Source organism: Streptomyces sp. BE20, assembly GCF_036322525.1.
GTDB lineage: Bacteria > Actinomycetota > Actinomycetes > Streptomycetales > Streptomycetaceae > Kitasatospora.
Genome location: NZ_JAQYWW010000436.1, coordinates 1 through 57,671, shown reverse-complemented (window position 1 = coordinate 57,671; position 57,671 = coordinate 1). Strand labels below are relative to the sequence as shown.

Below are 57,671 nucleotides of genomic sequence, written 5' to 3'. Positions count from 1 at the left end.
CGGGTCACCCGCCCGCGCGGCCCCGGGCACGGACCGGCCCGGCCCCCCGTGGGTGCGGGGGGCCGGGCCGGTCTCCGCCGGGGTGGCGTCAGCCGGTGAAGCCGGCCGTGATGGAGGTGAACTGCCAGTCGTTCTGGGCGATGCCGGAGCAGGTCTCCTGCAGGCCGCCGCCGGGGCAGCCGCGGTCCCGGTTGACGGACCAGAACGCGAGCCGGGCGAGGTGGTGGCTGTTGGCCCAGTCGCGGATCGCGGTCCAGTTCTGGACGGTGGTGACCTCGTTGTTGTCGCTGAGGCCGTTCATGCCGGAGATGCCGATGTGCGCGTAGGCGGTGGCGTCGTCCCAGCCGAAGGTGGACCTGAGCTTGGTCTTCAGACCCTCGGTGGCACTGACGGTGGCGGCGTACATGTCGGTCGAGGCGTTGCCGAAGTCGAACGGCATGATGGTGAAGACGTCGATGTCGGCGTTGAGCGCCTTGGCCTGCTCGATCAGCCGGTTGCCGTGGGAGGTCGGGCCGCTGGTGGCGGTGCCGAAGGTCAGGATGGTGCGCAGACCGGGGTTATTCTGCTTCACGATCTTGAGCGCGCCGAGGATGCGGTCCTGGACGGCGTAGTTCTCGAACTCGTCGGTGTTCTCGATGTCGACGTCGATCGCCTTGAGACCGTAGGCGTTGATCACCTTCTGGTACGCGGCGGCGAGGTCGGCGGTGGTGGCGCAGTTGGGGCCGAGCTTGTTGCCGCTCCAGCCGCCGATCGACGGGACGATGTCGCCGCCGGCGGCGCGGACCGCGTTGACGGTCGCCTGGTCGACGCCGTTCAGCAGGGGGCGCTGGCTGTCCCAGGTGGGGTTGCAGCCGTTCTGGGCGAGGATGAACGCCATCGTGAACCACTTGATGCCGGTGGCGTTCATGACCGTGGTGGCGGCCGGCGGGTTGCCCCAGCCGTTGTACAGGTAGGGCGCGGCCTGCTTGAAGCCGGTCGGGGTGCCGCCGCCCGGGTCGGTGGTGACGGTGAGCGCGGTGGAGGCGCCCGAGGTGTTGCCCGCGGCGTCGCGAGCCTTGACCGTGAACGTGTACGCGGTCGCGGCGGCGAGGCCGCCGACGGTGGTGGAGGTCCCGGTGGCGGTGGCGACCTTGGTGGCGCCCTGGTAGACGTCGTAGCCGGTGACGCCGGTGTTGTCGGTGGCGGCGTCCCAGGCGAGGTTGACGCTGGCGGCGGACTTGCCGGTGGTGCGCAGGTTGCCGGGGACGGTGGGCGCCTGGGTGTCGGTGGGGGTGCCGCCGCCGGGGCCGTCGAGGCTGAGGTCGTCGGCGTAGTAGGTGCCCTGGCCGTACCAGCCGTTGACGTAGACCTCGGCGCTGGTCTGGGTGGCGCCGGTGGTGAAGGAGACGCTCAGCCGGGTGTAGTCGGCGGCGGAGGTCCAGGCGGAGGTGCCCCCGGTGACGCCGAGGTAGACGTAGCTGCCGCGGACCCAGCCGGAGAGCGTGTAGGCGGTGTTGGGCTGGACGGCGACGGTCTGGACGCACTTGGCGTTGTCGCCCGCGGTGGCGGCGCCGGCGAGCGCCTTGGTGCCGCCGTGGACGGGGGTGGTGACGACCGAGCCGAGGCCGCCGGAACAGTTCCAGCCGGACAGGGTGCCGGTCTCGAAGCCCGGGTTGGTGAGCTGGTTCGCCGCGTGGGCGACGGTGGGTGCGCCGAACGCGGCGACGGCAGCGAGCAGAGCGGCCGCGCCGGCGGCGGGCAGTCGGGTGCGCTTGTGCACCGGTGACCTCCAGTGGGGGTGTGGGGGTGGAGGTGCGGGGAGGAGCCCAAAATGGACTGGACCAATTGACCGTGTCAAGGACCGTCCGCCGAACGGACGGTGAAGGCGCGTCGGGCTCCGGGGCGCGCGGCGGACCGCCGGGTCCGGGCCCCGTTGCCGGGCTCGCGCCGGGTCCGCGCCGGGCCGCTCCCAGGTACTTCCCAGGTCCGTCCCGGGTTCCGTCCCGGACCCGGGACGGGCCGGGACCGGCCGGATCCTGCGACATTCCAGGACGTCCGGGAAAAACCGGTGGAAGGCGACCGCGCTCCCAACTAGCGTGGGCACGCCGTGCCGTCCGCGGCGCATCGATCGCACCATCGATATCAATCAGAGGATCAGATGACCGACCTGTCCGACGAACTGCTCCCCTCCACCCGCCGTGCGCTCACGCACCGGATCGCGGTCGCCCAGGCCGAGGGCCGCACGCCCTCCATGGTCGCCGCCGTGGTCCGCGACGAGCGGTTGGTGTGGAGCGGCTCCCGCAGCATGATCGACGGCCACGCCCCCACCGCCGACGTGCAGTACCGGATCGGTTCGATCACCAAGACCTTCGTCGCCGTCCTGGTCCTGCGCCTGCGCGACGAGGGCCTGCTGGACCTCGCCGACCCGATCGAGCGTCACCTGCCCGGCACGCCCGCCGACGGCGCCACCGTCGCCCAGCTGCTCTCCCACTCCGCCGGCCTCGCCTCCGAGACCCCGGAGCCGTGGTGGGAGCGGACGGACGGCGCGCTCCGCCCCCGCCTCGCCGACATCCTGGAGCAGGAGCGGCCGCGCCGCCACCCGGCCGGCCGGCGGCACCACTACTCCAATCCCACCTACGCCCTGCTCGGGGCCCTCGTCGAGCAGGTGCGCGGCGAGCCCTGGGGCGAGGTGCTGCGCCGGGAGGTCCTCCAGCCCCTCGGCATGGACCGCACGACCCTGCTGCCCGAGCACCCGCACGCCGGGGGCTTCGCCGTCCACCCCTGGGCGGACGTCATGCTGCCCGAGCCGCTCACCGACACCGGCCTGATGGCGCCGGCCGGCCAGCTCTGGTCCACCGTCACCGACCTCGCCCGCTGGGCCGCCTTCCTGACCGGCGGCCACGAGAAGGTCCTCTCCACCGACACGCTCGCCGAGATGCGCGAACCCGCCGTCGGCCCCGAGGCCGGCGAGTGGAGCGAGAGTTACGGGTTCGGGCTCCAGCTGATCCAGCACGAGGGCCGCTCGCTCTACGGACACTCCGGCTCGATGCCGGGCTTCACGGCGGGCCTCTGGATCAGCGACACCGACGGCCTCGCCGCGATCGCCCTCTCCAACGCCACCAACGGCTCCCGTACGCCGCTGGTCGCCGCCGAGCTGATCGCCCTCACCGCGCAGCACGAGCCCCGGATCCCCGAGCCCTGGCGTCCGCTGCCCGACGTGGACGAGGAGCTCCTCGCCCTCACCGGCCCCTGGTACTGGGGCGCCGCGCCCCACACCCTGCGGCTCAGGGCCGACCGGATGCTGGAGCTCTCGTCGCTCGGCCGCACCGGCCGCGGCTCCCGCTTCCGGGCCGAGGCGGACGGCACCTGGACCGGTCTCGACGGCTACTACGCCGGCGAGACCCTGCGGGTGGTCCGGGCGGGCGACGGATCGGTCAGCCACCTCGACATCGGCACGTTCGTGCTCACCCGCGAGCCCTACGGCCCCGCCGAGGTCATTCCCGGCGGCCTCGACCCCCAGGGGTGGCAGGCGTTCTAGGCCCTCCCCGGCCTCCGCTCCCCCGCTCCCGCTGCTCCCCGCCGCCGTCCCCCCGCAGTCCTTCCGGGGGGACGGCGGCGGGCCCGTCTCCGGCGCCGCCCCGGCCCGGTGGACGACCGGACCTCCCGGACCTCCCGGGCCGCCGAGGAGCCGCCGGGCGAGCCCCGTCACGGCCGGGCCTGCGTCCGCCACCCCGTCGAGCCGAGCAGCGGACGGCGTCCTGGTGCCCGACAGGTGTCCCGCACACGACGGGTGACCGCATTCAGCAGGTGCACATCTGCTCTCCGCCGAACCGCAACGTGGATGCCAGCCGACTTGGAGAGACATACGGGTGCCGGTCAGCACGCCCGCCGAGGACGCGGGCCTGCCCGGTGCCACGGAGTTCCGTGGCTGCCGTCGTCCGTGCTGCCCTGGAGGGTCCGCCATGACCATCGTCCCCACGTACGCTCCGCCCGCAGTCACCCCCGTCCACCCCACCGCGGTGCCCGCCCCGCGCCCGGCCGTGCCGTCGCCCGCCGTCTACACGGTCGCCCTCGCCCGGGACGAGGACGACGTCCGCGCCGCCCAGCGGCTGCGTCACCGCGTCTTCGCCGCCGAGCTCGGCGCCACCCTGCACAGCCCGGTCGCGGGGCTGGACGTCGACCCGTTCGACGAGTTCTGCGACCACCTGCTGGTCCGTGAGGGCGAGGACGGCACCGTGGTCGGCACCTACCGGCTGCTGCGCCCCGAGGCCGCCCGCCGGGCCGGCCGGCTCTACTCGGACGGCGAGTTCGACCTCCGCAACCTGGCGCCGCTGCGCGACGGCCTGGTCGAGCTGGGCCGCTCCTGCATCGCCCCCGAGCACCGGGGCAACGGCGCCGTCATCAACCTGATGTGGGGCGGCATCGCCCGCTACCTGGCCGACACCGGCAACACCTGGGTGGGCGGCTGCTGCTCGATCCCGCTGGACGACGGCGGAGCCACCGCGGCCCGGGTCTGGGACACCGTCGGCGCCAAGCACCTCGCCCCCGAGGAGTACCGGGTGGCGCCGCACCGGCTCTGGGACGCCACCGACGTACCGCGCGCCGAGCGGGCGGCACTGCCGGCCCTGCTCCGCGGCTACCTGCGGCTGGGCGCCTGGGTCTGCGGAGCGCCCGCCCACGACCGGGACTTCGACACCGCCGACCTGTTCGTGCTGCTCTCGCTGGAGCGGACCGACCCCCGCTACCTGCGGCACTTCCTCTCCGGCGTGGGCGGGGTGACGGCCGGCACGGCGGCCACCGCACCGGCGGCCTCCCTGGCGGGCGGCACCGAACCCGCGGCAGGACCGGTCTCATGAGCGTCTGGCTGCCGACGGCGTCCTGCACACCCGAGTCCTGCCTCACCGACCCGGCGCCGACGGTCGCCCTCCCCCGGCGGGTGCTGCGGCTGACGGCCTGCCTGCTGGTCCTGGCGACGGGACTGGCGCTCACCCGGCCGGCGAGCACCCTGCCCCGGGGGCCGCGCGACCTGCTGGCCCGGTTCTGGGCCCGCACACTCCTCGGCTCGCTCGGGGTGACGGTGCGGATCGCCCCCACCCCGGACGACCGCCCGGACGACCGCCCGAACCCGCAGCACTCCGGTGTGCTCCTGGTGGCCAACCACGTGTCCTGGCTGGACATCCCGCTCATCGCCGCCGTGCGGCCCGGCCGCTCGCTGGCCAAGACCGAGGTCCGCCACTGGCCGGTGCTCGGCCGGATGGTCTCCTGGGGCGGCACGGTCTTCCTGGACCGCGACCGGCTCCGCACCCTTCCCGGGACGGTCTCCGAGGTGGCCGCCCTGCTGCGGGACGGCCACCCGATGGTCGTCTTCCCGGAGGGGTCCACCTGGTGCGGGCGCGAGAGCGGCCGGTTCCGCCCGGCCTTCTTCGAGGCCGCCGTCCGGGCGGGCGCCCCGGTCCAGCCGATGACGATCCGCTACCGGCTGGCCGACGGGCGGGCGACCAGCGCGCCGGCGTTCGTCGGGGAGGACGGGCTGCTCAACTCGCTCGCCCGGGTGGTCGCGGTGCGGGGGCTGGTGGCGGAGCTGACCTTCCGTCCGCCGATCCCGGCCCCGGCCCCGCAGCCCGGCGGCGGCCTCCGGCAGGCCCGCCGCGAACTGGCCCACGCCGCCCAGGCATCGGTGGAGGGCGTCCGCTGAGGGCGGCGGAGCGGCCTGGCGGCGGTCGTCCCGGCCGGCCGCCGGACCGCTCACGTCCGCCACGGCAGCAGGGCGACCGCCCCGCCCGCCCCGACCGCTTCCCGCCCGCCCCCGCCCGTCCCCCGTGCGGCGGCCACCGGCGGTCGGCCGCCGAAAACCGTTCGACTACCGCCGTCCCGGCCGCTAGCCTCACGGGCACCCCGTCCCCTGCCCGAGGAGGCCGCCGCATGTCCGAGTTCCATCCGATCGGCACACCGTACGCGGAGGGGCTGCTCGACGTCGGCGACGGCAACCGGATCCACTGGGAGGCGTCCGGAAACCCGTCGGGCAAACCCGCCCTGGTGGTGCACGGCGGGCCGGGCTCCGGGCTCAACGCCGGCAACCGGCGGTTCTTCGACCCCGAGCGGTACCACCTGATCCTCTTCAGCCAGCGCGGCTGCGGCCGGAGCGAGCCGCACGCCGCCGACCCGGCCACCACCCTGGAACACAACACCACCGCGCACCTGATCGCCGACATGGAACGGCTCCGCGAGCACCTGGGCGTCGAGAAGTGGCTGCTGTACGGCGGCTCCTGGGGATCCACGCTGATCCTCGCGTACGCCCAGGCCCACCCCGAGCGGGTGTCCGAGATCGTGATCAGCGCCGTCACCATGACCCGGCCCGAGGAGATCGACTGGCTCTACCGGGGCGTCGGCCGGCTGTTCCCCGGCCCGTGGGAGGCGTTCCGCGACGCGCTGCCGCCCGAGGACCGCGGCGGCGACCTGGTGTCCGCGTACAGCCGGCTGCTGAACAGCCCGGACGAGGCCGTCCGGCGCAAGGCCGCGAACGACTGGGCGACCTGGGAGGACGCGGTGATCTCCCACGAGTCGCTGGGCACCCCGAACGCGTACTCCGACCGCCCGACCGACGCCCTGATGGCCTTCACCCGGATCACCGCACACTACTTCTCCCACCAGGGCTTCCTGGAGGACGGCCAACTCCTGCGCGACGCGCACCTGTTGGCCGGCATCCCCGGCGCCCTCATCCACGGGAAGCTGGATCTCGGCTGCCCGCTGGACACCCCCTGGTCGCTCGCCAAGGCCTGGCCGGACGCCACCCTGACCGTCATCGACGAGGCGGGGCACACCGGCACCCCGCTGATGCGCCGGGCCGTCCTCGACGCCCTGGAGCGCTTCCTGTAGCCGTCCCGGCACGCCCGGTGACGCGCCGGGCGCACCGGACACCCACCGCCCGCCGGAACGGTCCGGCACGGATGGTGACGGGCCATCAACGGTCCGCACTCGGGGGGTGACAGGTCGGCTCCGGACTCCGACACTGGAGGGGAGAAGCTCCCACGCCAACGGGTCGACCGGTGCCGGCCGGTGCCGGCCGCGGAGAGGGCAGGCCGGCCATGAGTACGCCGTCCGCCAGACTCCCGATCATCTATGTCCGGGGCTACGCCGGAGGCATCCCCGGGATCGAGAAGGCCGTGACGGATCCGTTCTACGGATTCAACGAGGGCTCGACGCACATCCGCGTCGGGCGTGAGGACGACCCCGTCTTCTACCAGTTCGAAAGTCCGTTACTGCGCCTGCACCTCGACGAGGGCTACCACATCCTCGTCGAGGGCAGCCAGGAGAACTACCTGGAGAACCACGACGAGATTCCCCCCGACAGCATCTGGATCCACCGCTTCTACGACCGCTGCGCCGGCGCCTGGGGAGCCGGGCCGCAGCGGTTCGACCTGGAGACGGCCGCCGCCGACCTGCTGGACCTGATCGAGAAGCTACAGGCCAGGACGGGCGCGTCCCAGGTCCACCTGGTCGCCCACTCCATGGGCGGGCTGATCTGCCGCTGCCTGCTGCAGAAGGTCATCCCGGAACGGCGCCCGGGGCGGCGGGCCGCCGACTACGTCGCGAAGCTCTTCACGTACGGGACGCCGCACGGCGGCATCACCTTCGACGTCGGGTTCGGCGTCCCCGAGGCGCTGCGGGACATGGTCAACTTCAACGGCGCGGACGTGTTCGGACCCGCCCGGATGTACCGGTACCTGACCCCGGCCGGCCGCCGGGACGAGGCCGGGCCGCCCGTGGGCTGGCGGGCCGTCGACATGCCGGACGACGACGGCACCGGCTCCGCCGAGGACGCGGCCGGAAGCTTCCCGCTGAACCGGGTGTTCTGCTTCGTCGGCACCGATTCCGCCGACTACGACGTGGCCCACGGCGTCTCCTCGGCGGCGGTCGGCCCGCGCAGCGACGGGCTGGTGCAGATCGAGAACGCCCAGGTCACCGGAGCCCACCGTGCCTTCGCCCACCGCAGCCACAGCGGGCGGTACGGGCTGGTCAACTCCGAGGAGGGGTACCAGAACCTGCGCCGGTTCCTGTTCGGCGACCTGCGGGTCCGCGCCGACCTGGTCGGTCTGGAGCTGCCGGAGGACGACCCCGACGTCACCTGGCAGGCCGAGGTGGAGCTCAAGGTGCGCGGGCTGCCGGTGCTGATGCACGAGCGGGTGGCACCGCACTGGTGCCCGATCCAGCTCTCCGACCCCCGGCGCAACGGCCGGCGCGGGTGGGACCCGGACGGCGACCGAGCCAACGGGGACGGCGCCGTCCCCCTGGCGACCGCGTTCCTCTCAACCGCCCTGCCGCGGCCGGGGGCGGCGCCGCTGCGCTACGCGCTCGACCTGCGGGTGCTCTCGCTGCGCGAGCACAAGGGGTTCTTCGGCTTCGGCGACCACCTGGAGCAGACCGCCGACTTCGCGGACACCCTGATCGTCGACGTACAGGCCGCCGGGCCGCGCCCGGCAGCCTGGGCGCACTGGAACTCCGAGGTCACCGGCACGATCAAGGACCTCCACCCGGAGGACGAGCGGCCGCTGCCGGACGAGGACCCGCAGGCGGACTCCTGGGTCACCCGGGTCCGGCTGCCGTCGACCACCGCCCCGATCCTCGGCGAGGGGGCCAGGGTCCGCCTCACGGTCGGCCGCTGGAACTGACACCCCCGCCGCTACCCGCCCGGGGCCGCGGCGCGCGGGCCCCGGCCGGGCCCGCGGCGGTCAGTGGCCGTGCCCGCCTGCGGCCGTAGACCTCCCCGGCCGTTCGGGCCTGCCCGGCCGGTCCGGCGCGGGCGCCTCGGCGGCCAGCAGGACGCGGCGCAGCAGGTCGGAGAGCCGGCGCCGTTCGTCCGGCGTGAGGACGCCGAGCAGGCGCCGTTCCTCGCGGCCGACCACGTCCAGCGCCTCGCGCCAGGCCGCGCGGCCCGTCTCGGTGAGCCGGACGTCGACCCGCCGCCGGTCCTCGGTGGAGGGGGTGCGGACGACGAACCCGCGCCGTTCGAGTCCTTCGAGCCTGCCGGTCACCGAGGCCGGTGCCAGGTTGAGGTCGTTCCGGAGCTCGGACGGGGCGGCGTGGCCGCCGCGCCCGGCCAGCTCGTGCAGGGTGTCGAACTCGTGCTTCTGCAGGCCGTAGTCGGCCACGCCCTGTTCGCGCACGCGGCCGAGGTGGCGGGAGAGCTTGCTCATCCGGGTGACGGCGCCCTCGATGTCCGGGTCGAGGTGCGGCAGGACCGGCCGCCAGCGTTCGACGTGGCCGTCGGTCCAGTCGCGGAGCTCCTCCGCCCGCGCCTCGTCCGGGGGCTGCCGGTCGGCCGGTCGGTCGGGGCGGGGGGCGCGCGTCATGGCACGAGTCTAGGCGGCGGCACGTCACGGCCTGTCACGTCAGACCCACATTATTTCGTTGCCGAAATTTCGGTACCGAAATATAGTCCCGTCCGTGACCCACCCTCTGCGACTCCGCGACTTCCGCCTGCTCTTCCTCGGCCGGGCGGTCTCGACCCTCGGCGACGCCGTCGTCCCGGCCGCGCTCGCCATCGCGATCACCCGGGCGACCGGCTCGTCCTCCGCGCTCGCCCTGGTCCTGGGCTGCGCCATGGTGCCGCGCCTGCTCCTCCTCCCGCTCGGCGGCGTCGTCGGGGACCGCTTCAATCCGCGCCTGATCGCGCTCACCACCGACCTGGTCCGGGCCGCCGCCCAGATCCTCGTCGGCCTCGAACTGCTCGGCGGCGAGCCCCGGTTGGCGCACATCGCCGTCGCCGAGGCGGTCGGCGGCATCGCCTCCGCCTTCGCCATGCCGACCGCCTCGCCGCTGATCGCGGCCACCGTCGAGGGCCCGCTGCGGATGCGCGCCAACGCCCTGCTCGCCTCCGCCACCAACGCCGCGCGGCTCGGCGGCCCCGCACTGGCCGGCCTGCTGGTCTACACGGCGGGCGCCGGCTGGGCGTTCGTCCTGGACGGCGCCTCGTTCCTGGTCAGCGCCGCGCTGATGTCGCGGCTGAGGGTCCGCCACACCCCGGGCGGCCGTCGCCCGCTGCGCGCGGACCTGGCCGAGGGATGGAGCGAGCTGCGCGCACGCGACTGGTACTGGACCAGTCTGATCGGCCACGGCGTCTGGAACGGCGCCAGCGCCGTCCTGCTGACCCTCGGCCCGCTCATCGCGGCCCAGCGGCTCGGCGGTGACGGCGTGTGGATCGCCATGACCCAGGCCGCCGCCTTCGGGGTGCTGGCCGGTTCGCTGATCGCCGGGCGGGTCCGGCCGCGACAGCCCGTCCTCGTCGCCAACCTGGGCCTGGCCCTGTACGCGCTGCCGCTGACGGCCCTCGCCGTGAGCGCGCCCGCACCGGTCACGGTGACCGCCTACGCGCTGGCCATGACCGGGCTCGGCTTCCTCAACCCGGTCTGGCAGACCGTCGTCCAGCAGGAGTTCCCGGCCCAGGTGCTGGCCAGGGTCACCTCCTACGACTGGCTGCTCTCCCTCGCCGCCGCACCGCTCGGCTACACGCTGGCCCCGCTCGCCGCCGACGCCTGGGGCAGCACCGGGCCCCTGCTCGTCACCGCCGCCCTGGTGGCGCTCGCCTGCGCGGGCACCGCGGCGGTACCGGGCGTGCGCCGGATCGGGCGCATCGGACCGAAGGACAGGGCCTCGCACGAGGAGCAGGAGCGGCCCGCACGGCCGGAGCCGGCGCGCCCGTAGTCGCCCCGCCGGCCGGCGCGCACGCCGGCGGCGGCCGATCCGGAGGCTCCCGCCGGCCACCCCGGCCGGGCCCCTACGATACGAGCATGATCGCCTATACCCCAGCGGCCTTCTTCTTCCTCCTCTGCGGGATCGGAGTCCTGCGGGACCGCCGCCAGTTCAGCAACGCCGTCCTGCTCGGCCTCGCCATGTCCTTCCTCGCGCTCGCCCTGATCGCCGAGCTGCGCAAGGCCCCGACGCTGGTGGCGGAGCTGGCGGCGGTCGCGATCATCCTGGTTCCGGCCACCGGCACCCTGGCCCTGATCGGCTTCCTGATCTCCAACGGGCTCACCATGGTCCGCAAGGAGGGGTGGCGGCTCGCCAACCTGCTCTCGCTGCTCGCCGGACTCGGCATCCTCTCGGTGATCGGCCTGCTCGTGGCGGCGCTGGCCACCCACTCGGTCCGGCTCGGCATCGTCGCCGGAACGGCCGTCCTGGTGGTCGGCTACGTCTCCTTCCTGTTCGTCTGCTTCGTCGGCTACGCCTTCCTCTACGGACGCCACCGCCCGCGCCGCGACGTCGACTTCGTGGTGGTGCTCGGCTCCGGCCTGATCGGCGGGGAGCGGGTCCCACCGCTGCTCGCCAGCCGGCTCGACCGGGGCCGCCAGGTCTACGACCGGCAGGCCGCGCGCGGCAACCCGCCGATCCTGATCGCCTCGGGCGGGAAGGGGTCGGACGAGAAGGTGGCGGAGTCCCACGCGATGGCCGGCTACCTCGTCGAGCGCGGCTTCCCCCCGGAGCACCTGGAGCAGGAGGACCGCTCGCGCACCACCGAGGAGAACCTGGTCTTCAGCAAGGTGATCATGGAGCAGGCCCGGCCCGACTACCGCTGCGTCATCGTCACCAACAACTTCCACGCGTTCCGCGCCGCGCTCATGGCCCGCAAGGCCGGCGTCAACGGGCAGGTCTTCGGCTCGCCGACGGCCGCGTACTACTGGCCGAGCGCGACCATACGCGAGTTCGCGGCGGTGTTCCTCGCCCACAAGCTGGTCAACTTCGGGATCTGCGGCTTCCTGGCGGTCTGCGGACTGCTCGCCGCCACCTACTGACGGGCCGCGCCGCCCGTCCGGACCCGCCCCCGACGCCTTTGACGAAAGGTTGACCTGCTCACGGCAGAATGTTGGGGGCCCCGAATCCTATGGTCGCCCCATGCCTCCACTGCCCGCCGGGAGGACCGCCCTGCCGGTCCTCCCGTACCGCAAACCCACGCCCGGACGCGACTACTGGGTGATCGACGACGTCCTGCCCGACCCCGACGCCGTCCGGCGGCGCTGCCTCGACCGCGGCGACTGGACCGAGGGCCACCCCTACCGGCCGGAGACCTGGCCCGGGCTGCGGACCATGCCCGGGCTCGAACCCGACGAACTCGCCCGGGTCGAGACCCTGGTCCGCAGGGCCACCGGCGCCCGGCGGCTCTGGGTCCGGAGCACCCCCGCCGGCGGCACCCTCAACCACAACTGCGTCCAGGTGGTCGGCGCCGGGGAGTCGCAGCCGCGCCCCCACACCGACTCCCGCGCGCTCTGCCGCTTCGCGGCCGTGCTCTACCTCAGCCCCGGCGCCCCCGCGGACGCCGGCACCGGCTTCTACCGCCAGCAGTTCCCGGGAGGGCGGCTCGGCGGCAACCTCGTCACCGCGCCGCACCACAACCTCGTCGAGGCCCTCGGCACCCGGCGTGTCCCGTCCGACGCGTTCGTCGAGGACGTGCGCGTGCCCAACCGCTACAACCGGCTCCTGCTGTACCACGCCAACCTCATCCACAGCGCCACCGGCTACTACGGCCTCACCCCGGAGGACCGGCGCATGACGGCGGTCTTCTTCTGGATGGCCTGACCTCCGGGCGTCACCGCCCGCCCACCCGCCCGCGCCGGGTTGGCAGCGGTCCGGCGGGGGGAGGTGGGGCGTATGGAGAGTGCGCACCCGTCCGACCCCGCCGCCGCGACCTCATCGGCCGCACCGCCCCCGCCTCCTCCCCCGCCGCTGCCGCGACCGGTGACGGAAACGGTGCGGCCGGAGTGGGGCGGGATCGACCGGATGGCGACGCTCGACCTGCTGCGGCTGATGAACGCCGAGGACCGGACCGTCCCCACCGCGGTGACCGGCGCGCTGCCGCGGATCGCCGCCGTGGTGGACGCGGTCGCCGCCCGGATGGGCCGGGGCGGGCGGCTGGTCTACGCCGGCGCCGGGACGGCCGGGCGGCTCGGCGTCCTTGACGCGAGCGAGTGCCCGCCGACGTTCAACACCGGGCCGGGCCGGGTGGTCGGGCTGATCGCGGGCGGACCGCAGGCGCTGCTGCACGCCGCGGAGGGGGCGGAGGACCGCCCGGAGTGGGCCGTCGCCGACCTGGACGCGCTGGCGCCGACGCCCGACGACACCGTGATCGGGCTGTCGGCCTCGGGCCGCACGCCGTACACGGTGGCGGCCGTCCGGCACGCGCGCACGGCCGGGGCCCTGTCCGTGGGGCTGTCCTGCACGGCGGGCTCACCCCTGGTGGCCGCGGCCGAGCTGGGCATCGAGGTGGTCGTGGGGCCCGAGGTGGTGGCCGGTTCCACCCGGCTCAAGGCGGGGACGGCGCAGAAGCTGGTGCTGAACCTGATCGCCACGGCGGTGATGGTCCGGCTCGGCAAGACGTACGGGAACCTGATGGTCGACGTACGGACCGGCAACGCCAAACTGCGTGACCGGGCCCGCCGGATCGTCACCGAGATCACCGGAGCGGACGAGGCGACCGCGCGGCGCGCACTGGCCGCGACCGGCGGCGAGGCCAAGGACGCCGTCCTGGTCGTCCTCGCCGGGGTCGACGCACCGGCCGCCGCGCAGTTGCTGGCCGCCTCCGGCGGGCGCCTGCGCGACGCCCTGGAGCTGGCCCGGCGGCCGGTGGAGACGGCGCAGGAGTAGGCCGGAGGTCAGCCCAGGCGGACGGCCGACCGCCCGACCACCTCGCCGAAGCGGGGCAGGTTCAGGCCGACCGCCGCCCGGTGCTCCTCCTCGGTCAGGGCGGCCAGCGCCTCCTCGACGAACAGCAGCGCGTAGCCGTGGTCGGAGGCGGCACGGGCGGTGGACTCGACACCGAGGTTGGTGGCGATGCCACCGAACACCAGGGTCTCCGCCCCGCGTTCCCGGAGCAGCTCGTCCAGCCCGGTGCCGTGGAAGCCGCCGATCGTGCGTTTGACCACGACCTCGTCGGCGGCCTCCGCCACCTCGGCCACCAGCTCGCTCCCCGGCGGCTGCTCGACCACGCCCGGCCGCTCGACGCGGATCGCGATCACCGGCGCGCCCGCGGCGCGGAACGCCTCCGCGAGGTCCAGCGAGGCGGCCACCACCTCGGCACCCGTGCGCGGGGCCAGCGGCAGAGCGGCGATCCGGGGCATCAGATCGACCAGAACGAGGGCGGTGCGGGCGGGATCAAGGGTCTGCATGGTCGCTCACGCTAGCGGAACGGCGTCGCGCCCCACCCGCCGCACCGGTCTCCGCCCGCTCCGCCCGCTCCACCCGCTCGGCCCCGCGTCCGGCGGGGACACGAGGGCACGGGGCCGGAGCGGGAGTGCCGCGCCGCAGCCCGGGGGCCGAGCGACCGGCGCGCGGCGTGTCTCAGGCCTCCTGCGTTTCGAGCCAGTGCAGCAGCACGGCTCGCTCGGCGTCGGTGCCGACCGGCTGGGCCGGATCGAGCGCCCACGTGCGGATCCGCCGGACGGTCTCCGCGTCGAGGTCCAGGTAGAGGCGCCAGTGGGAGCGCGGGTGGCAGTCGGAGTCACGGGGTTCGCCGCACTCGTGGCAGTGGGTGAAGAAGGCGTCGACCAAACGGTGCACGATCGTCTCGGCGGACATGGACGGCGGTACTTCCTCACATACTCGGCTCGCGCCGCCGGTCTCCGCGGACCGGCGGGCCCGCACTCCAGGGTGCGGGCCCGGGCGGACGGACGGGAGGGACCAACGTCCCGCGCACGGCGGAGGCCCGGTCCCCGTGGGGGTGGGGACCGGGCCGTTCGGGAGGGCCGTTCGCCGGGGAGGCGGCCCCGTCTCAGCCCCGGCCGGCGGACTTCTGCGTGCGCCGGGAGACCGAGTCGAGCACCACCGCGGCGAGCAGCACCGCGCCGGTGATCATGTACTGGATGGCCTGGGCCGCGTGCACCATGTCCAGCCCGGTGGTGATCGACTGGATCACCAGCATGCCGAGCAGGGCGGACCAGGTGCTGCCGCGCCCGCCGAAGAGGCTGGTCCCGCCGATGACGGCGGCGGCGATGGCGCTCATCAGCACGTTGCCCCCGCCGAGGAGCTTGTCGGCCGAGCCCTGCTGAGAGGCGATGAAGAGCCCGCCGAGACCGGCCAGCGCGGCGGAGATCATGAACACCGAGATCCGGATCCAGGCGACGTTGATGCCGGCCCGGCGGGCGGCCTCGATGCCGCCGCCGACCGCGAAGATCTGGCGTCCGTAGGAGGTGCGCCGGAGCACGAAGTCGGTGAGGACGACCACGCCGACCAGCACGACCAGCGGCAGCGGCAGGCCGCTGTCCTGGTTGAGCGTGTAGGCGCCGACCAGGGCGACGAGGGCCAGGCCGCCGGTGCGCAGCGCGATGTCGCCCGGCGGCCTGGCCGGCAGGCCGGCCGCGGTGCGGCGCCGGGCGGTGAGGAGCTGTGCCGCGAGGAAGCCGCCGATGGCGAGGACGGCGAGCAGCCAGGCGAAGGAGATGTCGCCGTCGCCGAGGAAGTAGTTGTCGAGATGGGCGACGACGCCGTCGTTGATGTTGTTGACGGTGCCGAGCCGGCCGAGCACGTAGTCCTGGAGGCCGCTCCAGGCGAGCATGCCGGCCAGGGTGACGACGAAGGCGGGCACGCCGATCTTGGCGAAGAAGAAGCCGTGCAGGGCTCCCATCGCGGCGGCCGTGAGCAGGGCGATCACGATCGCCAGCCACTCGTTCACGCCCTGCCGCACGGCGAGGACGGAGGTGACGGCGGCGCAGACGCCGGCGACCGAGCCGAGCGAGAGGTCGATCTCCCCGAGCAGCAGGACGAAGACGACCCCGACCGAGATCAGGCCGTAGCCGGCGATCCACTTGGTGATGTTGGTCAGGTTGTCCGCTTGGAGGAAGTGGCCGGTGACGCTCTGGAAGATGACCGCGATCAGGATGAGGCCGATCACGACCGGCAGCGAGCCGAGGTCACCGCTGCGGATCTTGCGGCGGAACTCCTCGGCGTACCCGGCGAAGCCGCCCTGGCGGACCAGCAGGCGCGGGTCCGTCGCGGTCGCACTCCCGTCGGTGGGCCCGGCGGTGGGGGTGGTCTGGCTGGTGGTCACTTCGCTTCCTCCGCGATACGTGCCTGGCGCCGGGTGACGGCGTTGTCGGTGGCGCCGGTGATGGCGGAGATGATCTCCTCGGGCGTGGTGCCGGCGACCGGGAAGACGCCGTTGTTGCGGCCGAGCCGCAGGACGGCGACGGTGTCGGCGACCGCGCGGACGTCCGCCATGTTGTGGCTGATGAGGATGACGCCGAGGCCGCGCTGGCGGAGCCGCTCGACCAGGTCGAGGACCTGCGCGGTCTGTTCGACGCCGAGCGCGGCGGTGGGCTCGTCGAGGATGACGATCCGCGGGTCTCCGACCAGGGCGCGGGCGATGGCGACGACCTGGCGCTGTCCGCCGGAGAGCGCGGCGATCGGGATCCGCACGCTGGGGATGCGGATCGACAGGGTGTCCAGCAGTTCCTTGGCCCGGCGCTCCATGGCGACCTCGTCCAGCGCGCCGCGGCGGCGCAGTTCGCGGCCGAGGAACAGGTTGGCGACGACGTCGAGGTTGTCGCAGAGCGCGAGGTCCTGGTAGACGGTGGCGATGCCGAGCGTCTGGGCGTCCTGGGGCCGGGCGATCCGGACCGGGCGCCCGTCCCAGGTGACGGCGCCCTCGTCGATGGGGTGGACGCCGGCGATCGTCTTGACCAGGGTGGACTTGCCGGCGCCGTTGTCGCCGACCAGGGCGAGGACCTCGCCGGCGTGGACGTCGAGGTCGACGTCGGTGAGGGCCTGGACGGCGCCGAAGCGCTTGGAGACCGCGCGCAGCGCCAGTACGGGTGCGCCTGTCACGTGAACCATCTCCTGCGTGGGTGTGCGTGGCGGGGGTGGGTGGGCGCTCGCGGGGCTGTGGGACCCGCGAGGGGGTGGTGCTCGCGACGTGGTCGTGTCGCGACGGGGCGCGTCCGACCCGGCGGTGCTCGCGACGCGGCGGTGCTCGCCGGGGTGCTCGCGCGATCGGGAGTGCCGGTCGGCGGGCGAGCGGCCGGGCCTCGGGCCGGCGCTCCCCGGTCGGCCGGGGAGCGCCGTGGCGGTTCGCCGGAGCCGGTCGGACGGCCCTGCGGGAACTGCTAGTTGATGCCGACGGCGGTGCAGCCGGCGGCGTAGTCCGCGGTGCAGATGTCGGCGGGCTTGTAGAGGCCGTCGGCGATCACGGTGTCCTTGATGTTCGCCTTGGTGACGATCTTGGGCTGCAGCAGCTTGGCCGGGATGCCCTTGTCGGTCTCGCTGTCCACCGTGGCGGAGGCGACGGCCTTGACGTCCTTGCCCTGCAGCAGGCTGACGGCCAGTTCGGCGGCGTTGTCGGCGAGCGGCTTGTAGGCCTTGTAGATGGTGTAGGCCTGGTCACCGGCGACGATCCGCTGGACGGCGTCGAGGCCGGCGTCCTGACCGCCGACCGGGACGGTGATGCCGGCCGCCTTGAGCTGGGTGATGATGGCGCCGGCCATACCGTCGTTGGCGGAGTAGACGGCCTGGAAGCCGTCCTTGCCGAGCTGGGTGATGGCGGCGCCGGTCTTCTGGCCCGCGACGGTGGGCTTCCACTCGCCGGACTGCTCGTAGACCACCTTCTTGATCTTGCCGTCGAGCACCTTGTGGGCACCGGACTTGAAGAGGGCGGCGTTCGGGTCGGCCTCGTCACCGTTGATCATCACGATGTTGGCGTCGGCGGCCCTGCCGCCGAGGGCGTCCAGCAGGGCCTGGCCCTGGAGCTCGCCGACCTTCTCGTTGTCGAAGGAGACGTAGGCCGCGACCGGGCCGGTGGCCAGCCGGTCGTAGGCCACGACCTTGACGCCCTTTCCGGCCGCCTCCTTGACCCACGACTGGGTGGACTTGGCGTCGAAGGCGTCGAGGACGATCACCTTCACGCCCTCCGCGATCAGGGTGTCGAACTGCTGCTTCTGCTTCGCGGCGCTGCCCTCGGCGTTGCTGTAGCGGACCTTGCAGTCCGGGCAGAGGGCGGTGACCTTGGCCTCGATGAACGGGCGGTCGAAGGACTCGTAACGGGTGGAGGATGCGTTCTCCGGCAGGAGCAGGCCGATGGACTTGGTGTCCCCGGAGCTCGCGCTGTCCTTCTTGTCGCCACCGGCCTTGCCGCAGGCGGCCATGGACAGGGCCAGTGAGACCGCGGCGGTGCCGACGAGGACGCGACGCATCGTTGCGTTCATGGGGGGTGCCTCCGTGACAGGTGCCGCAGCGCTGCGGCGAGGTGGGAGGAGTTAACCCGGCCCTGTCAGCTGGCGTCAATAAGTAAATTCAAGCTCTCCTCAATCCCAACTCTTTCGTTATCTTCATGAACGCCCACTCGGGATTGAAACCTGGAGATTCCTCCGAGTCGAGCTATGACAGGACATGACAGAACGGACGAATCCCTCCAGAAAACGGGCCCCACCTGGTACGGACCTGAGGGAAAGCCGAGCGAAGCGCGCACAGACCGAGCCCGAGCGACCATTCGAGGCCCCCTTGACAGGAACAGGGCAGGTCTACTCAAGCGTTCAAGAGTTTGATCAACCGTCAGAGAGAAGGGGCGACGTTCGAGCCCGGTAGCGGCCGGGCGTCGTCCCGAAGAGCCGGTTGAAGGCGTGCGAGAGCGCGTACGGGGTCGCGTATCCGACCCGGCGGGCGATGACGTCCAGCGGCTCGGCGGTCTGCTGGAGCAGCGCCGCCGCGCGCGTCATCCGCCACCAGGTGAGGTAGGCCATCGGCGGGCGGCCGACCAGCCCGGTGAACCGCCGGGTGAGGGTGGCCCGGGAGACCCCGGCGTGGGCGGCGAGGTCCTCGGTGCTCCAGCCCCGCGCAGGGTCCTCGTGCAGGGCCCGCAACGCGGCGGCGACGACCGGGTCACCCAGCGCGGCGGACCAGCCACCGCCCCGCGCCCCCGCCGGCCCCGGCCCCGGCCCTCCGGTGGCGGCCGGACCGTCCGGCGCCCCGGCTCCGCCCCCGTCGGCCGCACCACCTGCACCACCTGCACCGCCCGCACCGCCCGCACCGGCGCCGGGCGGCCCGGCCAGCCAGGCGCGCACCATGTAGACCAGCAGCAGGTCGATCAGGCTCGGCACGGCCAGCGCCGCACCGGCCTCGTCGGCGGCCAGCTCTCCCCCCAACAGGTCCACGGCCGAGCGCAGTTGCGGGTGGCCGCCGACCCGGTTCGCCAGGTGGACCACGTCCGGGAGTTCCAGCATCAGCGGGTGCGTCCGACTGTGCTCCAGGCGGTACTTGCCGCAGAGCAGCTCGACCGCCGCCCCCGTCCCGGAGCCGGGGGCGGACTCGTACGAGGCGGCGGGGCCGAGCGGCGGCACCGGCCGTCCGGGGCCGAGCAGCCGGTCGATCGGCACCGCCCGTGCCGCCTCGGCCGGCTCCAGCGGCGCGCTCGCGAGGACGTGGCCGGTCCCGTGCGGCAGCAGCACCGCGTCACCGGCGCCCAGGGCCACCGGCGCGCCACCGTCGGGCAGCAGCCAGCAAGCGCCCTCCAGCACCACGTGGAACCCGGCCCCGTCGTACGCGGGGATCCGGGTGGACCACGGCCCGCCGACCCGCAGCCGGACCGAGGAGGGCCGGCCGATGCGCACGGCCGCGATCGCGTCGCTCACCACGTCCATCGGGCCATCCTACGGTGGCCGGCCACGCACCGGTGAGCCGATCACGTATCCGATTGATCCTCTGAAGCATTGAGACGCTCACCCGGTGCCTCTTAGGCTCGACCCCGACGGCGCACGGACGTGGCGCCCCACGACCCGGCCGCGCAGCTGTACAGGTGCGCGGCCACACGGGTGCACAACGACACGGGGAGGAACCATGGAGCGAATCATGCTCGGCGACGCCGAGATCATCAGGGTGGTCGAGTGGGAGGGGCCGTTCGTCCCGGCCCGGAGGATCGTGCCCGGCCTGCCGGCCGGGGAGTGGGAGCGGAACGCGGACTGGCTGGCCCCGGACCACTGGGACCGGGCCGGGGACGACTACCGGGGGGCACTCCAGACCTGGGTGGTCCGCCACGGCGGTCGGACCGTCCTGGTCGACACCAGCGTCGGGGACGGTCGGCAGCGCCCGCACAGCCCGCACTTCCACGACCGGCGGAGCGACTTCCTCGACCGCCTGGAAGCGGCCGGGGTCCGTCCGGAGGACGTCGACGTGGTGGTCAACACCCACCTGCACGCCGACCACGTCGGCTGGAACACCGTCGCCCGGGACGGCGAGTGGGTCCCCGCCTTCCCCAACGCCACCTACTACCTGCCGGCCGCGGACCACGCCGCGATCGATCCGGACGGGCCGGAGTCGGGACCGGCCCCGGCGGACGCCGACGCCCGGGTCTGGCGGGAGGAACGGCGGCTGATGTTCGCCGACAGCATCGCGCCGGTCGTCCGCTCCGGGCAGGCCGTGCTCTGGGAGGGCGGTCACCGGCTCGACGAGGCACTCACCCTGGAGCCCGCGCCGGGTCACACCCCCGGCTCGTCGGTGCTGCGGCTCGCCTCACGCGGGGAGCGGGCGGTGTTCGTCGGCGATCTGCTGCACAGCCCGGTGCAGTTGCTCCACCCGACCTGCAACAGCTGCTTCTGCGAGGACCCGGCCCGGGCCGCCGCCAGCCGGCAGCGGGTGCTGCAACGCGCCGCCGACACGGGGGAACTCGTGGTCCCCGCCCACTTCGCGGGCGCGGGCGCCGTCGAAGTACGGCGTGCGGGAAGCGGATTCGCGGTCTCCCGCTGGGCCGCCTGACCGGCCCGGGGCCAACCGGGCTCGGCGGCTACGGCCGCTCGAAGTACTGCACCACTCCGCCGGCCGAGAAGCACAGCGCGCCCGCGAACGTCCCCCAGTTCGCGAGGTCGGTGTTGACCGGGCTCCCGGTCTCCGGACGGGTGAACGCCGCCACCGCCGAGAGCAGGAAGAACACGGACCCGATCTGGTTGACCAGCACGATCCACCACCCGATGCCGCGCGCGTGCACGCACCAGTGACCGTGGCAGACCTCGACCAGCGCGAGGTGTCCCGAGATCAGGAACAGCACGCACCCCACCATGTCCGGGGCCCAGACCAGCCGGTCCGCCTGCCGGGCCGAGAGGTCCTGGAGGAAGGAGTCCAGCAGGTTCACGCCGAACACCAGGGTCCCGGCGAACAGGACGAACGTGCTGAGCCAGTCGATCCGCTGAGGTTCGTAGCTCCACCAGCGCCAGGTCCGGGTGACCGGTGCGTCCGTTCCACCGGAGCGGCGCGGGGCGTTGACCGCCTGGAGCAGCGAGGCGTAGCCGCCGGTGTTGAAGAACAGTCCTCCCGCGAAGAAGACCGAGGCGATCGCCGTCGGGCCGACGTCGGTGACCGCCGCGAGGAGGGCGCCGAGCGCGAACAGCGCGCCACCGATCACGAACGCGACGGCGGCGACGGTGTTGAGTGTGCGCAGGCGGTGCAGTGCCCGGCCGTCCGCACGGTGCGGCGCACCCTCGGCTCCCGACTCCGCCAGCGTCCTGAACACACCGCGTTTGCGGGCCGGCCGGGATTCCCAGACCGCCAGACCGCCCTCGGCCCTGCGCCAGGTGACCCGGGTCGTGAACGGTCCAGCGCCCTCGGCGCGCTCGTCGCGGCGAACCATGGCACGAGCCTAGACCGGAGCGGGCCGTCACCCGCCCTGCGCGGCACGGCGTGTCCCGACCGGGGTGCGGGAGGAACCACCGGCCTGCCTCCCCGGCCCGGCCACCCGTCCGGCGGGCCGGGTGGCCGGGCTTGTCAGCCGGCCCGGACCGCGTCCACCCAGCGGGCGAGGTCCTGTTCGGCGAGTTCGGGGTGGTCGAGCAGCCGCTCGCGCACGGCGGTCAGGACGGGCCCGCCACCGGCCAGCGCGAGGTCCTTGGCGGCCAGCCGGACCGGGAAGTCGGCGTCGTCGGAGCGGGCCCGGCCGACCGCACCACCGAGCGGTCCGCTCGCCAGCGCGCCCAGGGCCAGTTCCTCCGGGAGGCCGAGCGAGTCGGCCAGGGCGAGTGCCTCCGCCACCACCGCGACTCCCCCGATCACCGCGCCGATCACCACCAGCTTCAGCGCCGCGCCCGATCCGGGACCGCCGCAGTGCACCACCGAACCGAGCGTCTCCAGTACCGGCCGGACCCGGTCGAGGTCGGCGGGCTCCCCGCCCGCCAGCACGGTCAGCCCGCCCGACGCGGCCGGGCCGACGCTGCCGAGCACCGGCGCGTCCACCAGCCCCACGCCGTCCGGCAGCCGTCCGCGCAGGGCGGCCACCGCCGCCGGACCGACGGAGGACATCTCGGTCCAGATCGTGTCGGGCACCAGTTCCCCCACGAACCGCTCGGCCACCGCCGCCAGCGCCTCCGGGTCGGACAGCATCGTGACGACGACGCCCGCCCCGCGCACCGCCTCCGCAGGATCGGCGGCCTCCGGGAGCCCCTCGGCCCTCCCGGGCGTGCGGTTCCACACCGTCAACGGGTAACCGGCGGCGGCGAGTCGGCGGGCCATCGGTCGACCCATCCGGCCGAGGCCGAGAAATGCGATCTTCTCCATGGCCTCCACGCTAGGAACCATCGAGCCAGGCGACAAGCGAATGTCTCGCATGGTAGCCATGCGGAATGGACATGGCCTGGCTCGAAGTCTTCCGCACCGCCGCCCGACTGGGTTCGTTCACCGCCGCCGGCGAGCGGCTGGGGTTCACCCAGTCCGCGATATCCCGTCAGATCCTGACCCTGGAGGCCGAGTTCGGTGCGCCGCTCTTCGACCGACTGGCCCGGGGCGTGCGACTCACGGAGCACGGACGCACCCTGCTGCCGCACGCCGAGGCGCTGCTGGAGCGGCTGGACGGCACTCGCCGCGACCTGGCGGCGCTCACCGAGCTGAACCTCGGCAGGCTGCGGGTCGGCGCGTTCGACAGCGCCAACGCGGCGCTGGTCCCGGACGCGCTGGCAGCCTTCCGGGCCGCGCACCCGCTGGTCGGGGTCTCGCTCACCGAGGGGCTCTCGTCGGCCCTGCTCGACCGGCTCCGGGACGGCGCGATCGACCTCGCGCTGGTCTCCGCCTACCCCGAACACCCCTACGACACCGAGCTGTTCGACCTCCGCCCGCTGGTCGACGATCCGGTCCTGGTGGCTCTTCCACCGGACCACCCGCTGGCAGGCCGCGCGTCGGTGCAGCTGGCCGAGCTCGCCGGGGAGCACTGGATCGCCGCCAGTCGGCGGGCCGAGTCGACCCTGCTGGCCGCCTGCGTGCGCAGCGGCTTCCGGCCGCGGATCGAGTACGAGGTGGCCGGGTGGCCGGCCAAACTCGGCCTGGTGGCCGTCGGGTTGGGTGTCACCCTGATCCCCGCCCTGGCCGCCCGCGCCGCCCGGCCGGACGTCGCCCTCGTCCCGCTCCACCCGGACGACACGCCCGTCCGCCTGGTCCGCACCGCCACCCTCCGGGACCGGTCGGTCCCGCCGGCGGTCACCGCCTTCCTCGGCCACCTCGCCGCAGCGGCGAAGCCCACCGCCCGGGGCTGACCGGCCGGACCCGGACCGGAGCCCCGGCCGGGGTCCTGCGCTCCGGTCGGCGGCGCAAGGTCGGCAGGGGGCCGGTCCCCGCGCCGCCGTTCAGCGGCAGAGCGCCCGCTCCGCGGTGCCGACCAGGACTTCGACAACCTCCTCGACCGGCAGGGCGCGGCCGGTCCGGAGCTGGCGGACACCGGACACCGGACGGCGAGCGGGCGAGCAGGGCCGGGGCAGGGGCAGGAGCAGGGACGGGGCACCGGTCCCGGCGCGGGGCCGGAGGCCCGGGACGGGGGCGGGCGGAACCGGGCCCTGCCCGGGCCGGTGCCCGACACGGGCCGGGCACCGGATCGGGCCAGGAGGCGACCGCTGCCCCAGGCGTCCGGGACGGCGGGCGGCGGACCTTGGAAGCCACGCCCGGCCCGCGCCGGGCGCACCGATCCGCACCCACCCACGGGAACCTCCTCATGACCGCACAGTCCGCCCTGTCCGCCGCCCTCCTCGACGCCCGCCGCTCCGTCTGCCTGCCAGACCTGCTCCGCGCGCAGGTGGCCGCCCGGCCCGACGCCACGGCCGTGACCGGCGACGGCGGCCGGCTCAGCTACCGCGAGCTCGGCGAGGCCGCCGACGCCCTCGGGGCCCACCTGCACCAGCTGGGTGCGGGCGCCGACGACTGCGTCGGCCTGTACACCGAACCGTCCTTGGAGCTGATGACCGGCGCCTGGGGCATCCTCTGCGCGGGCGCCGCCTACCTGCCGCTCTCCCCGGAGTACCCGGAGGAGCGGATCCGCTACATGATCGAGTCCAGTGGCACCAGGGTGATCGTCGCTCAGGACCACCTGCGGCACCGGCTGGCCGGGCTGGCCCCGCCGGGCGTCCGGATCGTCACACCCGCCGATCTCCGCGGGGCCGCCGGCACGCACCCCATCCCGCGCCAGAGCCAGGGACCCGGCGACCCGGCCCCCGGCCCGACCCCGGACGCGCTGGCGTACGTCATCCACACCTCCGGCAGCACCGGCCGGCCCAAGGGCGTGATGATCGAGCACCACAGCATCGTGTCGCAGCTGCGCTGGCTGACCGACGCCGGCCACCTCGGCCCGGACACCACCGTGCTGCAGAAGACGCCGATGAGCTTCGACGCCGCGCAGTGGGAGATCCTCGCGCCCGCCGCCGGCGCCCACGTCGTGATGGGGGCGCCGGGCGTCTACCGGGATCCGGACGGGCTGATCGACGCGGTGCTGGAGCACGGCGTGACCGCCCTCCAGTGCGTCCCCACCCTGCTCCAGGCGCTGCTGGACACCGAGCGGTTGCCCGGCTGCACCACGCTGCGCGCGGTCTACTCGGGCGGCGAGGCGCTCTCCGTCCGGCTCGCCCGGGCCCTCACCGCCGAGCTGCCCCGGGCCTCGCTGGTCAACCTGTACGGGCCGACCGAGTGCACCATCAACGCGACCGCCCACCGGGTCGACCCGGAGGCCCTCGGCGAGGGCTCGGGTTCGGTGCCGATCGGCCTGCCGGTCGACCGCACCCGCTGCTTCGTGCTGGACGCGGAGCTGGCCCCGGTGGAGGTCGGCGCCACCGGCGAGCTGTACGTCGGCGGCGTCCAGCTGGCCCGCGGCTACCTGAACCGGCCCGACCTGACGGCGGAACGGTTCGTCGCCTCGCCGTACCTCCCGGGCGAGCGGCTGTACCGCACCGGCGACCTCGCCCAGTGGAACCCGGACGGCACCCTGCAGTGCGCCGGCCGGACGGACAGCCAGGTCAAGCTGCGCGGGTACCGCGTCGAGCTGGACGAGATCGCACTCGCGATCGAGGACCACACCTGGGTGCGCCGGGCCGCCGCCGTGGTGACCGACGACGCGCGGACGGGACACCGGAACCTGGTGGCCTGCGTGGAGCTGAACCCCAAGGAGGCGGCCCTGATGGACCAGGGCAGCCACGGCGGGCACCACCGGTCCAAGGCGAGCAAGCTCCAGGTGAAGGCGCAGCTGTCGAACCCGGGTCTGCGGAGCCCGGGTCAGCTGGCCGGCCGTCCGGTGGTCGGGCTTCCGGGGCGGCAGGAGAGCGGACGGCAGCGCCGGGAGGCGTTCGCCCGCAAGACCTACCGGTTCTTCGAGGGCGGCCCGGTGACCCGCGACGACCTGCTGGCCCTGCTCGCCGCCCCGCACCCGGCGGACCGGCCGGACCACCACCGGACCGCCCGCCGGGACGGCGGCGTGACCCTGGCCGAGCTGGGCGGGATCCTGCGGTGGTTCGGACAGTTCCACAGCGAGGAGCGGCTGCTGCCGAAGTACGCGTACGCCTCCCCCGGCGCGCTGTACGCCACCCAGCTGTACCTGGAGACGAACGGCTCCGAGGGCCTGGCCGCGGGCGTCCACTACTACCACCCGGTCGAGCACACCCTGGTCCGGGTCGGCGACGCGGCCGACGGCGCCGCGCCCCTGGCCCTGCACTTCCTCGGCCGGCGCAGCGCGATCGAGCCGGTGTACCGGAACAACATCCAGGAGGTGCTGGAGTTCGAGACCGGGCACATGCTCGGTGTCCTGGAGGAGGTGCTGCCCGCGTACGGGCTGGCGGTGCGGCCGCTCGGTCACGAGCCGGCCGTCCGGCGGCGGCTGGACGTCGCCGACGAGGACCTCTACCTGGGCAGCTTCACGGTCGTCCCGGAGGACGGTCGGCCGTACCGGGACGACACCGAGCTCTACGTCCAGGCCCGGCCGGGCCGGGTCGAGGGCCTTCCGGCCGGCACCCACCGGTACGAGGACGGCGGGCTGACGCTGATCTCGGACGAGCTGGTGGAGGCCCGGCACGTCATCGCGATCAACCAGCAGGTCTACCGTCGGGCGGACTTCGGCATCTCGGCGGTGAGCCGGGCGGCGGAGCCGTGGCTGGAGTACATCGGCCTGGGCACCCGGCTGCACCACCTGCAGCGCAACGGACTCGGCTTCGGGTTCATGTCCTCGGGCTACAGCTCCAGGACCGGGCACCCGCTGCCGGCCGCCCGGCGGCTGGACGCCGTCCTCGCGTCGTGCGGGATCGCGCCCGGGCCGTCGTACTTCTTCCTCGGCGGGCGGGTCAGTGGCGAGCAGATCAGCAGCGAGGGCATGCGGGAGGACGCCGTGCACATGAAGGGCCCGGCGGAGATGATCCGGGACGAGCTGGCCGCCGCGCTGCCGGACTACATGGTCCCCAACCGGGTGCTGGTCCTGGACGAGCTGCCGCTCACCGCCAACGGGAAGGTCGACGTCAGGGCCCTCGCCGCCGGCGAGCAGGTCCGGGACGCCGGAACGGGCGCGCCGTTCGTGGCGCCGTCGACGCCGACCGAGCGCCGGCTCGCCGAGGTCTGGGGCGCCGCGCTGAAGTACGAGGCCGTCTCACTGGCCGACGAGTTCTTCGCCGCGGGCGGGAACTCGCTGATCGCCGTGGCGCTGGTCAACCGGGTCAACCGGGAGTTCGGCACCCGGCTGCCGCTCCAGGTGCTGTTCGAGAGCCCGGGACTGGCCGACCTCGCGGAGCGGATCGACCGCTCCGGCGCCGCCGGCGCCGCCGGCGGGCCGGCCTCCCGGCTGGTGCCGCTGCACCGCGGGGGCGCCGGTGACCCGGTGTTCTGCTGGCCGGGGCTGGGCGGCTACCCGATGAACCTGCGGCCGCTCGCCGGCCGGGCGGGCCGGCCGTTCTACGGCGTGCAGACGTACGGCATCAACCCCGGGGAGACGCCGTACCCGACGATCCGGCAGATGGCCGCCGCCGACGTGGCGGAGATCCTCCGGATCCGCCCGGAGGGTCCGTACACCCTGTGGGGGTACTCCTTCGGCGCCCGGGTCGCCTTCGAGGCCGCGTGGCAGCTGGAGCAGGCGGGCCGGCGGGTGGACGACCTGCTGCTGATCTGCCCGGGCAACCCGGAGCTGCGGAAGGCCGACGGCCAGCGGTACGGACGCGAGTACTCCTACCGCAACCCGGCGTACCTGACCATCCTGTACTCGGTTTTCGCGGGCTCGATCAGCGGGCCGGGGCTGGACCGGTGCCTGGCCGAGGTCCGGGACGAGGACGGCTTCGCCGCCTTCGTCCACGGGCTGATGCCGGAGCTGGACTTGGAGGTCGTCCGCCGGATCGCCCGGATCGTCGGGGAGACCTACGAGTTCGACTACAGCTTCCGCGAGCTGGCCGAGCGGCGGCTGTCGGCGCCGGTGACCGTGTTCAAGGCCACCGGCGACGACTACTCGTTCATCGAGGAGAGCTCCGGCTACTCGGCGACGGCGCCGACGGTGATCGAGCTGGCCGGCGACCACTACGGCGTGCTGAAGGAGCACGGCGTCGGCGAGCTGGTGGCCGCGGTCCGGTCCCGGTCCGGGGGCCTGAACCGCTGACCCGCCGTTTCCCGCCCCGTCCCGGCCGGGCGGGCCGGGCCGGGGGACGGGCCGGGCGGGCCGGGCCGGGCGGGGTGGTTCAGCCGCGGGTCCGGTCCGGCGGCTGCGGCTCCGACACCGGCCCCGCGCCTCCCGGCCCCCCCGCGTCCGTCCCGGCGGACTCGGCGGCCACCGTGGCCTCGGCGGACTCCGCCAACAGCTTGATCCGCGCCAGCCGCCGGTCCCAGTCCGCCGCGAGCGAGGCCATCCACCGCGCGGTCGCGTCCAGCGCCTCGGGCCGGACGGCGTAGCGGACCTCGCGGCCGGTCCGACGGCCGGTGACCAGCCCGGCGGTGTCCAGGACGGCGAGGTGCTTGACCACGGCCTGCCGGGTGACGGGCAGTCGCCCGGCGAGCGTGGTCGCGGTCGCCTCGCCCTGGGCGGCGAGCAGGTCGAGCAGCCGGCGCCGGGTCGGGTCCGCCAGCGCGCCGAGCACGCCGTCGACGACCTCGGCGCCGCCGCTCCGCCGCTCCGTCACGCCGACCGCTGCTCGGCCCGCGTGCGGAGCGCGTCGAACACCTGGGGCCAGCCGCCGCTGTTGTCCCGGACGGCCTGGCTCCGCCGCTCCTCGGAGACGGCCAGGGCCGCGAACCCGCTCTCGACGACCCGAAGGCGGGTCTTGTCGCCCTCCTCGGTCAGGGTGAACTCCACCAGCGTGGTGTTGTCCTCGCGCAGTTCCTCGCCGGGGAACGCGCTGGCCCAGCGGTAGGCCAGGTAGGTCGGCGGCTCAACCTTCTCCACCCGCACGGGGAAGTCCCCGTACTCGGCGCTCCGCGCCACGGTCGACTCGCCCTCGCGCGCCACCGTGCCGGCCACGCTCTGCGCGTCCACCCAGAACCCGGGCTGGGCCACCAGTGCCCAGACCCGGTCCAGGGGGGCCGCGATCAGGGTCTCGCGCTCGATCCGGTCCTCGCTCATGGGATGCTCCTCCGTCGTCACCAGTGAATGCAACCCCATGGTTGCACCTGGCCCCGCCCGGGCGCAACCATGGGGTTGCGCCCGGGCCGCGAAGCCGCACCGGTCAGCCCCACCACTGCTCCGGAACGGCGACCTCGTCGCGGGCCGACCCGGCCGGGGCCTCGACGGCCCGCGCGGGGCCGGCGGTGACCAGCAGCTCGTCCCGTCCGGTCGCGGCCACCTGGTAGCCGGACTCCCGCAGGACCACGGCGACCGCACCGGTGACCGCCGCCCTGATCCCCTCGACCGGCGGCGGGTCGGCCCGCTCCACCTCGTCGGACCCGCCCGCCCCGTCGGCCGGGTCAACCGGCCGCCAGTCCACTACCACCCCCTGGGGGCGGTGACCGATCCGCAGGCCCGACGGCCCCCGTCCGGTGTCGAACCCGGCCCGGGCCAGGTCGGTCGTCACGTCCTCGAAGAGTTCCCGGTGATCCACCATTGGCGCAGCGTAGGCCCGCCGCCACGCCCTCCCCGGGCACGGCGCGCACCAAACGCTCCGGCGCCCCGGCACAGCACCCGGGCGCAGCATCCCGGCCGCCGGAGGCGACGGGGGACCCTCGGGCGAGCCGACACGAGCGGCCGGACGGGCCGATGGACGTGCACAGTCGGCGCGGTGCCGACAGCATGTCAGAGTAAGCGCTCCATCACTTTGAGCAACGGGGGCGGCGGGTCGGCGGATCCGCGCGCCGGTGTACCCGGCTCCCCCGCATCGAGAGGTCCGATGATCACATCACTCCGCCGGCCGGCAGCTCAGCGGCCGGGCGTCCAGGACGTTCCGCAGCGGACACCGGGGAGCCCGTCGTGAGAGCCGGTCAGCAGCCGAGCCCGGCACCGGCCACCAGCACCCGCGCGGCACCGGCCAACAAGGTCGAGGCGTTCGCCGACTGGGCCGACGGGCGGCTCGGCATCTACGCCCTGTCCAGGTCCAACCTGCGCAAGATCTTCCCGGACCACTGGTCCTTCATGCTGGGCGAGATCTGCCTCTACACCTTCATCATCATCATCCTGACCGGTGTCTGGCTGACGCTGTTCTTCATCCCGTCGATGGGCGAGGTCATCTACGAGGGCTCGTACGTGCCCCTCAGGGGCGTCCCGATGTCGGAGGCCTTCGCCTCGACGATGGAGATCAGCTTCGACCTCCGCGGCGGCCTGCTGATCCGGCAGATCCACCACTGGGCCGCCATCGTCTTCGTCGCCGCCATGTTCGTGCACATGATGCGCGTCTTCTTCACCGGGGCGTTCCGCAAGCCGCGCGAGATCAACTGGATGTTCGGCGCGCTGCTGCTGTTCCTCGGCATGTTCGACGGCTTCATGGGCTACTCGCTGCCCGACGACCTGCTCTCCGGCACCGGCATCCGGTTCATGGAGGGCGCGATCCTCGCCGTGCCGATCGTCGGCACGTACCTCCAGTTCTTCATCTTCGGCGGCGAGTTCCCGGGCGTGGTCATCATCCCGCGGCTGTTCACCGTGCACATCCTGCTGATCCCGGGGATCATGCTGGGGCTGCTGGTGGCCCACCTGATCCTGGTCTTCTACCACAAGCACACCCAGTTCGCCGGGCCCGGCCGGACCAACAGGAACGTCGTCGGGATGCCGCTGATGCCGGTCTACATGGCCAAGGCCGGCGGCTTCTTCTTCCTGGTGTTCGGCGTCATCTCGGCCATGGCGGCGATCGCCACCGTCAACCCGATCTGGGCGTACGGCCCCTACCGGCCCGACCAGGTGTCCACGGACGCCCAGCCCGACTGGTACATGGGCTTCTCCGAGGGCCTGATCCGGATCATGCCGGGCTGGGAGATCGGGCTCTGGGGCCACACCCTGAACCTGGGTGTCTTCGTACCGCTGATGATCTTCCCGCTGGTCCTGGTGGCGATCTGGTCCTACCCCTTCCTGGAGGCCTGGATCACCGGCGACCGGCGCGAGCACCACATCGCCGACCGGCCGCGCAACGCCCCGGTGCGCACCGCCTTCGGGGCCGCCTGGATCAGCCTCTACCTGGTCCTGCTGGCCGGCGGCGGCAACGACCTGCTGGCCACCCACTTCCACCTGTCGATCAACTCGATCACCAACGCGGTGCGGATCGCGTTCTTCGTGGCGCCGGTCGTGGTCTTCGTCATCACCAAGCGGTGGTGCCTGGGCCTCCAGCGACGCGACCGGGAGAAGGTGCTGCACGGGCGCGAGACCGGCGTCATCAAGCGCCTCCAGCACGGCGAGTTCGTCGAGGTGCACGCGCCGCTGCCGCCCGGACGGCTGTACACGCTCACCTCGCACGACCAGCCGCAGCCCGTCGAGCTGCCGGCCGAGGTGGACGAGAACGGGGTGGCCCGCAGGACCGGGCTGCTGACGCGCACCCGCGCCAAGCTCTCCCGCGGCTTCTACGGCGGGGGCGGCCAGATCACCAAGCCGACCGCCGAGGAGCACGAGGAGATCACCAGCGGCCACGGGCACCACTGACCCGGACGCCCCCGCGCGACCGGGGCCCGCCGCATTCCTTGGGTTCAAGGTGTGCGGCGGGCCCCGGTCGCGCAACCGGTGGCCGTCAGCCGTGCAGGGCCGCCGGAAGGGCGGCGAGCAGCGCCGCCGCCAGCGCCACGGAGAGGCAGACGGCCGCCCACCGCGCGCAGATCCGGCGGCACTCGGAGCGGTAGCGGGCGGCGAGCTGCCGGCACCGCTCGACCGCCCGGTCCACGACCTCCTCGGCGTACCGGAGGCGGTCGTCCGCGTAGGCGCGCTCCAGCGCCTCCCGGTCGTCGGGCGAGAGCCAGGGGAACCGGTCGGCGAAGGCCCGGGCGTCCCGTTCGGCCGCCGCCACCTCCGCCTCCCAGGCCAGGTAGCCCTCCAGCCGGGCGATCTCCACCCGGGCGTCCACCGCCTGTCCGCCCGCCTGCGGGCCCGTCGCCCGCCTGCCGGGACGCGCGTTCCGCGCCTTCGGCGGGCGCTCTCTGCCACCCATGACCGCTCCTCGTGCCGTCGTCGTCCAGCACCCCCCGGGCGCGGACCGATCCGCGACCACGCAACTACTACCAGTGACCGGAGGCGGTCGGCGCCAGACGCGCCGGGCCGCCGGCCGCCCGGCCCGCAGGGCACCGGCGCGCGGCGCACAACGCGCGCCGGGGAGGCTCCGGCGCACGTCGGCACGGGTGCGCACGGGCGCGGCACCACCGGAGGACCATGGACACGCTCCGCACATGGCCGTGTACCATCAGCCATCGAGACCGGCGCCCTGCTCCGCGTCGGCCCGGCCCGCCCCGGCCCGTCCGGGGCGCGAACCAGGAGGTCAGCCATGCCCGACGCCGGTCGGTTCAGCGAGTTGGGCGAGCAGGGCTCGCGCGCCGTCATGGAAGCCGCCGCCGTCCTGGAACGCGAGCTCTCCGCCGGACTGGCGGACGCCAAGGCGGCCACCGCCCGGCTGACCGGCGAGCACCGCGTCGACCAGGAGGAGTTCGACCAACTGGTCCGCCGGGTCTCGGAGAACACCCACCAGCTGATCGACGCGGTCAGCACCCGGGTGCTCGCGGCCACCACCGGCGAGGTGTCCGAGCAGGCCGAGCGGCTCGCCACCAACGCGCACGACGTCCTCGAACTGCTGCTCAACCTGAGCAGCCTCGCCCCCGGCTTCGCCAACCGCACCATGCAGAGCGCCTTCGGTCCCCAGCGCGGGCCGACCGGCGGGGCCGGGGACGCCACCGGCGACGGCTCCTCCGCCCGGCCGAACGGGTGAGCACGGCGGCCGGTCCGACGGCCGTCGGGGCGCCGCTGGTCGAACGGGTCCTCGCCCGGTACCGCGAGCGGACCGTCGCCGAGCTGCTCCGCCACATCCCCGAACAGAGCCCGCCGTACCTCTACGAGCTCACCGCCGACTACCCGGCCCGTCCGTGCAAGGGCCTGCGCGCAGCGCTCTGCCTGGTCACCTGCACCGCGTTCGGCGGCTCCGCGGAGCGGGCGCTCAACCCGGCGGTCACCGTCGAGCTGTTCCACAACGCCTTCCTGATCCACGACGACATCCAGGACGGCAGCGAGCTGCGCCGCGGGTCGCCCACGCTCCCCGCCCGGTACGGCGTCGAGGTGGCGCTGAACGTCGGCAACGCGACCAACCTGCTCGGACTGCGCCGGGTGATGGCCAACCGGCGGGCGCTCGGCGGGGAGCTCGCCTGGCGGCTGTTCGAGGAGACCGAGCTGATGTGCCGCCAGTCGCTGGAGGGACAGGCGCTGGAGATCGGCTGGATCCGGGACAACGTCTGCGACCTCACCGCCACCGACTACTACCGGATGTGCCTCAAGAAGACGTCCTGGTACACCTTCCTCTACCCGTGCCGCTCCGGCCTGCTGGTCGCCGAGGGGGCCTCCACGGACGCGTCCCGGCTCGACCGGTTCGGCTGGTACCTCGGCGCCGCCTTCCAGATCCAGGACGACGTGCTCAACCTGGTCGGAACGGCCGAGGAGTACGGCAAGGAGATCGCCGGGGACCTCTGGGAGGGCAAGCGCACCCTCATGCTGATCCACCTGCTGGAACGCGCCACGCCCGCCGAACGGGCCCGGGTCGTACGGTACCTGAGCAGCACCCGGGCCCAGCGCGGCCCCGACGCGGCCGACGACGTCCACTGGCTGCTCGACCGGATGGCGGCGTACGACTGCTTGGCCGGCGCCCAGGAGGCCGCCGCCGGGCTGGTCGCGGCCGCCGAGCGGGAGATCGAGGGCATCGTCGCGGACCTGCCCGAACCGGCCGGCGAGGACGCCGACGCGGTCGAGCGGACCGTCGAGGCGCGGGAGTTCCTGCTGGCCCTGCCCGGATTCGTGGTCGCCCGCGGACGCTGACCCTTGCGCGTTCACCCACCCTGCGTAAGATCCACAAGGCCGGCCCCGGAGGACGGGAACCGGTCACGGGTCGGTCGACGTCACCGGGAATGACGTCGCTGCGGTCAACGTGGGGGTGGGTGGCCGATGTCCATAGAATCCGGGCTGCGCGAGCTCGAACGGCTCGCCGGGCGGCTACCGGCCGGGGTCGACCTGTACCGGCTCCGCCCGGACGGCCGCGTCCTGCTCGCCGACCGCGAGGGCGCACGGGAGTTGGGCCCGGACACCGTGCACGGGCCCGCCGGTGAGGAACTGCTCCGCTTCATCGACGAGGGCCAGTTCGCCCACTACCTGGTCGGCGACGCCAAGACCTCGCCCGAGCGGCCGTCGAACGCCACCTACAAACTCGGCATCGTCGCCCCGCGCAGCGCCTTCACCCCGCACGCCCACGGCGGTGAGCACCTGGTTCTCAGCCTCGGCCACGCGGCCTGCGGCCTGTACGACGCCGAGCGGCGCCGGGTGGTGGACGTCCCGCTGACACCCGGGCTGCTGATCCGGATCCCCGAGCTGATGCCGCACTCCTTCGCCAACCGGGGCACCGAACCGCTCAACATCCTCGCCGCCAACACCGGTTACGGCATCGATCACGAGGACTACGCGATCACCGCCGCCGAGGCGGAGCGCCGGCAGGACACCGAACTCGCCGAGGCGCTGCGGGCCGTGGAACGAGGACAGCAGGTGGGCGGGGTCAGCGCCCGCGAACGGCTGGCCGCCCGGCTGCGCCGCCTGGCGGCCGCCCTGGAGGTGCCGCGGTGATCTGTCCGCACTGCCGGCAGCGGCTGCTGCGGCGCGAGCGCACCGACCGCCGCTGCACCCGCTGCCGGCGCCGCTTCGCCCTGGAACCGAAGCTCGACCAGGGCCTGACCGACCTCCGGCTGCGGCAGCACGCGGACCGGCTCACGGACGGCGGCCGGCTCGTCTGCACCACCGACCAGCTCCGCTGGTCCGTCGTGACGCGGCAGCTCCCCCGGGCCGAGCGGGCCCGCCCGCCGGAGGCCCCGCCCGAACCCACCGCCGACGCGGACAGACCGGGCTGCGCGACGGCCGGCGCCGTCGTCCCGCTGGCCGCCGCCGTCCTCTGGGCCGTCCTGGTGCCCGGGCACCGGCTCCTCGCCCTCGCGCCGGCCGCGCTCGGCCTCTGGTTCCTGTTCGGCCTGCTGGTCATCGTGCAGGAACGCCGCAAGCTCCCGCGCCTGCGGCGGGAGTGGCAGCGCTCGCACGACCGGTGGACCGAGCAGCTCCGGACGTGGCAGGACGAGCAGCGCCGCTGGACCGATCCCCTCCTGACCCCCGTCAACTGGACGGCCCGGCGGTTCCGGGACTCGGTCCTGGCCTCCTGGACGAGCACCTACGGCGCCCTGCCCACGGGCGTCGTCGACGACGCCGCCGTCGTGCCGGTCCGCCCGGCCGGCACCCCGGCTCTCGCGGTGCTCTGCCCGGACCCGACGGTGACGGCCTTCCTGCACGCCAACGACTTCCCCGGACGCCACCGCGCCCTGCTCGTGGGCCGTCCGGAGGAGATACCCGCCGGGGTGCCGGTCGTGGTCCTGCACGACGCCTCCCCGCAGGGCTGCCTGCTGGTCGCCGACACCCGCGCCGCGCTGCCCGGCCGCCGGGTCGTCGACGCCGGGCTCTCGGCGCGCACCGCCCTCGCCGGGGGCGAGCGGACGGTGCAGCTGTACGAACGCCGGCTGCGCGAGCCCCTCGCGGAACAGCTGGCGCGGCTCCCGGGACTCACCCGGGAGGAACTCGCCTGGTACACCGCGGGGCTGTGGAGCCCGATCGCCGCCCAGCCGCCCAAGCGGGTGCTGGCGGCGGCCGAGCAGGCCGCCGAGCGGGCCGTGGCGAAGACCTTCGACAAGCGCCCCGGCCCGGCCGACGAGCCCGCCGACGCGCGCGCGTCGGCCTCGGACCTCGGGTTCCTGAGCTGGCCCGACCGCCCGACGGATCCGGACACGGCGACCCCGGAGGTGCCCCGATGATCTGCCCGCACTGTGCGAAGAGCCTGCGCCAGCGCGAGCGCGGCGGGCACCGCTGCTCGTACTGCCGCAAGGACTTCGCCCTCGACCCGAAGTCCGAGGGCACCGGGCTCAACGACCTGCGGATCCGCAAGCTGACCGCCAAGCTCACCCTGGACGGCAGACTGGCCTGCACCGTCGGCCAGTTGCGGTACGCCCTGCAACGGCGCGGCCGGCCCGAGCCGTCCTTCCTCGGCAGCCGGGGCGGCGGCTCGTGCCTGGGCGTGCTCGGGATCGCGGCCATGGTCGTCGGCCTCGCGCTGAACGGCTCGCTCACCGTGCTGCTGGCCCTCGGCGGGATGGTCCTGATCGGCACCGGCGTCCGCCAGTTCTGGCTCGCCGACACGCCCGCGCCGCCCGCACCGGTCGAGCTGCGCTGGGACGCCGACGACTTCCGGCGCACCGTGGTCGACCGGTGGAAGAAGGTCTACGGGACGCTGCCGTCCGGGCTGGTGGAGGACGACCTCGTCCGGCCCGGCCCGCCGCCCGCCGAACCGGCGTTCGTCCTGCTCTGCCCGGACCGGACGGTGACCACCTTCCTCCAGGCCAACGACTACCCCCGCCGCCACCGCGCGCTGCTCGTGACCGACCTGCGCGCCGTCCCCGCGGGCCTTCCCGTGGTGGTGCTGCACGACGCCTCGCCGCAGGGCTGCCTGCTGGTGGCCGACGCCCGAGCCGCACTGCGCGGCCGGCGGGTCCTCGACGCGGGCCTCCCGGTCCGCACGGTGCTCGTCGACCAGGACAAGTTCGTCCTGCTGCGCGACCCGCACCGCTCCGAGGAGTTGCAGGCCCGCCTGGAGCGGACGGTGCCCGGGCTCACCGGCGGCGAGCGCGCCTGGTTCGCCGAGGGCTGGTGGAGCCCGCTGGCCGCCCTGCCGCCGAAGCGGCTGCTGGCCGTCGCCGTCCGGGCCGCCGAACGGGCCGGCGGGCGGGGCACCGCCGGCGGCCCCGCCGGGATCCCGGCGCCCCGGCGGCCCGACCGGCCCGAGAACCCGATCGAGACCCGCCGGCGAGCTCTGGCCGTCGGCTTCCTGACCTGGCCCGAGGAGCAGCCCGGCCACGGGCCCGGGCCCACCCGGAAGGGCACCGCATGACCCTGCGTCCGCTGCTGGACGGCGCACTGACCGTCGCCGCCGACCGGGCCGGGGCGCCCGGCGGCCTGCGCTACACCGAACGCCAGCTCTACTACGAGCTGTGCCGCGTGCTCCAGCCGCTGCACGCCGGCCCGCGCCGGATCCCGTACACCCTGGCGCCACCGGTGCGGTACGGCCGGTTCGCCGCCGCCCTGGCCAGCCGGCGTGACGAACTGCCGGGCCTGCTACCGCCGTTGGATTCCGCAGCGGCCGTGACCCCCGGCACCCGGACCGCTGCCGAGGGCGACCTCTACGACTACGGGCTGCCCCGGCTGCTGGTCTGCCAGAGCCCCGCGATCGCCGCCATGCTGGTGGCCAACGACCTGCACCTGGAGGCCGCCTGCCCGATCGTCGCCGCCGACGGGCTGCCGCTCGACCCGCGGCTGACGGCGGCCCTGGAGCGGGCGGGCGACGCCGTGGTCCACGTGCTGCACGACGCCAGCCCGACCGGGCTGGCCTGCTTCGAACGGGTCCGGGCGGAGTACGGCAGCGGCGGCGCGGTGGACGGGCCCGCGGGTGTCCGGGTCCGCTCGATGGGCCTCGTCCCCCGGCACGCCACCGCCCTCCACCTCACCACCGGCCGCGGCCCGCACGCCTACCGGGGCCTGCTCCCCGCCGGGCTGCGCCCCGAGGAGCGGGCCTGGCTCGGCGGCGGCCGGACCGTGGAACTGGCCGCCGTCGGACCGGCCAGGCTGCTGCACACCGCGATCCGCCAGGTCCGGGGCGGCGCCACCGGCCCGCGCCGCACCCCGCTGCGGAGCCGGGTCCGCACCGCCCGCGAGGCCGGCTTCCTCAGCTGGCCCACCCCCTGACCGACCGACCCGCCCCCCGACGTGTGAGGACCCCTCGACCATGAGCAACGCACGCCACCTCGGCTACCGCGACGAACTGCTGGCCGACGGCCAACTGCACCGGCGGTACGAGGACGGCCGCAGCGAGTGGCGCCGGCGCGGCGCCGGCCACCTCGTCCACTGGCAGGACAGCCTCGGCCGGTCCGGCACCGACGAACGGCTCGGCCGGGACCTCGTCAAGCGGCTCCACACCGACGGCACCACCGAGTACGGCCGCGACATCGGGTACGGGCGCACCGTCTGGGCAGGCGGACACGTCACCGTCAACCGCACCTCCTTCAGCGGCCGGCTCGGCGTGGTGGTCGGCGCCCTCGGCGTGGCCGGCGCCGCGGCGATCACCGCCGCGCAACTGCCCCCGGAGACGCTGTCCGAGGCGGAGGAGGAGGCGCTGCGCCAGGCCGCCCAACGGCAGCAGACCTCCGACGGCGGCGGGGGCGGGGGCTCCGACGGCGGCGGGTCCGACACCGGGTCCGACGCAGGATGGGACGACACCGACAACGGCTGGGACGACTCCGGCGACGACTGGGACGGCGACGACTTCGGCTGACCCGCCGCGCCCCGCCGCCGGCCCCTCGACGAAAGGCACCACTCCCCCATGCCCCGCTGCTGCGCCTGCGCCGGCCCCGACGCCGACCGGGCCCGCGCCCACCTCGCCTCGCTCACCGGCACGGCACTCCACGAATCCGGCGCCCCGGCGGGCGGGGGCGGCAGGGGCGGCCAGGCCGCCCTGATCCACGGCGAACCCGGCTTCGCCACCGGCCCGTTCACCGTCGACGGCACCACCGCCGTCGGCGAGGTCACCCTGCACAACCGGCCGGAGCTGCACTCCGCCCTCGCCGCCGCCGGCGCCCCCGCACCCGGGACCTGCCCGGACGGCGAACTCCTGCTGCGGCTCTGGCTCCGGCTCGGCTCCGACGGCGTCCGGCGCGCCGACGGGATGTTCGCCCTCGCCGTGGTCGACGGCCCCGACCTCGTCCTGATCCGCGACCACGCCGGCGCCCGCACGCTCTTCTACGCCCGCGCCGACGGCTGCTGGGCCGCGTCCACCTCGCTGCGCACGCTGCGCCACTGGCCCGCGCTCGACACCGGGCTCAACCTCGCCGCCGTCCGCTCCTTCCTCACCTTCGCCTACCTGCCCGGCGACGAGACCCTGGTGCGCGGCGTCCACGAGGCCCTGCCCGGGCGGGTCCTGCGGCTCGCGTCCGACGGCTCCGCCCACCAGGAGCCCTACTGGGAGCCCGCCGAACTGCTCCCCGACGACGGGCTCGTCCCGCCCGCCGGGTACGCGCAGGAGTTGCGGTCGCTGCTGGAACGGGCCACCGAGCGGCGGCTGCCGGCCGGCGAGGCGGTCGCGGTCCTGCTCTCCGGCGGCGTCGACAGCTCCCTGGTCACCGCGCTCGCCGCCCGGCTGCACGACCGCCCCGTGCACACCTACTCGATCAGCTTCGGCGACGACCTCCCCAACGAACTCGGCTACTCGGGCCTGGTGGCGAGCCACTGCGGGACGACCCACCGGGTCCTCACCGTCTCCGGCACCGAGGTCGCCGCCCGGCTCGCCGACACCGTCGCCCTGCTCGACAGCCCGGTCGGGGATCCGCTGACCGTCCCCAACCTGATGCTCGCCGAGGCCGTCTCCGGCGACGGGATCACCGTCTCGCTCAACGGCGAGGGCGGTGACCCGGTGTTCGGCGGCCCGAAGAACCTGCCGATGCTGGTCCACGAGATGCACCGGGACGACCCGGACCCCGAGGCGCGGGCCGAGGCGTACCTGCGGTCCTACCGCAAGTGCTACGAGGACCTGCCCCGGCTGCTCACCCCGGAGGCGCTGCGCGCGCTGGCCGGCGAGCCGCAGCCGCGCCGCTTCGTCGCCCCGTACCTGCGGCCCGGGCCGATGCACACGCTCCTCAACCAGCTGCTCCACTGCAACCTGCGGACCAAGGGCGCCCACCACATCCTCACCAAGGTCGAACGGCTGACCGCCTCGCAGGGCGTCCAGGGCCGCTCCCCGCTCTTCGACCGACACGTCGTCGACCACGCCTTCGCCACCCCGCCGACGCTCAAGCTCCGCGGCACGGTGGAGAAGTGGGTGCTCAAGGAGGCCGTCCGGGACCTGCTGCCGGGGGCCGTCGTCGACCGGCCGAAGAGCGGCATGCGGGTGCCGGTCCAGCAGTGGCTGCACGGCCCGCTGCGCGACCTCTCCGGCGACCTGCTGCTCGGCCGCACGGCCCGCGAGCGCGGCCTGGTCCGCCCCGACACCGTCCGTACCTGGATGCGACGCGAAGGCACCCTGCTACCGCGTCAGGGCGGCAAGCTCTGGCTGGTGCTCACGCTCGAACTCTGGCTGCGCGCCTACGACCTGTGAGACCGCCCGCCACCGGACCCGCCCCGCACCGGTGAGCGCCCCGCCACCACCGACCGCTCCGCAACCCCCTGCTGCCCCGGCCCGGGAGGCCCACCCATGGAACCGTCCACCGAACCCTCGATCCACCTGACCGACCCGCGCACCGGCCACACCCGCGGCACCCTGGTGCCCGCCCGCGCCGGGAGGGTCACCGAGACCGTCGCCCGGGCCCGCGCCGCCGGGGCGCGCTGGCGCGCGCTCACCCCGCGCGAGCGCGAGCGCCGCCTGGACGCGCTCGCCGACCTCGTCGAACGGCACCTCACCGAGTACACCGTGCTGGAGCAGGCCGGCACCGGCAAGCCCGAGGCGGAGGCGACCGGCGAGATCCTGCAGGCCGCCGACCTGTTCCGGTTCTACGCGGGCGCCGCCCGGACCGACAGCGCGCCCGCCGCCGGCCGCTACCTCCCGGGCCACGAGAGCTGGGTGCGCTGGGAGCCGGTCGGCGTGGTCGCCGCCGTCGTCCCGTGGAACTACCCGCTGCTGATGGCCGCCTGGCGGGGCGCCCCGGCGCTGGCCGCGGGCAACACCGTCGTGGTCAAACCGGCCGAGACCACCACCGAGTCGGCCGCCCTGCTCGCCACCCACGCCGCCGAGGCGCTCGGCGAGGACGTGCTCACCGTCCTGCCCGGCGACCGGGAGACCGGACGGCTGCTGGTCGCCGGCGACGTCGACCTGATCGCCTTCACCGGCAGCGCCACCGCCGGCGCCGACGTCACCGCCCGGGCCGGTCACCGCCGGGTCAGCCTGGAACTCGGTGGCAACAGCCCCGTCCTCGTCCTGCCCGACGCCCCCGCGCACACCTGGTCCGCGCTCGCCGAGGCGTGCACCTACAACGCCGGCCAGAGCTGCGCCGCCCCTGCCCGGGTGATCACCCTGTCCGACCACTACGAACACGTCCTCGCCGCGCTCACCGCCGCGTTCGCCGAGCGGCGGGCCGGCCGGGACTTCGGCCCGCTCAACAACCCCGACCAGGCCGCCCGCTACGACCGCATCGTCGCCGCGTCCGCCGCCAAGCGATCGCCCGCCGCACCCGGCCGGACCGACGGCCTCTGGCGCCCGGCCCGCCTGCTCGCCGACCTCCCGGACGACGACCCCGCCGTCCTGGAGGAGGTCTTCGGCCCGCTGCTCACCGTCCAGCACGCCCCCACCGTCGAGGCCGCGCTCGCCCTCGCCAACTCCGTCCCGCAGGCCCTCGGGGCGAGTGTCTGGACGCGCGACCTCCCCACCGCCCTCGACCTCACGGCCCGCCTGGACGCAGGCGAGACCTGGATCAACTGCCACCTCGTCCAGACCGCCGAACTCCCCCACGGCGGTCGCGGCGCCTCCGGCCACGGCACCGACCTCTCCGTCCTCGCCCTCCAGGAGTACCGGCGCCCGAAGACGGTCACCGCCCGGCTCTGAGTACGTCGCGCACGGGAACTGAGTACCCGTGCGCTGACGGGGCGGCGGTGCGGCCGGGCAGGATCCGGCCATGAGGAGAATCGCGGGCCGGGACCGGACCGGGTGGTGGCTGGTGCCGGTGCGCTCGACACTGGTGACGGGAGCGTGCCTGCTGTTCGCGCTGCCCCTGCGCGGGGTGGCGGAGATGACGACCGACCCGTGCTTCGAGCCCGGATCCTGCCCGGAGACCTACGCGGGACTGGCCCTGTCGGACCGTCTGCTGCTCACGACCGTGGTACTGCTGGCGGTCCAGTGGCCGCTGGCCTACCTGGTACGCCGGGCCCGCCTGTGGGCGGGCCTGGCGCCGGGCGCCGCACTGGTGGCGGCGGTGGCCGTGCTGTTCTCCGTCAGGCCCGGCACGTGAGGCCGGGCGGACGCGGGGGGACGGCCACCGCTCAGGCGAAGGCGCCCGGGCGTCCGAGGGCGACCAGGCGGTGGTCCTTGGTGCCGACGTAGATCCGTCCCTTGTCGGTGGCCGGGACGGAGAACTTGCTGACCGTGCCGAGCGGGAAGGAGCGGCGCAGCTTGAGGACGCCGTCGACCGGGACGGGGTCGTAGGCGCGCAGTTCGCCGCCCTCGCCGTACTGGCCGGTGCCGGACCAGATCACCCAGACCAGGGCGGAGCCGGAGCGGGTGCCGTCCGAGGTGACCACGGGCGAGCCGGACATCTTCAGGAAGTCCCCGGCGCTGGTGCCGGCGCTGCTGAGCTGCGGGCTGCCGGCGGCCGTGACCGAGTACTTGAGGGCGCGCAGCTTGCCGAAGTTCTCGACCGTGTAGACGTAGCCGCCGTCGCCGCCCCAGACCGCCGGGTGGCCCCAGACACCGCCGTAGGGGCCGGTGAGCCCGACCACCTTGTCGGTCCCGCCGGGGCCCTGGCCCATGCCGCCCAGGTCGTCGCGGTCGAGCAGGAAGATCCGGCCGTCCTTGCCGACCTGGACGAGCAGGCGGGGGTGGGTGGGGGTGCCGAAGGAGGACGGCAGGGCGACCGGGCCGCCGGAGCCGAGGTCGGTGTCCCGCTTGTCGAGGGTGGCGTTGTTGGTGGGGCTGAAGAAGTCGGCGGGCGCGAAGCCGCCGTCCGCGTCGACGGCGAAGCGGACCACCGACTCGCCGAGGCCGCCGGGCGGCCGGTTGCCCGGGCCCACGGCCGGCGAGGCGCCGGCGCCCTGGCCGTTGGCGGTGGTGAGGAAGAACCGGCCGGGGCCGTCCGAGACGAGGCCGCTGCCGGCCATCCAGATCGAGGCGCGCTGGGTGTCGGAGCCCGCGACGGTGGAGAACAGGGTGAGCTTGCGGGTCCGGGTGTCGAGGCCGGCCAGCGTGCCGATGTAGTCGCCGATGCCGCAGAGCGAGCCGAAGCCGAAGTAGAGCCTGCCGTCGAGGAGGAGCAGCCCCGGGCGCTGGAGGGAGCGGTAGGCGTTGAACGGCTTGCCGGGCGCGTTGACCGGGTCGCCCTGGACGGTGACGGGCCAGCCGCTGCGTTCGGCCCCGGTCTGCGCGTCGACGGCGTGCACGTAGTAGTGCGGGTGCTTGTCGTCGGGGCCGTCGTCGACCTTGCTGGTGAGGTAGACGGTGCCGGTGGCGGGGTCGTGGACGGGGGTGGAGGTGGTGCCGACGTTGGGGCCGGGGTCGGAGCAGCCGATGGCCGCCGAGGCCCAGGCGGGGCCCATCTCCCGGTGCCAGGTGATCTTCCCGGTGCCTGCGGCGATGCCGTAGACGTGGTTGGTCTCGGTCGCGACGACGACGGTCGGGCCGATGACCAGGGGCTGGGCGAAGACCTGGCCGTTGAGCGGAGTGGAGAAGCGGACGCCGAAGTCGGACCTGCCGACCTCGGCGGGGCTCAGCGCGGGTTCGTCGCGGTCCCAGGCGGTGCGGTCGGCGGAGAAGGAGACGGTGCTGACGTCGGCCCGGGCGGTGCCTGCGGCGGCCGGGGCGAGCAGGGCGAGGCCGGTGAGCACGGCCGCGGCGCGCGGCAGGCTGCGGGTGCCCGGGCGGCGGGGCGGTGTCGGGCCCCGGAGGGCGGTCCGGCACGGGTGGGTGGTTCGGTTCATGGCGCCCATGGTTCGGCGGGGCGGGTGGGGCCACCAGCGGAGGTGGTCCACTCGGCGGTCGGCCGTTCGCGGCGTTCACCGGACAGGCCGGGCGGGCTGCTCTATGGTCGTCGCGGCAGGCTTCCGAGTGACGGGTGGTGCGGTTGTGCGGTACGGGGTCCTGGGTACCGGTGGGGTGGGCCGGACGATTGCGGACAAGCTGGTGGCACTCGGTCACGAGGTGACGATCGGTTCGCGTTCCCGGGGGAACGAGAACGCGGTGGCCTGGGCCGAGCAGGCCGGGCCGACCGGGCACGCCGGCACGTTCGCGGACGCCGCGGAGTTCGGCGCGGTGGTGGTGAACGCGACCGCCGGGACGGTGTCCCTGGACGCGCTGCGGGCGGCGGGTGCGGAGCGGCTGGCGGGGAAGGTCCTGATCGACCTCTCCAACCCGCTGGTGTTCTCCCCCGAGGGCGCGGTGACGCTGGACCCGGTCAACACCGACAGTGTCGGCGAGCGGATCCAGCGGGAGTTCCCGCGGACCAGGGTGGTGAAGGCGCTCAACACCCTGACCGCGCCGCTGATGGTGGACCCCGCCCGGCTGCCGGGCGAGCACAACGTCTTCGTGGCCGGGGACGACGCCGACGCCAAGGCCGAGGTCGTGGCGGTGCTGGCCGAGTTCGGATGGCCGGCGGGCTCGGTGATCGACCTCGGGGACATCGCGGGGGCCCGGGCGCTGGAGATGACCATGCCGTTCTGGATCCGGCTGATGCAGTCCTTCGGCACGGCGGAGTTCAACTACTCCTTCACGCGCGCGAAGTAGGCGCCACGCGGACGCCCCCGCCCTCCCGCTCGTCGGAGCGGGAGGGCGGGGGCGTCCTCCGGGAACGCGCCTTCCGGAAACGGGAGCCTCCTTCGGGAGCGGGCGCGTCCGCCGGGGTGAGGCCGCTGGTCGGCCCGGGGGCCGCTAGCGGCGGGCCGTGGAGGCGGGGACCCGGTCGGCCGGGTCGTCCTCGACCGGCTCGGGGGCACCGGCCGGTCTCGGTACCCGGGCACCGGTGAGACGCCCGGTGCGGCCGGTGCGCCCGGCCCGGGCCGCCTCGGTCTGGGCGAGCCGGCGGTCGGCCTCGGCCTGGATGGCGTCCTTGTCGCCGATCTCGGCGTCCGGCAGCGCGTCCGGGAGGAGGTCCTCCAGCAGCCGCAGCGGCCGGTAGGCCAGTCCCAGCACGCCCCAGACCGTGAGCACCAGGCCGACCACGACGAGCAGCAGTCCCGCCCCGCGGCCCGGTCCGGTGCCGAGGACCAGGCCCACCGAGTCGGCGAGCGCGCCGCCGGGGCGCATCAGCGGCTCGAAGACGTGGTCCGAGAGCGGCCCCGCGGTGAGGAAGCCGAGCGGCATCATCGACATCGCGAGCATCTGGTTGGTGGCCAGGACACGGCCCTGGAGCTCCATCCCGACCTTGGTCTGGATCAGCGCCATCCAGTGCGAGTTGAGGATCATCATCGCGGCCCAGAGGACGAAGAGCCCGCAGGCGGTGAGCGCGGCCTCGGGACGGCTGCCGGTCAGGACGGCGGCGAGACCGACCACCGAGGTGAAGCCGATCATGCCGAACGTGCGTCTGCGGGTGCCGCCCCAGAGGGCCATGACCAGGGCGCCGGTCATCGCCCCGAGCCCGCCGAGCGCGGTGATCACGCCGAGCTGGACCGCCGAGCCGCCCGCCAGCACCATCGGGGTGATGAGCACGGTGGCGACGGCGAACAGGTAGTTGAACACCACGAAGAAGACCACCATCGCGACCAGGCTGTGCCGGCGCACGATGTACCGCCAGCCGGTCACCACCTCGCGGAGCAGCGGCTCCTCCTGCCGGTCGAACATCGCGTCCGGGAAGCGCACCAGCAGCAGGCAGGTGACGCCGGTGAGGAAGGTGGCCATGTCGAACAGCACCACCCCGTGCAGGCCGATCAGCGAGACCAGCACGCCGCCGCCCAGGACGGCCATCATGTCGCCGGCGCCCGTGCCGAGCTGGGCGAGGCCGTTCGCCTGGCCCAGGTAGCGCTTGGGTACCAGCTGGGTGATCGCGGCCAGGTAGGCGGGGCGCTGGAAAGCCGAGCAGACGGCCCCGGTGCAGGCGACCGCGTAGATGTGCCAGACCTGGAGGAGGTCGGCCCAGAGCAGCGCGCCGAGGCCGAGCATGCCGGCGGCGGCCACGGTGTCGGTGACGATCATGATCCGGCGGCGGTCCACCCGGTCGGCGAGCGCACCGGCGATCGGCAGCAGCAGGACCGCCGGCAGCACCGCGGCCACCGCGATCATCGCGAAGTCGAAGGCCGAGCCGGTCTGCTGGTAGACCCAGACGCCGAGCGCGAAGGTGGAGAGGCTGGTGCCGATCATCGAGACGAACTGGCCGATCGCCACCTTGGCGAAGGTGGCGAGTTCGGCGCGGGCCGCCGGCCGCCGGGCGTCGGCCCGGTCCGCGGCCGAGACCGCGCCGGTGGCGGCGAACTCGACCAGCACGCGGGCGAGTTCCCCGGCCTGGTGCTTGAGGAAGTAGTGCCCGGCGCGGGGCACGACGGCGAGGTCGACGGTCTCGCCGAAGTGCTCCCACTCCGTGTACCTCTCCTGGTACAGGAGGGTGGCCCGGTCCTTCTCACCGACGACGCAGAGGATCGGCGCCCCGATCGCGACCGGGCGGGCGTCCCCGTAGGCGCGGGTGTAGAAGTCCTCGGCCTGCCGGACGTCGTGCCGCAGCGCCCGGACCAGGAAGTCCTGTTCGGCCTGGTCGTAGACGTCCGTGAACCCGCCCATCGCCCGCAGGTAGTCGAGGTAGGAGCGGTTGGAGAGCATCCGGTCGCCGGGGAGCCTGCGGGCCATCCACTCCGCGAACCGGCCCGGCAGCCGGGCGGCGGGGAAGGTGCCGCCCAGCGCGACCCCGCGCAGGTCGGCGCCGGCCGCCTCCAGCCGGGAGCCGAGCGCGGTGGCGAGCGCGCCGCCGAGGCAGTGCCCGTAGAGCAGCACCGGACCGTCGATCCGCTCGCGGATCTGTGCGGTCAGGGTGTCGGCCAGCGCGTCGAGCTCGACCAGGTCGTCGTCGGGGCGGCTCGGGTCGTGGCCGGGCAGCTCGACGGCGTAGAGGCGGTGGCCGGCGGGCAGTGCGTCGGCGAGCGGCTGGAAGGTGATCGGGCTGCCGCCGCCGTACGGGACGCAGACGACGTTGACCGTCGCCGGGGCGTTCCCGCGGGTGAGCTTGTGCAGCAGGGTGCGCGGGCCCTCGTCGGCGGTGCCGCCGGCCCGGGCGTCGAGCAGCGCGGCGAGTTCGCGCACGGTGGGGTGCTGGAACAGGTCGATCACCGAGAGCCCGCGGCCGATCAGCCGGACGGCGTGCACGGCGGAGAAGGAGTCACCGCCGAGGGCGAAGAAGTCGTCGGCGGCACCGACCTCCTCGGCGACCAGCACCTGACGGTAGGCGGCGGCCACCGCGTGCTCCGTCGCGGTGGCCGGCTCACCGCCGCCCGCCGGGACGGGCCGGGTGGCGACCGGCTCGGGCAGCGCGGCCCGGTCGACCTTGCCGTTGGCGTTCAGCGGCAGGGCCGCCAGCACGACCAGGGCGGCCGGCACCATGTAGTCGGGCAGCCGGGTGCGCAGGGCCGCGCGCAGCGTGCCCGGGTCGGGGGCGGCGGCCGGATCGGCGGGGACGAGGTAGCCGACCAGGGTACGGGCGGCGCCCTCGCCCCGGGCGACGACGACGGCCTCGCGGACCTCGGGGCGGGCCGTCAGCTCGGCCTCGACCTCGCCGATCTCGACCCGGAAGCCGCGGATCTTGACCTGGTGGTCGATCCGGCCCAGGAACTCGACGGCGCCGTCGGGGCGGCGCCGGACCAGGTCGCCGGTGCGGTAGCAGCGGCGGCCGGCCACCTCGGTGAAGCGCTCGGCGGTGAGGTCGTCGCGGCCGAGGTAGCCTCGGGCCACGCCGGCGCCGGAGACGTACAGCTCGCCCGGGACGCCCACCGGGACGGGACGGCGGAGGGCGTCCAGGACGTGCGCCCCCACGTTGCCGAACGGCCGGCCGAGCGGGGCGGTCGCGCAGTCCCCGAGGTCGGCGGGCACGGGTGCGCCGAGCATCGAGACGGTGGTCTCGGTGGGACCGTAGTGGTTGTGCAGCGTCAGGTCCGGCCGGGCGGCTCGGATCCGGGCGACCAGGTCGGGCCGTAGGGCCTCGCCTGCGCAGATCAGCAGCCGGGCGGGCAGGATCCCGCCGAGGCCGGCGCCGTGTGCGGCGAGTCCCTCCAGGTGGCTGGGGACCAGCTTCATGGCGTCGATCCGGTGCTCGGCCGCGTAGGCGGCGAAGGCCGCCGGATCGGTCGCCTGATCGCGGGTGAGCAGGTGCAGGCAGCCGCCGCCGGTGAGCGCGCCGAACACGTTGGTGATGCCGAGGTCGGCGGCGAACGTCGAGACCAGTGCCCAGTTCCAGCCGTCCTGGTCACCGCCGATCCGCTCCCGCAGGCCGTGCAGGTAGTTGCGGACGTTGCGGTGCTCGACGGCGACGCCCTTGGGCGTGCCGGTCGAGCCGGAGGTGAAGACCAGGTAGCAGAGGTGCTCGGGCCGGACGTCCACCTCGGGGGCCTCGGCCGTGGCCGAGCCGTCCGGGACGACCGCCGGGATCCCGGCGGGGAGCCGGTCGCGGAGGTCCTCGGTGGTGACGACCGCGGCGGCCCCGGCCGCGGCGAGCAGCCCGTGGATGCGCTCGTCCGGGTAGACCGGGTCGATCGGCAGGTAGGCGCCGCCCGCCTTGAGGATGCCGAGCATGCCGACCACCAGCGCGGCGGAGCGCTCGACGAGCAGCCCGACCGGGCGGTCCGGCCCGACGCCGAGCGTGCGCAGCCGGTGGGCCAGGGCGTTGGCGCGGTGGTCGAGTTCGGCGTAGTCGAGGACGCCGTCGGCGCCGCGGACGGCGGGCGCGCCCGGGGTGCGGCGGGCCTGCTCCTCGACCAGGCCGTGCAGGGTGCCCCCGAGGTCCCAGTCGCGCGCGGTGTCGTCCCAGTCCGCGATCTGCCGCTGCTCGGACGGGGTGAGCAGAGGGAGACCGGAGAGCGGGCGGTCGGGGGTCTCGGCCATCGCGTCGAGGACGGTGGTGAGGTGGCCGAGGACGCGCCGGACGGTCGGCTCGTCGTACAGCTCGGTGCGCCAGACGAGGTCGGCGACCAGCTCACCGCCGGTGTCGACGACGGCCACCGACAGGTCGAACTTGGCGGTGTCGGTGCCGATCGGCCGCCAGTCGACGGCGTGGCCGGGCAGCCCCGGCCGGGCCTGCGCCTGGTTGTGGACGTTGAGCAGGACCTGGAACAGCGGGGTGTGGGCCAGTTCGCGCTCCGGGCCGAGCGCGTCGACCAGCCGCTCGAAGGGAAGGTCCTGGTGCCCGAACGCGCCGAGGGCCGACTCCCGTACCCGGTCGAGCAGCAGGCGGACGGTCGGGTCACCGGAGAGGTCGGTGCGCATCGCCAGGGTGTTGACGAAGCAGCCGACCAGCGGCTCGGTCTCGCCGCGGGTGCGCCCGGCGACCGGGGTGCCGACGGTCACGTCCTCGCTGCCGGTGTAGCGGCCGAGGACGGTCTGCAGGGCCGCGAGCAGCACCATGTACACGGTGGTGCCGGTCTGGTCGGCGAGCGCCCGGATCCGGCGGGTGCGCTCGACGCCGAGCTCGGCGGTGAACCGGTCGCCGGCGGTCCCGGCCACGGCCGGCCGGGGGCGGTCGGGGGGCACCGTGACGGTGGCGGTCGCGCCGCGCAGCCGTTCCTGCCACCAGGTCTGCTGCCGGTCGAGTTCGGCGGCGAGCCCGGTCTGCTGCCAGTACGCGATGTCGGCGTACTGGACGGGCAGCGGCGGGAACCCCGGGGCGCGGCCCTCCCGCCGGGCCGCGTAGGCGGTGGCGAGGTCGGTGAACAGGACCCCGATCGACCAGCCGTCGGCGGCGATGTGGTGCAGCACCAGGCTGAGCACGGCGCCGTCGCCGGTGCGCAGCAGGGCGGCGCGCAGCGGCAGGTCGGCGGCGAGGTCGAAGGGGCGGTGGGCCTCGGTCTCCAGCCAGGCGTCGACCCGGTCGGCGGGGACGTCGGCGACGGTGAGGGCGAGGCGCTCGGCGGGCAGCGGCTCGGGGCGGACCTCGCCGTCGACGGTCGGGTAGACGGTGCGGAGCACCTCGTGCCGGGCGAGGACGTCGGTGAGGGCCGCCCCGAGGACGGCCGGGTCGGGCGCACCGTCGATGTGCAGGGCGAGCGGGATGTGGTACGCGGCGCTGTCGGGCTCGTACTGGGCCAGGAACCACATCCGGCGCTGGGCCGAGGAGAGCGGCGCGGGGGTGCCCGCGGGGCGCGGGGTGACGGCGTAGCGGTCGGCGGCGCCGTCCGCGGCGGCGGCCTTGGCGGCCTTGGCCTTGGCGAGGCGGCGGCGGAGCAGTTCCTGCCGTCGGGCCTCGGCGTCCGGGGCCGGACCGGTGGTGGGCTGGTCGGTCATGCGGTCTCCCCCGTCCGGGCACCGGTGGTGCCGTCGGCCGTGCGGTCGTGCGGGACCCCGGGCGCACCGGGGCGGTTCCGGCCGTTCCGGCCGGTCGGGTCGTCGAGGTCGTTCCGGCCGTTCCGGCCGATCGGGTCGTCGAGGTCGTTCAGGTCGCCCAGTGCGTCGATCTCGGCGAGCATCCGCTCCTCGATGCGGCGGGCCAGCGTGGCCAGCGTGCGGGCCTCGAAGATCGTGCGCAGCGGAAGTTCGGTCTCGAAGGTGTCGCGCACCTTGGTGAGCAGCCGGGTGGCGAGCAGCGAGTGCCCGCCGATGGCGAAGAAGTCGTCGTGCCGACCGACCCGTTCGACGGCGAGCACCTCCTGCCAGAGGTCGGCGAGGAGTTCCTCGCAGTCCCCCTCGGGCGGGGAGCCGGCGCCGCCGAGCCGTGGCGCGGGCAGCGCGGCCCGGTCGACCTTGCCGCCGGGGGTCAGCGGCAGCGCGTCGAGCAGGACGAGCGCGGCGGGCACCATGTAGTCGGGCAGCCGCTCGGCGAGGGTGATGCGCAGTTCGTCCTCGGTGAGCGCGCTCCGGGTGGACCCGGCGTCGACGGACCCGCGGCCCGCGGGCTCGGCGCCGGTGACGACGTACCCGGCGAGGACCGGGCCGGCCGGGGTCCCGACGAGCCGGACGGCGCCCGCGGTGACCCCGGGGATCGCGGTGAGCGCGGCCTCGATCTCGCCGAGCTCGATGCGGAAGCCGCGGAGCTTCACCTGGGCGTCGGCGCGGCCGTGGTACTCCAACCGGCCGTCCGCGCGGCGGCAGGCGAGGTCGCCGGTGCGGTACATCAGCGCGCCCTCGGGACCGCCGGGCTCGGCGGTGAACCGTTCGGCGGTGAGCTCCGGACGGCCGTGGTAGCCGAGGGCGACGCCCGCGCCGGCGATGCAGAGCTCACCGACGCCGTTGACCGGAACGGCGCCTCCGGCGGAGTCCAGCAGGTGCAGCCGGGTGTTGGCGACGGGCGCGCCGAGGGCCACCACCCCGCCGTGGGCCGCGAGTTCGGGGGTGACCCGCTGGACGGTGGACCAGACGGTGGTCTCGGTCGGCCCGTACAGGTTCCACAGCGCGCCGACGCGCGGGAGCAGCGCCTCGGCGAGGTCCGCGGTGAGCGCCTCGCCGCCGCACAGGGCGGTCAGACCGGGACGGCCGGACCACCCGGCCTCCAGCAGCATCCGCCAGGTGGCGGGGGTGGCCTGCAGGTGGGTGACGCCGCGGGACCCAAGCCAGCCGGCCAGCGCGTGGCCGTCGGTGGCGGTGGCACGGTCGGCGATCTCCACCCGGGCGCCGGTGACCAGCGGCAGCCAGAGCTCCAGACCGGCGATGTCGAAGGTGACGGTGGTGACGGCGGCCATCACGTCCCGCCCGGTGAGGCCCGGCTCGCGGCCCATCGAGGTGAGGAAGTTGACGATCGCGCGGTGCGGGACGGCGACGCCCTTGGGGCGGCCGGTGGAGCCGGAGGTGTACAGCAGGTAGGCGGGCTCCTCCGGGCCGACGGTGGCGGCCCGCGCCGCGGCGGGGGCGGCGGCGTGCTCAGGGCCGTCCACGAGCACGGCCCCGCGGCCGTGCAGCAGCGGGTCGCCCGCCGTCGCGCTCTCGGCGACCAGCAGGGTGACACCGGCGTCGTCGAGGACGCCGCGGTTGCGGGCGAGCGGCTGCTCCACGTCGAGCGGCAGGTAGGCGGCCCCGCTGCGCAGCACGCCGAGCAGGGCGGCGGGCAGCAGCCGGCCGCGCCGGACGGCGACCGCGACCACGGCCCCGGGCCCGGCACCGCGCGAGGCGAGCAGGTGGGCCAACCGGTCTGCGGTGTCGTCGAGTTCGGCGTACGTGAGGGCGCCGTCGGCGGCGGAGACGGCGACCGCGTCGGGGGTGCGGGCCGCCTGGTCCGCCACCAGCCGGTGCAGCGGGGCGTCGGGTATCGGCGCCTCGGTGCGGTTGACCGGATCGTCGGCGGCGAGTTCGGCGGCCGAGAGCATGGCCAGCTCGCCGAGCGGCCGGTCGGGTTCGGCGACGGCGGCGGAGAGCAAGGCCACCAGGTGGTCGAGCACCGCCCGGACGGACCGCTCGTCGTAGCGGGAGGTCCGGTACTCGGCGGAGAGCAGCGGTCCGTCGGCCGGGAACTCCAGGAAGAGCGAGAGGTCGGTCTTGGCGGTGCCGTTGCACACCTCGGCGACGAACCGCAGGCTGAGGCCGGGGAGTTCGACGGCGGCCACCGGGTGGTTCTGGACGGCGAGCAGCACCTGGGAGACCGGCGAGGCGGTGAGCCCGGCCGAACCGCCGAACCGGCGCGCGTGGTCGACGAACGGGTGACCGCTGTGCTCGGCGGCTTCCAGCACGGCCGGGCGGACCCGGGCGACCAGGTCGCGGAAGGTGTCGGTGCCGGCCACCTCCAGGCGGATCGCGACGGTGTTGATCAGCGAGCCGAGGACCTGCTCCAGCTCGGGGACGGGCCGCACGGCGAACGGGCTGAGCACCGCGAGATCGGTGCGGCCGGTGTAGCGGTGCAGGACGCCGCCGAGCGCGGCCAGCACGGCCATGTAGAGGCTGGCACCCTCCTGGGCGGCCCGGCGTTCGACGGAGCGGACCAGGTCGGCGTCGATCCGGCGGGCGATCCGGCGGCCGGCGATGTCCTGCGGGTTGGGGTGCGGGCGGTCGCCCGGCAGGTGCTGTTCGGCGTCCAGACCGCGCAGCTGCCGGCCCCAGCGCCGGGCCGCGTCACGGCCGGCCGCGACGGCGCGCTCCTCCCAGCGGGCGACGTCGGAGAGCTGGAGGGCGGGTTCGGGCAGTTCGCCGTCCCGGTGGGCGCGGGCGATCTCGTCGAGCAGCAGTCCGGCGGCCCAGCCGTCCATCGCCGCGTGGTGGACGGTGAGCAGCAGCTCGTGCCGGTCCTCGCCGGTGCGCACGGCGAGGGCGCGCAGCAGCCGGCCGGTCGTCAGGTCGAGCGGCCTGGCCGCCTCGGTGCGCAGCGCGGCGTCGAGGGCCTCGTCGTCGGCGCCCGTGAGATCGAGGAGGGGCACGTCGACGGGGTAGGGCGCGACGATCTCCGCGGTGACCTCGTTCTCGTCCTCGCCGAGCGGGTCGGCGACGCCGCGCAGCGCGGTGCGCAGCACCTCGTGCCGGCGGACCACCTCGGTCAGCGCGCGGCCGAGGGCCTCGCGGTCGAGGACGCCGTCCGCCCGGACGCGCAGCGGGACGTTGTAGAGGGAGCTGCCGGGCTGGATCGACTCGTGCAGCCAGAGTTCGCGCTGGAAGCCGGTGGCGCGGGCCGGCAGGTGGGCCTCGCGTTCGGGCGGGGCGACGGAGCGGCGTCCGCCGCCGCCGTTGGCGACCCGGACGGCCAGCGCGGCCACGGTCGGCGCGGCGAAGAACTCGGCGAGCGGCACCCGGGTGCCGAACTCCCGCTCGATCCGGCCCAGCAGCCCGGCGGCGAGCAGCGAGTGCCCACCGAGGTCGAGGAAGACGTCGTGCACGCCGACCTCGGGCACGCCGAGCAGGCCCTGCCAGAGTCCGGCGATGCGGGTCTCGACGGGGGTCCGGGGTGCGACGAACAGCTCGTGGCCCGCGCGACTGCGGGCGGCCGGCGGCAGTGCCTTGCGGTCGGTCTTCCCGTTGGGGGTGAGCGGCAGGTGCTCCAGCACGGCGACCGCCAGCGGCACCATGTACCCGGGCAGGGCCGTGGCGCAGTGGGCGCGCAGGTCGGCGGGGGCCGGTTCGGCGAGGCCGGGCGCGGGCTGGACGAAGGCGGCCAGGTACTCGCCGGCCTCGTCGCGCTGGACGACGGCGGCGGCGGCCTCGACCGCGGGGTGGGCGGCGAGCACCGCCTCGATCTCGCCGAGCTCGACCCGGAAGCCGCGGACCTTCACCTGGTGGTCGACGCGGCCGTGGTACTCCAGGTCCCCGTCGGGGAGCCGGCGCACGAGGTCACCGGTGCGGTAGCAGCGCACGCCGTCGACGGTGACGAACCGCTCCTCGGTGAGGTCGGGCCGGCCGTGGTACCCGCGGGCCAGGCCCTCGCCGGAGAGGTACAGCTCCCCGATGCCGCCGTCCGGCACGGCCGCCCGCCGCTCGTCGAGGACGTGGGCGAGGGTGCCGTCGAGCGGGCGGCCGATGACCGGCTCGCCGTCCTCGTGGCGGCCGACCAGCGACCAGGTGGAGTAGACGGTGTCCTCGGTGGGGCCGTAGAGGTTGTAGAGCCGCTCCACCTTGGGCTGGGCGTACACCTTGTCGGCGAGGTGCCGGGGCAGTGCCTCCCCGGCCAGGTTGACCACCCGCACGCCGTCCGGAAGGCCGTCGCCGCGCAGCAGCGCGGCCATGGCGCTGGGCACGGTGTTGACCAGGGTCACCTCGTCGCGGGCCGGCAGCTCCGGCAGGGCGAGGACGTTCTCGGCCACCACGACCGTGCCGCCGACGGCGAGCGGGAGGAAGAGCTCGTACACCGAGATGTCGAAGCAGACCGAGGTGCCGAAGAGCACGCCGGCCAGGTCGGCCGGGGTGTAGGTCCGCGCGGCCCAGCGGAGCATGGCGTTGACGCCGCGCCGGGTGACCGACACGCCCTTGGGGCGGCCGGTGGAGCCCGAGGTGTAGAGGACGTAGGCGAGCGCGTCGGCGGGGGCGACGGGGTCCGCCGGGTCGGCGGCGGGGCCGGTCGGAGCCGGGGCGGCGAGGCCGGGGACCGAAGGAGCGGCGGGGGCGGGAACGGCCGGGGCGGCGGGGACGTCGGGGGCGTCCCCGCCGGTGTGGAGGAGGGTGGCACCGGCGCCGGCCAGCAGGTGTTCGTGCGCACGGTCGGTGGCCACCACGGAGGCCCGGGCGTCGCCGACGACCAGTTCGAGGCGGTCGCGCGGGTAGGCCGGATCGAGCGGCACGTACGCGCCGCCGGCCCGCAGGACCGCCAGCAGGGTGATCACGAGGTCTGCCGTTCGCGGCAGGCAGACCCCGACCAGGGCCTCCGGACCGATCCCGGCGGCTGCCAGCCGGTCCGCCACCGCCTGTACGGCGAGGTCTAACTGGCGGTAGGTCATCCGACGGTGGCCGTCGATCACGGCGAGGGCGTCGGGGGTGCGTTCGGCCTGAGCGGAGAACAACTCGGCCGGCGATGCTGCCGGGTCCAGCGGTGGATGTCCCGTCGAACTCATCAACTCTCCTGGGGGGTGATGCTGCTCCGACTTGTGGCCGGGGGGAAACGGGCGGTGTGCCCCCGGAGATGCTGGGGTAAAGATCTTCGAATGACCAGCACATTTCCGTCACTCGTTCGATATGCCGGAAAGATCACCTCCGTCGCGCTCGTCATCGGCGCGAAAGCGTGACGGTTCGTCGGCGATTTCGGACAGATTGTCAGGACCCTTGGCATCGCGGCCCAGTGGCGCTACGGTCGTCGCCAACGACCCGACGAGGGGGCGTGGCCGCGATTCCGCCGGCGACCCGGCAGAGCCTCTGACCTCCATGTTGTCAGATACCTGACACCCCCTGGAGCGCACAGAACCCCCGCCCCGGAAGGCCCGCCGGTCCGCCCGGAGGGCGCCGCACACCCGGCAGGGTGGGCGGGAGCCGCCCCGGGCAGGGGCCAGAATGTACGCCATGTCACGACGACGCCCCGCGCCCCGCGCCGCCGCGCCCGCGCCCCGCCTGCTGCCCTCCTCCCCCTGCCCGTGCGGCCTGCCCGGCACGTACGGGGAGTGCTGCGGCCTCCTGCACCGCGGACAGGCCGCAGCCACCACCGCCGAGTCCCTGATGCGCTCGCGGTTCAGCGCCTTCGCCGCCCGCGACGAGGCCTACCTGCTGCGCACCTGGCACCCCGACACCCGGCCGGACTCGGTCGAGTTCGACGCGGGGCTGCGCTGGGTGCGCCTGGAGGTGCTCTCCGGCTCCGAGGGCGGGCCGTTCCACAGCGAGGGCACGGTCGCCTTCCGCGCCCACTACGTCGAGGGCCGGGAGGAGGGGGTTCTCACCGAGCACAGCCGCTTCGTCCGGCACGAGGGCGCCTGGGTGTACCTCGACGCCCTCTCGCTCGACTGAACCGCCCACCCCGGGGCGGGCGGGCCCGCAGCGCTACAGGTAGTCGTCCAGCCGGGCCAGCGCGAAGCCCTGCGCGGTGACCTCGTCGACCACCTTGCGGAGCAGGTCGGTCATGGTGCCCGGCCACAGGTCGGTGCCCCGGAAGTGGGTGAGGATGATGTCGCCCGAGTGGAGCCGCTGGTCGAGCTGGCGGTACTCCATCCGGTCGGGGAACGCCTCCTCGTTCCAGAGCGGCACCGCCTCGATGCCGCAGGAGGCGGCGGCCCGCAGGGTGTCCTCGTTGTACTCCCCGTACGGGGGCCGGAACAGGCGTGGACGGGCGCCGATCTGCTGCTCCAGCTGGTCCTGCTGGCGGCAGATCTCGTCGCGCTGCGTCTCGTACCCGAGGACCTTGAGGTTGCGGTGGTTGATCGTGTGGTTGTTCACCGCGTCACCCTGGGCGGCGAGCTGGCGGAAGTAGCCGTAGTCGGAGCGGGCCAGGTAGTCGGCGACGAAGGTCGACAGCGGGATCCCGAGTTCGGCGGCCATCCGGTTGAACTCCGGGTCCTTCTCGGCACCGTCGTCGACCGTGAGGAAGACGATCTTCTGCTCGGTGGGCACCCGGTACACCACCGGCGGCAGGCCCTCCGCAAGCTTCACCCCCTGCCCGGCGCGCAGCTCCGGCCGGCCGGCCGGGCGCGGCGGAGCGGCCAGCGGCGGGCGCTCCAGGCCCCAGCGGCGCGCGGTCTCCAGCGCGGTCCGGACCGTCGCGGCCTTGCGGGCCACGGCCTCGCTGCTGGTCTCCTCCTCCGCCCGCGCCGGCCCCGGCAGCGACAGCGGTACGGCGGGCGGGCGGGGCCCGTCCCGGTCGGCCGCCGCACCGGTCCCGGTCGCCGCGCCCGCCCCGGCCACCGCGGGCTCCGGCGCCGCCGAACCCCCGGTCGGCCCGCCGCAGCCCGCCGCCACGACGGCCGCCAGGCACACCGCGGCGGCCAGCCCCGCACGGCTCCGGTGGCGCCCGGCCAAACCCTCGCTAATACGACAATCTGATGGTCTGTCCATAGCCCCACTGCTCCCCCGCCACGCCCACACCCCAATCCCCCCATCACCCGCCCGGAGCAGCGGCGCAGCGGCGACGGAACAGCGGCGGAACCCGGGCCGGCCCCCCGGGACCCGGCCCGGGGCAGCCGGCAGACGCCCGCGGCCTGTCCATCCAGGGGACCCGCCCGTCCGGCGGGCAGCCGGCTTTCGGCCTCGGGGATCAATCAACCGTGGCGGGCGCTCTCGCTGCCGGATTCTCGTCGGATCAGCGCGGTGCCGGGCGCCCGGTCGGGCGTGCCGGCGGATAGTCCTCGTACCGGGTCGTACGTGGATGATTCGCCGATGCGTGCAGGTGGGAGCACCTCCCCCGACCGGAGGCCGGGGGAGGATGCCCTGCCTCGTGCACCCGGCAGGATCCGACGGGGAGGGCTAGCCCCAATGCCGTGTAGATAGAGCCGTGGGTGGCCGCGTCAAGTCGCCTGAAATGGGACGGAGCTCCTGCTAGAACCGTGTCGACCAAGATCACTGTTCGGTAGGAGCTCCGTTGGGTGCCCAGTCTGTCATCTC

General features: G+C 74.6%; 43 protein-coding genes and 1 pseudogene. 25 read left to right on the top strand and 19 right to left on the bottom strand.

All coding sequences use genetic code 11. The features are described 5' to 3' along the window. Window positions 1-88 precede the first annotated feature (88 nt). A complete protein-coding gene (locus tag PUR61_RS04000) occupies window positions 89-1,759 on the bottom strand; it encodes a carbohydrate binding domain-containing protein (protein ID WP_443035114.1) in 1,671 nt (556 codons plus the stop codon). 378 nt (window positions 1,760-2,137) lie between these two features. Between PUR61_RS04000 and PUR61_RS03995 the strand changes: the two genes are divergently transcribed. From PUR61_RS03995 to PUR61_RS03975, 5 genes are all read left to right on the top strand, one after another. Continuing rightward, window positions 2,138-3,517 (top strand): serine hydrolase domain-containing protein, encoded by a 1,380-nt coding sequence (locus PUR61_RS03995; protein WP_329875667.1) that lies wholly within the window; start codon window positions 2,138-2,140, stop codon window positions 3,515-3,517. A gap of 424 nt (window positions 3,518-3,941) precedes the next feature. Next, window positions 3,942-4,835, top strand: coding sequence for a GNAT family N-acetyltransferase (locus PUR61_RS03990; RefSeq protein WP_329875665.1), 894 nt, complete (start codon window positions 3,942-3,944; stop codon window positions 4,833-4,835). Further along, window positions 4,832-5,674: a lysophospholipid acyltransferase family protein gene (locus PUR61_RS03985; RefSeq protein WP_329875663.1), complete on the top strand. Its 843-nt coding sequence runs from the start codon at window positions 4,832-4,834 to the stop codon at window positions 5,672-5,674. The genes PUR61_RS03990 and PUR61_RS03985 overlap by 4 nt, the downstream gene beginning before the upstream one ends. A 227-nt stretch (window positions 5,675-5,901) precedes the next feature. Then, entirely contained in the window at window positions 5,902-6,855 is a 954-nt protein-coding gene (gene pip / locus PUR61_RS03980) for a prolyl aminopeptidase (RefSeq protein ID WP_329875661.1), read from the top strand. Between the two features lie 209 nt (window positions 6,856-7,064). Next, window positions 7,065-8,648 carry a lipase family alpha/beta hydrolase gene (locus PUR61_RS03975; protein ID WP_329875659.1) on the top strand — a complete coding sequence of 528 codons (1,584 nt, stop codon included), beginning with the start codon at window positions 7,065-7,067 and terminating at the stop codon, window positions 8,646-8,648. A 60-nt stretch (window positions 8,649-8,708) separates the two neighbouring features. On the opposite strand, the gene PUR61_RS03970 is transcribed toward PUR61_RS03975, so the two are convergent. Next, window positions 8,709-9,329 carry a MarR family winged helix-turn-helix transcriptional regulator gene (locus PUR61_RS03970; protein WP_329875657.1) on the bottom strand — a complete coding sequence of 207 codons (621 nt, stop codon included), beginning with the start codon at window positions 9,327-9,329 and terminating at the stop codon, window positions 8,709-8,711. A 94-nt stretch (window positions 9,330-9,423) separates the two neighbouring features. On the opposite strand from PUR61_RS03970, the gene PUR61_RS03965 reads away from it, so the two are divergent. The 4 genes from PUR61_RS03965 to murQ all read left to right on the top strand — a co-directional run bounded on the left by PUR61_RS03965 (window position 9,424) and on the right by murQ (window position 13,614). Beyond that, a complete protein-coding gene (locus tag PUR61_RS03965; protein WP_329875655.1) occupies window positions 9,424-10,680 on the top strand; it encodes an MFS transporter in 1,257 nt (418 codons plus the stop codon). 86 nt (window positions 10,681-10,766) lie between these two features. Next, window positions 10,767-11,768, top strand: coding sequence for a YdcF family protein (locus PUR61_RS03960; RefSeq protein ID WP_329875653.1), 1,002 nt, complete (start codon window positions 10,767-10,769; stop codon window positions 11,766-11,768). 100 nt (window positions 11,769-11,868) lie between these two features. Further along, the gene (locus PUR61_RS03955) at window positions 11,869-12,549 is read left to right on the top strand and encodes a DUF6445 family protein (RefSeq protein ID WP_329875651.1); all 681 of its coding nucleotides are present in this window, start codon (window positions 11,869-11,871) and stop codon (window positions 12,547-12,549) included. Between the two features lie 72 nt (window positions 12,550-12,621). Continuing rightward, window positions 12,622-13,614, top strand: a complete 993-nt coding sequence (gene murQ / locus PUR61_RS03950) for an N-acetylmuramic acid 6-phosphate etherase (RefSeq protein ID WP_329875649.1) — start codon at window positions 12,622-12,624, stop codon at window positions 13,612-13,614. Window positions 13,615-13,622: 8 nt separating this feature from the next. Here the strand turns inward: murQ and PUR61_RS03945 are convergent, their stop codons facing one another. From PUR61_RS03945 to PUR61_RS45160, 7 genes and pseudogenes are all read right to left on the bottom strand, one after another. After that, a complete protein-coding gene (locus PUR61_RS03945; RefSeq protein WP_329875647.1) occupies window positions 13,623-14,135 on the bottom strand; it encodes an isochorismatase family protein in 513 nt (170 codons plus the stop codon). 172 nt (window positions 14,136-14,307) lie between these two features. After that, window positions 14,308-14,544, bottom strand: a complete 237-nt coding sequence (locus tag PUR61_RS03940; protein ID WP_329875645.1) for a hypothetical protein — start codon at window positions 14,542-14,544, stop codon at window positions 14,308-14,310. Between the two features lie 193 nt (window positions 14,545-14,737). Next, a complete protein-coding gene (locus tag PUR61_RS03935; protein ID WP_329875643.1) occupies window positions 14,738-16,012 on the bottom strand; it encodes a sugar ABC transporter permease in 1,275 nt (424 codons plus the stop codon). Then, window positions 16,009-16,797: an ATP-binding cassette domain-containing protein gene (locus tag PUR61_RS03930; RefSeq protein ID WP_329875641.1), complete on the bottom strand. Its 789-nt coding sequence runs from the start codon at window positions 16,795-16,797 to the stop codon at window positions 16,009-16,011. The genes PUR61_RS03935 and PUR61_RS03930 overlap by 4 nt, the downstream gene beginning before the upstream one ends. A gap of 269 nt (window positions 16,798-17,066) precedes the next feature. Further along, window positions 17,067-18,161, bottom strand: a complete 1,095-nt coding sequence (locus tag PUR61_RS03925) for a sugar ABC transporter substrate-binding protein (protein WP_329875639.1) — start codon at window positions 18,159-18,161, stop codon at window positions 17,067-17,069. Between the two features lie 339 nt (window positions 18,162-18,500). Then, window positions 18,501-19,019, bottom strand: a complete 519-nt coding sequence (locus tag PUR61_RS45165) for a helix-turn-helix transcriptional regulator (RefSeq protein ID WP_443035119.1) — start codon at window positions 19,017-19,019, stop codon at window positions 18,501-18,503. Further along, window positions 19,002-19,592: pseudogene (locus tag PUR61_RS45160) on the bottom strand (cupin domain-containing protein); the annotation flags it as partial. The gene PUR61_RS45165 and the pseudogene PUR61_RS45160, both read right to left, overlap by 18 nt. A 196-nt stretch (window positions 19,593-19,788) precedes the next feature. Here PUR61_RS45160 and PUR61_RS03915 point away from each other — a divergent pair. After that, window positions 19,789-20,703 carry an MBL fold metallo-hydrolase gene (locus PUR61_RS03915; RefSeq protein ID WP_329875635.1) on the top strand — a complete coding sequence of 305 codons (915 nt, stop codon included), beginning with the start codon at window positions 19,789-19,791 and terminating at the stop codon, window positions 20,701-20,703. 28 nt (window positions 20,704-20,731) lie between these two features. Here PUR61_RS03915 and PUR61_RS03910 read toward each other — a convergent pair whose 3' ends face one another. Together PUR61_RS03910 and PUR61_RS03905 are read right to left on the bottom strand one after the other, a co-directional pair. After that, window positions 20,732-21,571: a hypothetical protein gene (locus PUR61_RS03910; protein ID WP_329875633.1), complete on the bottom strand. Its 840-nt coding sequence runs from the start codon at window positions 21,569-21,571 to the stop codon at window positions 20,732-20,734. Between the two features lie 134 nt (window positions 21,572-21,705). After that, window positions 21,706-22,491 carry an NAD(P)-dependent oxidoreductase gene (locus PUR61_RS03905; protein ID WP_329875631.1) on the bottom strand — a complete coding sequence of 262 codons (786 nt, stop codon included), beginning with the start codon at window positions 22,489-22,491 and terminating at the stop codon, window positions 21,706-21,708. 71 nt (window positions 22,492-22,562) lie between these two features. Here PUR61_RS03905 and PUR61_RS03900 point away from each other — a divergent pair, with 71 nt between their 5' ends. Next, complete coding sequence (locus tag PUR61_RS03900) at window positions 22,563-23,459, top strand: LysR family transcriptional regulator (RefSeq protein WP_329875629.1); 897 nt, start codon at window positions 22,563-22,565, stop codon at window positions 23,457-23,459. Between the two features lie 452 nt (window positions 23,460-23,911). Next, entirely contained in the window at window positions 23,912-27,808 is a 3,897-nt protein-coding gene (locus tag PUR61_RS03895; RefSeq protein ID WP_329875627.1) for an amino acid adenylation domain-containing protein, read from the top strand. Between the two features lie 79 nt (window positions 27,809-27,887). Here PUR61_RS03895 and PUR61_RS03890 read toward each other — a convergent pair whose 3' ends face one another. The 3 genes from PUR61_RS03890 to PUR61_RS03880 form a co-directional block, all read right to left on the bottom strand. Further along, on the bottom strand, window positions 27,888-28,325 hold the full coding sequence (locus PUR61_RS03890; RefSeq protein ID WP_329875625.1) for an ArsR/SmtB family transcription factor: 438 nt from the start codon (window positions 28,323-28,325) through the stop codon (window positions 27,888-27,890). Continuing rightward, window positions 28,322-28,765, bottom strand: coding sequence for an SRPBCC domain-containing protein (locus PUR61_RS03885; protein WP_329875623.1), 444 nt, complete (start codon window positions 28,763-28,765; stop codon window positions 28,322-28,324). The genes PUR61_RS03890 and PUR61_RS03885 overlap by 4 nt, the downstream gene beginning before the upstream one ends. A gap of 103 nt (window positions 28,766-28,868) precedes the next feature. Continuing rightward, window positions 28,869-29,243: a hypothetical protein gene (locus PUR61_RS03880; RefSeq protein WP_329875621.1), complete on the bottom strand. Its 375-nt coding sequence runs from the start codon at window positions 29,241-29,243 to the stop codon at window positions 28,869-28,871. A gap of 362 nt (window positions 29,244-29,605) precedes the next feature. Between PUR61_RS03880 and qcrB the strand changes: the two genes are divergently transcribed. Beyond that, window positions 29,606-31,258: a cytochrome bc1 complex cytochrome b subunit gene (qcrB, locus tag PUR61_RS03875; RefSeq protein ID WP_329875619.1), complete on the top strand. Its 1,653-nt coding sequence runs from the start codon at window positions 29,606-29,608 to the stop codon at window positions 31,256-31,258. Window positions 31,259-31,343: 85 nt separating this feature from the next. On the opposite strand, the gene PUR61_RS03870 is transcribed toward qcrB, so the two are convergent. Then, window positions 31,344-31,757 (bottom strand): cytochrome C oxidase subunit I, encoded by a 414-nt coding sequence (locus PUR61_RS03870; protein WP_329875617.1) that lies wholly within the window; start codon window positions 31,755-31,757, stop codon window positions 31,344-31,346. 330 nt (window positions 31,758-32,087) lie between these two features. Between PUR61_RS03870 and PUR61_RS03865 the strand changes: the two genes are divergently transcribed. The 10 genes from PUR61_RS03865 (at window position 32,088) to PUR61_RS03820 (ending at window position 41,865) form a co-directional block, all read left to right on the top strand. Then, complete coding sequence (locus PUR61_RS03865; protein ID WP_329875615.1) at window positions 32,088-32,525, top strand: hypothetical protein; 438 nt, start codon at window positions 32,088-32,090, stop codon at window positions 32,523-32,525. Next, complete coding sequence (locus PUR61_RS03860) at window positions 32,522-33,619, top strand: polyprenyl synthetase family protein (RefSeq protein WP_329875613.1); 1,098 nt, start codon at window positions 32,522-32,524, stop codon at window positions 33,617-33,619. The genes PUR61_RS03865 and PUR61_RS03860 overlap by 4 nt, the downstream gene beginning before the upstream one ends. Before the next feature lie 126 nt (window positions 33,620-33,745). Beyond that, window positions 33,746-34,414 (top strand): cupin domain-containing protein, encoded by a 669-nt coding sequence (locus PUR61_RS03855; RefSeq protein WP_329875611.1) that lies wholly within the window; start codon window positions 33,746-33,748, stop codon window positions 34,412-34,414. Beyond that, on the top strand, window positions 34,411-35,640 hold the full coding sequence (locus PUR61_RS03850) for a hypothetical protein (RefSeq protein WP_329875609.1): 1,230 nt from the start codon (window positions 34,411-34,413) through the stop codon (window positions 35,638-35,640). Before PUR61_RS03855 ends, PUR61_RS03850 begins: the two co-directional genes overlap by 4 nt. Further along, on the top strand, window positions 35,637-36,770 hold the full coding sequence (locus tag PUR61_RS03845) for a hypothetical protein (RefSeq protein ID WP_329875607.1): 1,134 nt from the start codon (window positions 35,637-35,639) through the stop codon (window positions 36,768-36,770). Before PUR61_RS03850 ends, PUR61_RS03845 begins: the two co-directional genes overlap by 4 nt. Continuing rightward, window positions 36,767-37,621 carry a hypothetical protein gene (locus tag PUR61_RS03840; protein WP_329875605.1) on the top strand — a complete coding sequence of 285 codons (855 nt, stop codon included), beginning with the start codon at window positions 36,767-36,769 and terminating at the stop codon, window positions 37,619-37,621. The genes PUR61_RS03845 and PUR61_RS03840 overlap by 4 nt, the downstream gene beginning before the upstream one ends. 40 nt (window positions 37,622-37,661) lie before the next feature. Further along, entirely contained in the window at window positions 37,662-38,207 is a 546-nt protein-coding gene (locus tag PUR61_RS03835) for a hypothetical protein (RefSeq protein ID WP_329875603.1), read from the top strand. A gap of 48 nt (window positions 38,208-38,255) precedes the next feature. Next, window positions 38,256-40,022, top strand: a complete 1,767-nt coding sequence (locus PUR61_RS03830) for an asparagine synthetase B family protein (protein WP_329875601.1) — start codon at window positions 38,256-38,258, stop codon at window positions 40,020-40,022. Between the two features lie 96 nt (window positions 40,023-40,118). Continuing rightward, window positions 40,119-41,462, top strand: a complete 1,344-nt coding sequence (locus PUR61_RS03825) for an aldehyde dehydrogenase family protein (RefSeq protein ID WP_329875599.1) — start codon at window positions 40,119-40,121, stop codon at window positions 41,460-41,462. 70 nt (window positions 41,463-41,532) lie between these two features. After that, complete coding sequence (locus tag PUR61_RS03820) at window positions 41,533-41,865, top strand: hypothetical protein (RefSeq protein WP_329875597.1); 333 nt, start codon at window positions 41,533-41,535, stop codon at window positions 41,863-41,865. Between the two features lie 31 nt (window positions 41,866-41,896). Here the strand turns inward: PUR61_RS03820 and PUR61_RS03815 are convergent, their stop codons facing one another. Then, on the bottom strand, window positions 41,897-43,546 hold the full coding sequence (locus tag PUR61_RS03815; protein WP_329875595.1) for an outer membrane protein assembly factor BamB family protein: 1,650 nt from the start codon (window positions 43,544-43,546) through the stop codon (window positions 41,897-41,899). A gap of 103 nt (window positions 43,547-43,649) precedes the next feature. Between PUR61_RS03815 and PUR61_RS03810 the strand changes: the two genes are divergently transcribed. After that, the gene (locus PUR61_RS03810; RefSeq protein WP_329875593.1) at window positions 43,650-44,348 is read left to right on the top strand and encodes an NADPH-dependent F420 reductase; all 699 of its coding nucleotides are present in this window, start codon (window positions 43,650-43,652) and stop codon (window positions 44,346-44,348) included. 144 nt (window positions 44,349-44,492) lie between these two features. Here PUR61_RS03810 and PUR61_RS03805 read toward each other — a convergent pair whose 3' ends face one another. Beyond that, window positions 44,493-50,033 carry a non-ribosomal peptide synthetase/MFS transporter gene (locus tag PUR61_RS03805; protein WP_329875591.1) on the bottom strand — a complete coding sequence of 1,847 codons (5,541 nt, stop codon included), beginning with the start codon at window positions 50,031-50,033 and terminating at the stop codon, window positions 44,493-44,495. Further along, complete coding sequence (locus tag PUR61_RS03800; protein ID WP_329875589.1) at window positions 50,030-55,204, bottom strand: non-ribosomal peptide synthetase; 5,175 nt, start codon at window positions 55,202-55,204, stop codon at window positions 50,030-50,032. Before PUR61_RS03800 ends, PUR61_RS03805 begins: the two co-directional genes overlap by 4 nt. A 442-nt stretch (window positions 55,205-55,646) precedes the next feature. Here PUR61_RS03800 and PUR61_RS03795 point away from each other — a divergent pair, with 442 nt between their 5' ends. Further along, a complete protein-coding gene (locus tag PUR61_RS03795; RefSeq protein WP_329875587.1) occupies window positions 55,647-56,084 on the top strand; it encodes a YchJ family protein in 438 nt (145 codons plus the stop codon). Window positions 56,085-56,117: 33 nt separating this feature from the next. On the opposite strand, the gene PUR61_RS03790 is transcribed toward PUR61_RS03795, so the two are convergent. After that, window positions 56,118-57,089 carry a polysaccharide deacetylase family protein gene (locus PUR61_RS03790; RefSeq protein WP_329875585.1) on the bottom strand — a complete coding sequence of 324 codons (972 nt, stop codon included), beginning with the start codon at window positions 57,087-57,089 and terminating at the stop codon, window positions 56,118-56,120. Window positions 57,090-57,671: the final 582 nt, after the last annotated feature.

Bases quoted from the DNA above. Each gene is read 5' to 3' on its own strand.
- PUR61_RS03825 (WP_329875599.1), top strand. From the start codon at position 40,119: ATGGAACCGTCCACCGAACCCTCGATCCACCTGACCGACCCGCGCACC.
- PUR61_RS03940 (WP_329875645.1), bottom strand. From the start codon at position 14,544: ATGTCCGCCGAGACGATCGTGCACCGTTTGGTCGACGCCTTCTTCACC.
- PUR61_RS03930 (WP_329875641.1), bottom strand. From the start codon at position 16,797: ATGGTTCACGTGACAGGCGCACCCGTACTGGCGCTGCGCGCGGTCTCC.
- PUR61_RS03810 (WP_329875593.1), top strand. From the start codon at position 43,650: ATGGTCGTCGCGGCAGGCTTCCGAGTGACGGGTGGTGCGGTTGTGCGG.
- PUR61_RS03800 (WP_329875589.1), bottom strand. From the start codon at position 55,204: ATGAGTTCGACGGGACATCCACCGCTGGACCCGGCAGCATCGCCGGCC.
- PUR61_RS03865 (WP_329875615.1), top strand. From the start codon at position 32,088: ATGCCCGACGCCGGTCGGTTCAGCGAGTTGGGCGAGCAGGGCTCGCGC.
- PUR61_RS03840 (WP_329875605.1), top strand. From the start codon at position 36,767: ATGACCCTGCGTCCGCTGCTGGACGGCGCACTGACCGTCGCCGCCGAC.
- PUR61_RS03880 (WP_329875621.1), bottom strand. From the start codon at position 29,243: ATGGTGGATCACCGGGAACTCTTCGAGGACGTGACGACCGACCTGGCC.
- PUR61_RS03995 (WP_329875667.1), top strand. From the start codon at position 2,138: ATGACCGACCTGTCCGACGAACTGCTCCCCTCCACCCGCCGTGCGCTC.
- PUR61_RS03820 (WP_329875597.1), top strand. From the start codon at position 41,533: ATGAGGAGAATCGCGGGCCGGGACCGGACCGGGTGGTGGCTGGTGCCG.
- PUR61_RS03910 (WP_329875633.1), bottom strand. From the start codon at position 21,571: ATGGTTCGCCGCGACGAGCGCGCCGAGGGCGCTGGACCGTTCACGACC.
- PUR61_RS03845 (WP_329875607.1), top strand. From the start codon at position 35,637: ATGATCTGCCCGCACTGTGCGAAGAGCCTGCGCCAGCGCGAGCGCGGC.
- PUR61_RS03815 (WP_329875595.1), bottom strand. From the start codon at position 43,546: ATGAACCGAACCACCCACCCGTGCCGGACCGCCCTCCGGGGCCCGACA.
- murQ (WP_329875649.1), top strand. From the start codon at position 12,622: ATGGAGAGTGCGCACCCGTCCGACCCCGCCGCCGCGACCTCATCGGCC.
- PUR61_RS03830 (WP_329875601.1), top strand. From the start codon at position 38,256: ATGCCCCGCTGCTGCGCCTGCGCCGGCCCCGACGCCGACCGGGCCCGC.
- PUR61_RS03990 (WP_329875665.1), top strand. From the start codon at position 3,942: ATGACCATCGTCCCCACGTACGCTCCGCCCGCAGTCACCCCCGTCCAC.
- PUR61_RS03985 (WP_329875663.1), top strand. From the start codon at position 4,832: ATGAGCGTCTGGCTGCCGACGGCGTCCTGCACACCCGAGTCCTGCCTC.
- PUR61_RS03895 (WP_329875627.1), top strand. From the start codon at position 23,912: ATGACCGCACAGTCCGCCCTGTCCGCCGCCCTCCTCGACGCCCGCCGC.
- PUR61_RS03905 (WP_329875631.1), bottom strand. From the start codon at position 22,491: ATGGAGAAGATCGCATTTCTCGGCCTCGGCCGGATGGGTCGACCGATG.
- PUR61_RS03925 (WP_329875639.1), bottom strand. From the start codon at position 18,161: ATGAACGCAACGATGCGTCGCGTCCTCGTCGGCACCGCCGCGGTCTCA.
- PUR61_RS03900 (WP_329875629.1), top strand. From the start codon at position 22,563: ATGGCCTGGCTCGAAGTCTTCCGCACCGCCGCCCGACTGGGTTCGTTC.
- pip (WP_329875661.1), top strand. From the start codon at position 5,902: ATGTCCGAGTTCCATCCGATCGGCACACCGTACGCGGAGGGGCTGCTC.
- PUR61_RS03855 (WP_329875611.1), top strand. From the start codon at position 33,746: ATGTCCATAGAATCCGGGCTGCGCGAGCTCGAACGGCTCGCCGGGCGG.
- PUR61_RS03885 (WP_329875623.1), bottom strand. From the start codon at position 28,765: ATGAGCGAGGACCGGATCGAGCGCGAGACCCTGATCGCGGCCCCCCTG.
- PUR61_RS03795 (WP_329875587.1), top strand. From the start codon at position 55,647: ATGTCACGACGACGCCCCGCGCCCCGCGCCGCCGCGCCCGCGCCCCGC.
- PUR61_RS45165 (WP_443035119.1), bottom strand. From the start codon at position 19,019: ATGGTGCGCGCCTGGCTGGCCGGGCCGCCCGGCGCCGGTGCGGGCGGT.
- PUR61_RS03915 (WP_329875635.1), top strand. From the start codon at position 19,789: ATGGAGCGAATCATGCTCGGCGACGCCGAGATCATCAGGGTGGTCGAG.
- PUR61_RS03945 (WP_329875647.1), bottom strand. From the start codon at position 14,135: ATGCAGACCCTTGATCCCGCCCGCACCGCCCTCGTTCTGGTCGATCTG.
- PUR61_RS03970 (WP_329875657.1), bottom strand. From the start codon at position 9,329: ATGACGCGCGCCCCCCGCCCCGACCGACCGGCCGACCGGCAGCCCCCG.
- PUR61_RS03870 (WP_329875617.1), bottom strand. From the start codon at position 31,757: ATGGGTGGCAGAGAGCGCCCGCCGAAGGCGCGGAACGCGCGTCCCGGC.
- PUR61_RS03835 (WP_329875603.1), top strand. From the start codon at position 37,662: ATGAGCAACGCACGCCACCTCGGCTACCGCGACGAACTGCTGGCCGAC.
- PUR61_RS03955 (WP_329875651.1), top strand. From the start codon at position 11,869: ATGCCTCCACTGCCCGCCGGGAGGACCGCCCTGCCGGTCCTCCCGTAC.
- PUR61_RS03805 (WP_329875591.1), bottom strand. From the start codon at position 50,033: ATGACCGACCAGCCCACCACCGGTCCGGCCCCGGACGCCGAGGCCCGA.
- PUR61_RS03960 (WP_329875653.1), top strand. From the start codon at position 10,767: ATGATCGCCTATACCCCAGCGGCCTTCTTCTTCCTCCTCTGCGGGATC.
- PUR61_RS03975 (WP_329875659.1), top strand. From the start codon at position 7,065: ATGAGTACGCCGTCCGCCAGACTCCCGATCATCTATGTCCGGGGCTAC.